The organism is Actinoplanes oryzae (assembly GCF_030757795.1).
Taxonomy (GTDB): Bacteria; Actinomycetota; Actinomycetes; order Mycobacteriales; family Micromonosporaceae; genus Actinoplanes.
Genome location: NZ_JAUQWH010000007.1, coordinates 57,672 through 106,499 on the forward strand (window position 1 = coordinate 57,672; position 48,828 = coordinate 106,499).

The following is a 48,828-nucleotide window of genomic DNA, read 5'->3' on the forward strand; positions in this document are numbered from 1 at the left end:
AAGGACGAGCTCGTCAAGGCGTACCTCGAGCGTCGCGCGGACCGGATGCTGGCCCGCATCGAAGAGGCCGTGGCCGCCCGCGCCGACGCCCGCGACCGGCTGCTGGCCGTCCTCGACGTCCAGGCGGCCTGGATCGCCGCGCCGTCCTACAACGGGTGCGCGTTCGCCCGCGCCTCGGCCGAGTCGACGCCCGACGGGGTGGCCCGGATCGCCAGCGACGACTTCCGGAGGCGCCTGATCACGCTGCTGACCGACATCGCCGGCCAGGCCGGCGTGGCCGCCCCGGAGGAGCTGGCCCGGCAGCTGTCCCTGCTCTACGACGGCGCGGCCAACGCCGGTCGCTTCGACCGGCAGCGCGCCTCCGACACCGCCCGCGCCATCGCGTCGACGCTTGTCGACGGGGCGCTCCAGCCCAGTCGGCGCGGCGCTTGAGCGTACGGAAGACCGTGATCGCCTTCTTGACCGACGAGGGATCATGCGGCCTTCACCGAGCTGCTCCCTAACGTGCCGCGGGAGGTCGTCCTCCACAGCGGTGCTGCGTTCCTGGCGAATCTCGCGCGTACGGGAGTGATTGCGAGCCCCGGCCCGCTGCGTACGATACGGTTTCGTCCAGAACGGGGAGTACATGAGCGACGGCGGGGGATCGCCGCGTCGTTGCGCGGCGGGCAGCGGCCCTCGCCGTGGGAAGAGGATTCGGAACGGAATCTTCGCGTGCGCTTCGACCGCGGCGACTCGCGGGTCGAGGGACGGGGATCCGAGCCGTGAGCCACACGTCTCAACGCAGCACTGCGGTGCCGGCCGGTTCGCACAGCCACCGCTGGCTGCGGTCGGCAGTCCAGCCGTCCCGCCCTGGCCCGCGTCCGCCCGACCTTGACCGAGGAGCCCTTCGAGTCCCGCTTCGCATACGGTGTCCGGCTCGGCGCATGTCGGCCGGGGTCGGCGCCGGCGAGTACTCGAGCACGTCGATCGGGCCCAAGCCGCTGCTCGGCGGCGGTCAGCGCCACTATCAGGGCGGGGCGGTCGGTGACGTCGGCTGGGAAGTCCTCGACCCGGGTACCGAGACCGAACAGCCTGCCGGCGACTTCCTCGAGCGCCGGACGGGTCCGGGCGATCAACGTCACGTCGAACCCCTCGGCCGCGAAGCGCCGACCGATCGCGTGCCCCGGTTGCGGGCCGGCGCCGATGACAGCGATCGTGCTCACTCGTTCGTTCGGCGGTGTGCGCAAGGATGCCGTCGGTGAGGATGTCCTCGCCGGTGGGCTTCTCCTCGCCCTCGCGCTGCTGGTCGTTGAAGTCGGCGCGTTCCCCGGGCGTCAGCGTCGTGTAGTCGCCGGCCAGCCAGGTCGCCAGGGCCGGGGAGGCGGCGATGCCCGTGACGATGTCGTCGCGCCGAGGGGCCACCTCGCTCACCGGCTTCCCCGCGTATCACCTATCTGCAGTGCCCGCCCTGCTCAGCGGCGCGAGCGCAGGCGTACCGCGCTAGCCCGGACCTCCGCCTGAGCACGGTGACGATCCGAACGGACCGTCTCCCCCTCGGCGACGACCAACTCCCCCGCCACTCGGACGTCCACGACGCCGCGGGAGCCGGCCGCCCACACCAGATTGCCGATCAACTCGTCGTCCGGCATGTCCAGCCCGGTGGCGAAGGCCGGAGTATCGACACTGACGGTCACGACGTCGGCCCAGCGACCGGTCTCCAGGACGCCGATGTCGTCACGGCCCAGGGCCTCGGCGCCGTACCGGGTGGCCAGCAGAAGAGCGTCCGCGGCCGTCATCACGCCGACGTCCTGCCGGGTGACCCGCGCGATAAGTGCCGCCGTCCGCGCCTCGTCCAGCAGGTCGAGCCGGTCGTTGCTGGCCGGGCCGTCGGTACCGAGCCCGACCGGCACGCCCGCTTGCATCAGGGCCGGCAGTGGCATGATGCCGGATGCCAGCTTCGCGTTCGACGTCGGGCAGTGAGCGACACCCGTCCCCGCCTCGGCCAGCAGCTTGATGTCCGCGGGCGAGACGTGGACCGCGTGCGCGGCCGTCAGCCGTGCCTCCAGCAAACCCGTTTCCTTCAGCAAACTCGGTACGGATCCGAACCGCTCCAGCAGTTCGACGTCCTCCTCGACGGACTCCGCGACGTGGATGTGCACGAGCGCTCCCCGGGCACGGGCGAGTTCGCCGACGAGCCGCAGCGCTTCCGGCGGAAGCACGTAGGCGGAATGCGGCCCGTACGCGTACTCGATGCGCTCGTCGGGCCCACTGCGCAGACCCTCGCTGTCGATGCGGGTGGTGATGCGCTCGACGACCTTGCGCCAGTCCTCGCCGCCGGGCAGGTCGAGGACGGCCTCGGCCAGGATGCCCCGGCCGCCGGTCTGGAGAATCGCCTCGGCCTGCTGCTCGACATGGAAGTACATCTCGGAGGTGGTGGTGATGCCGCCGCGCAGCATCTCGATCGACCCGAGCAGCATGCCGGCCCGGATGTCGGCCGGCGTCATCAGCGCCTCGGCCGGCCACATCGCCTGCCGCAGCCAGTCACCCAGCGCCAAGTTCCCGCCGCGACCCCGGAGCGCCGTCATGGGGCTGTGGGCGTGGGCGTTGATCAGTCCCGGCATGAGGATGCCGTCGACCGGCCGGAGGGCCCCGGCCCATTCCGGGGCGTCCTCGGCCGGGCCGACGTACAGAATCCGGCCGTCGGCGCCGATGTCCAGGACACCGTCGCGCACGACCGAACAGGCGCTGTCACAGGGAAGAATGATCGGCGCGTGAAGTCGCTCCGGAGTACGGGTCATGACCGGGTACGACGCGGTCCGGCGGGTCGTCGTTCAGCGGGCGTACGCGATGGGCCGGCTCATCGGGAAGTGGAGACCGCGGTGTCGCGGGTGATGTCGAAGCGGCCGGGGTCCGGGAACCGGCTGCCGTCGCGGTTGGCGGCCGGCAGCGCGATCCGCACCAGCTTGCGCCTCGAGATGGTCACGCCGGCGATCGTGAACTGTGGCCACGTGCACGTGAACGCCGGCGACGGCCGGAACGTCGAAACTGGGCATGGCTGTTTCGTACCACGCCGCCGACCGATCCGAGCTCGGCCGGGAACAGACCGTGGGCTCGCTCCTGCGATGGGCCGCCGAGCAGGCACCCGACATCCGGGCCCTGGTCGAAGGCACCGGAGAGGATGACGCCCGCGCGTGGACCTACGCCGAACTGCTCGCCGACGCCGAACGCGGCGCCCGCGCGCTGCTCGGCCGGTTCGCCCCGGGTGAACGGGTGGCCGTCTGGGCCAACAACATCCCCGAATGGATCGTCCTGGAGATGGCCGCCGCCCTGGCCGGGATCACCCTGGTGACGGTCAACCCGGCCCTGCGGCCCGGCGAAGTGCGCCACGTGCTCGAGCAGTCGCGTGCGGCCGGGGTGTTCCTGCTCCCGGAGTATCGCGGCAACCCGATGGCCGAGTCGCTGGCCTCCCTCCGCGCCGACCTGCCCGAGTTGCGAGAAACGGTGCTCTTCACGGACTGGCAGGCGTTCCTGCGGTCGGGTTCCGGCACACAGCCACTGCCCGTTGTGGCGCCCGGCGATCCTGCGCAGATCCAGTTCACCTCCGGCACCACCGGCCGGCCCAAAGGCGCTGTTCTGCATCACAACGGGATCGTCAACAACGCGCAGCTGTCGTACCGGCGGCTGCTCGACGTCCAGCCCGGTGACGTCTGCGTGAGCGGGATGCCGTTGTTCCACACGGCGGGCTGTGTGCTGGTGACCCTGTCCATGATCGGCGGCCTGGGCACCCAGGTGCTCCTGCCCCGATTCGATCCGGGCCTGCAACTACGGCTTATCGAGGCCGAGCGCAGCTTCCTGTTCGGCGGCGTGCCCACCATGTTGCACGCCATGCTCGACCATCCGAGCCTGGCCGCGACCGACCTGTCCTCGGTGCGGGTCGGCCTCAGCGGCGGCGCGACCGTGTCACCGCAGCTCGTCGACCGTGTCGAGGCGACGATCGGCGCGCCGTTGCTGAACATCTACGCGCAGACCGAGGCCTCGCCCGGCATCACGATGACCACGACCGACGACAGCGCCGAGAATCGGCGGAACACGGTCGGCCGCCCGCTACCCGGCATCGAAGTGAAGATCGTCGACCCCAAGGAGGGGCGCACGCCCACACCCGCCGGGGTCGTGGGTGAGCTCTGCACCCGGGGCTACCACGTCATGACCGGCTACTTCGACGAGCCGGACCAGACCGCGAAGGCCATCGACGCCGACGGCTGGTTGCACACTGGCGATCTGGCCGCCATGGACGACAAAGGCTACTTGCGCATCGAGGGCCGCCTCACCGAAATGATCATTCGGGGCGGCGAGAACATCTATCCGGGCGAGATCGAGCACGTGCTGCAGGGCCATCCCGACGTGGCCGACGTGGCGATCGTCGGTGTACCCGATCCGGCCTGGGGCGAGCAGGTAGCCGCGTTCGTGATCCTCGCCCCCTCGGCCACGGCCGACGAGCAAGAGCTTGCCGATTTCGTACGCCGGAACCTCGCCCCGTACAAGACGCCCCGCACGTGGCGCTTCGTCGGCGAGTTTCCGCTCACCGGCTCCGGTAAGGTCCAGAAGTTCGCGCTCCGCGACCAGCTCGTTTCGGAACGGTCCCTCACCTGAGGACGCCGGCCGACGGTGCTGCCACCGTCGGCCGGGCCGCGAACGTCAGGCAGCGTCGTCGTGGGCCGTGGCGGCGGACTTGTCCCGCCAGGCCGCGAGGTCATCCTCGATGCTGCGGATCTTGACCAGCTGACGTTCGATCGCGTCGGGGCCAAGGGCCAGGTGGCCGGGCAGCTTGTCCTGGCCGGCCACCTCGTAGATCAGGGCGGCTCCCTTGACGGGGTCACCGAGCTGGGCGTGGTTGGCCGTGCCGGCCCAGTCCAGCGTGGCGTGAGCCGGCGTACCGTCGGCAGCAAGGAGTACCACCACCCGCTGGTCGGCGACCTCACGGTCACCTACCAAGCCCTCAGCCCCGCCGACGACCCCGATCAGATCCTGTCATCGACGGCACCGAACCCGGCAGCTCGTCCGAGGCCGCCCTGCGACTGCTGGCCGGGCCGGGTCTCGATGTGATGTCCGGGGACGTCGGTCGAGGAAGTGTGACCACTCAATCTGACGATGATCTTTGTTCGGCCCGGAGCACGTCGGCTTTGTCGGCGGCCAGTCGCCGCAGCAGGATCAAGGCGTCCTCGGCCGAGCTGCCCGGTTCGGCGGTATAGACCGACAGGTGCTGGCCGGGGGCGCTGGTGACGGCCAGGGCTTCGAAGTGCAGGCTCAGCGTTCCGACATGGGAATGGTGAAAGCGTTTCTCGTACTCGCGGGTTCGCGGGCGAATCTCGTACCGCGCCCATAGATCGGCGAACACGGGACTGCGCACGCTCAGCCGGCCGACGACCTGCTCGATCCGCTCGTCGCCGGGGAACTGCGACGACGAGGCCCGCAGATTGCCCACCGCGATCCGCGCCGCCCGGTCCCAGTCGGCGTAGAACTCTCGGGCGAACGGATCAAGGAAGATCATGCACAGCAGGTTGTCGTATCGGGCGAACCCGCTGTAGAGCTCCCGGGCCAGCGCGTTGGCGGCCAGGATGTCCTGCGCCACGCCGACGATGAAGGCCGGCATGTCCCGCATGCCGTCCATCAGCCGGCGCAACTCCGGTGCGACCTCGGTCAGGGCCGTAGCGCCCTCGAAGACGGGCAGGCCAAGACGATAGAGGTGAGCGGTCGCGACGTCGTCGAGCCGCAACGCGGCGGCGAGGGCCCGCAGCACTTGTTCCGAGGGATTGCGCTCCCGCCCCTGTTCCATCCGCTTGTAATAGTCGACGCTCATGCCTGCCAGCAACGCCACCTCGTCGCGCCGCAGCCCGGTCACCCGGCGGGCGCCCGACTCGGGCAGCCCGACGTCGGCCGGGGTGGTCGCTGCCCGGCGCGCCCGCAGGAAGTCGCCGAGTTTGTGCTCGTTCTCCACCCAGGCCACGCTACCGGCGGAAAGGCCTCACTTCGGGGGTGCCGTGCACCCACCCACGTCGTCGTCGACACCGACACCATGGTCGTCGGCCGGGCCGCGTCGATCCGGCGGTGGAGCGCCTGAACGCCGGGCGGATCGCGAACGTCGAACCAAGGGTGACATCACTCGAGCGAGTCCCACCCGCGCCGCCCTCCGATACGTACGGCGAAATCGAGCATGTCTCGGTCAACTTCGACGACCTCGATCCGTACGGAATGGTCTATGCTCCCCGTTTTCTGATTTTGTTCGACCGGGCTTTCAATCGCATGCTGGAACGACTCGTCCCCGGCTTCAGCCCTTTGGATCCGGCCTACATGGCCGTGATCCGCGAGGTGACCATCACTTATCACGCGCCGTTCGCCGGCCTGGGGACGGCGCGGATCCAGACCTGGGTGGACTTGGTGGGCCGGACGAGCGCGCAGTGGAGTCACCGGTTCTGGTCGAACGACGGGCAGATCGTGCATGCCGAGGCTCGGCGCACACTCGTACACCTCGATCCGGTGACCCGGTTGCCTTCCCCATGGACCGAAGCGGATCGGGAGGGCATGACGAAACTCATGCGTCAGAGCGACTCGCCGTGACGTTCACAATGCTGCCAGCCGTCGCGCGCAGGTGCGGCAGCGCAGCCCGGGAGCAGGACTAGGGGGTGTTTCCTCGGTTCGCCCGAGGGCGATTACCGTCGTGCCCTGGGGAGGGGGGCAATACCAGGGCCCCTCTGGCGGACGCCCGGCGTGCCAGCATGGTGAGCATGCGTACAGCGAACCTGGGCGGGTTGGAAGTCGCCCGCATCGGCCTCGGCGCCATGGGCATGTCCCACGGCTACACCGGCGCCCGCAGCGACGACGCCGAGTCGATCCGCACCATTCACCGGGCGCTCGACCTGGGCGTCACCCTCATCGACACGGCCGAGGTCTACGGCCCGTACGTCAACGAGGAGCTGGTCGGCAAGGCGCTGCGCGGCCGCCGCGACGAGGTGGTGCTGGCCACCAAGTTCGGGCTCATCCCGCACACCGGTGGCGGCGCCGGACAGCCGGACAGCATCCGCATCGCCGTCGAGGGCTCGCTCAAGCGGCTCGGCACCGACCGGATCGACCTGTACTACCAGCATCGGGTCGACCGCACGACGCCGATCGAGGACACCATGGGTGCCCTGGCCGACCTCGTGCGCCAGGGCAAGATCAGGCACATCGGCCTGTCCGAGGCCTGGACCGGCACGATCCGCCGCGCCCACGCCGTGCACCCGGTCACCGCGCTGCAGTCGGAGTACTCGCTGTGGACCCGCGACCAGGAGGAGATCCTTCCCTTGCTGCGCGAGCTCGGGATCGGCCTGGTCGCCTACTCCCCGCTCGGGCGCGGCTTCCTGACCGGTGCCCTGCGCACCCCGGCCGACGTGGAGCGGCTCGACGACGGCGACTTCCGCAAGGGGCATCCCCGGTTCACCGGCGAGAATTTCCAGCGCAATCTGCGCCTCGCCGATCAGGTGCAGGCGATCGCCGGGCAGAGCGGAGCCACGCCGGCCCAGGTCGCCCTCGCCTGGCTGCTGAGCAAGGGTGACGACATCGTGCCGATCCCCGGCACCAAGCGCGCGGCCCGGGTCGAGGAGAACACGGCCGCCGACGGCATCACCCTCACGCCGCAGCAGCTCGAGGCGTTGGACGCGATGGCCCCGGCCGCGGGCGGCCACCACACCGACGCCCAGATGCGGGCGATCGAACGCTGACCGGAGCGGCGGTGCTCAGGTGGCGCTCCAGCCGCCGTCGAGCACCAGCCTGGTGCCGGTGACATAGGAGGCCTGCGGCGAGCAGAGGTACGCGACGGCACCCGCGACCTCCTCCGGGTCGATCAGCCGCTTGATCGCCGGCCGGGTCAGCAGCACGTCGGAGACCACCTGGCCGGGCGGGAGCCCGTGCACCCGGGACTGGTCCTCGATCTGCTTCTCGACCAGCGGCGTACGCACGTATCCCGGGCAGACGCAGTTGCTGGTCACACCCCGGCCCGCCCCCTCCACCGCGAGCACCTTGGACAGTCCCTCGAGGCCGTGCTTGGCGCTGACGTACGCGGACTTGTAGGCGCTCGCCCGGATGCCGTGCACGCTGGAGATGTGCACGATCCGGCCCCAGCCCTTGGCGTACATGGCGGGCAGGACCGCGCGGCTGAGCAGGAACGGCGCCTCGAGCATCAGCCGGAGCATGAACGAGAACCGCTCGGGGTCGAACTCCTCGACCGGCGAGACGTGCTGCACGCCGGCGTTGTTGACCAGGATGTCGGCCTCGATCGCGAGGCCGGCCAGCTCGGCGGTCCGGCTCAGGTCGAGCGGCAGTGCCTCGCCCCCGATGCGGCCGGCCACCTCGGTGGCGCCGGCCGCATCGACGTCACACACGATGACGTGCGCCCCGAGCGACGCCAGCCGCCCCGCGACCGCCGCGCCGATGCCACCGGCGGCGCCGGTCACGAGGGCCCGCAGTCCGGTCAGCTCATCGTCGTTCATGAGAAGTCTCACCTGCTCCGACGTGCGTGTATGGAACGCCCACTATACAAGCGGGCACGGTATGGACAAGACCGCCGGCCGTCATCGCACGGCCTCGAGGAGCGCGAGGGCCACGGACGCGAACGCTTCGTTGATCTCGACCCGGCCGAGGGCGGACGGCGCGACGCCGAGGCGGTGCAGCGCCGCACTGATCGCGGGCCTCGGCGGCGACACCCGCGCGGGCCAGCGCCGCCCGGACGGCGTGGGCCCCCAGCTCAGTGGCGGGAACCGTGGCGAGGGCGCCGGTGTAGCGGGCGAAGGGGGTGCGGGCGTATCCCGCGATGACGGCGCTCACGCGTGGAATTCGGTGCCGGTGAGCTCGCGCAGCTCCTCGATCCCCTGGCCGGGGGCGAGGCGCCGCAGCAACAGCCCGTCGCCGGTGACGTCGAAGACGGCGCGGTCGGTGATGATCCGGTCGACGACGCCGGCGCCGGTCAGCGGCAGGGTGCACCGGTCGACGATCTTCGGCGTGCCGTCCTTGGCGACGTGCTCGGTGACCACGACGACGCGCGGGGTGCCGGCGACCAGGTCCATGGCGCCGCCCATGCCCTTGACGAGCTTGCCGGGGATGGTCCAGTTGGCCAGGTCGCCGTTCGCCGCGACCTGCAGTGCGCCGAGCACGGCGGTCTGCACGTGCCCGCCGCGGATCATGCCGAACGAGGTGGCCGAGTCGAAGATCGCGGCGCCGGGCAGCAGGGTGACGGTCTGCTTGCCCGCGTTGATCAGGTCGGCGTCCTCGTCGCCGTCGAGCGGGAACGGTCCCATGCCCAGGATGCCGTTCTCGCTCTGCAGCGTCACGTGCACGCCGGGCGGCAGGTGGTTGGCGACCAGCGTCGGAATGCCGATGCCGAGGTTCACGTACTGGCCGTCGCGCAGTTCGGCCGTGGCGATGCGGGCCATGTCGTCACGCGTCCACACGGGGCCGCACCGTCCTGTTCTCGATCGCCTGGCCGGGGTGCTCGGTCCGGATGAGGTGCTGCACGTAGATGCCCGGGGTGTGGACGTCGTCGGGGTGCAGCTCACCCAGCTCTTCCGCCTCGGCGATCGTGCACCGTCCCGCTGTGGCCACGAGGGGGTTGAAGTTGCGGGCGGTCAGCCGGAACCGCAGATTGCCCTCCAGATCGGCGCGGTGCGCGCGGACCAGCGCCAGGTCGGTCACGATGCCGCGTTCGAGGATCGTGCGGACCCCGTCGAAGGTCTGCTCCGGCTTGCCCTCGCCGATCGGCGTGCCGGCGCCGGTGGGCGTGTAGAAGGCGGGGATGCCGGCGCCCCCGGCACGCAATCGTTCGGCGAGCGTGCCCTGGGGCACGAACTCGACGTCGAGGGTGCCGTCGAGGTACTGCTGCGCGAAGAGTTTGTTCTCCCCGACGTAGGAGGCGAGCACCTTGCGCACCTGCTTGTTCTCCAGCAGCAGGCCGAGGCCCTGACCGTCGACGCCCATGTTGTTGCTGACGACGGTGAGGTCGCGTACGCCGGTGTCGCGCAACGCCGTGATCAAAGAGGTGGGGTTGCCGGACAGTCCGAACCCGCCGACCGCCACCGTCATGCCGTCCCGCGCTACCGCAGCGACGGCCTCCGCGGCGCCCTCCACGAGTTTGCTCATGGCCGGCACGCTAACCGCGGCCGGGCCGGAGCCCCTAGGAACGACCGCAGAATGACTCGGATGGTCGCCGGGTGCTCATAATGTGGGCATGCAGGGTTCGCAACTGGTCTCCCGGATCGGCGCCGTGCTGCGCCGGGTCGGCTCGGGCGCCGCCGCGGGTGTCACGACCGCGGAGGTCGCCGCCGCGACCGGTCTCCCCCGCTCGACAACGCAACGGGTGCTCGCCGCGCTGGCGGAGGAGGGATTCGTCGACCGCGACGCCGTCCGCGGGCGCTGGCACCTGGGACCCGAGATGTTCCTGCTGGGGTCGGTGGCCGCGGAGCGCTACGACGTGACCTCGATCGCGCGCGACATCCTGCGGACGCTCGCCGAGCAGAGCGGGGAGAGCGCCTTCTTCTCGGCGCGCCGGGGCGACGAGACCGTCTGCCTCGCCGGTGCGGAGGGCAGCTTCCCGTTGCGCTCACACGTGTTGCACGAGGGCATCCGGTTCCCGCTCGGCGTCGCGTCCGCGGGCCTGGCGATCCTGGCCTACCTGCCCGCCGCCGACGCCCGGGAGTACGCCCGGCGCCGCGGCGGCGATCTCGCGACGGCGTACGGCGACTCGCACGACACGGCCTCGCTCATGCGCCGCGTGACCGCCACCCGCCGCCGGGGTTACGCGGTCAACCCCGGACTGCTCGTCCCCGGCAGCTGGGGCATCGGCGCCGTCGTCTTCGACCGCTCCGGCTCCCCGGCCTGGGCGCTGAGCCTGACCGGGGTGGAGTCCCGCTTCCACGGCGCCCGCACGGCTCAGCTCGGCGCGCTGCTGCTCGACGCCGCGCACACTCTGTCGCAGCGGATCCCACGCCGGGACTGACGACCCGGCCTCTAGACTAACCGTCCAGCGTCTGGACGGTTAGTCTAGGATGCCTCGCGAAGGAACAGCGAAAGGTGTCCAGGGTGAGTGAACGGGAAGCCGAGGCGATCCTGTCGGCGTTGCGGCCGGTCATTGCCGGGCTTGCGGAGACGTTCGGTCCCTCGTGCGAGGTCGTGCTGCACGACTACCGCCGGGGCGAGCAATCCGTGGTCGCCGTGGCGGGCGCGGTGACCGGACGCGAAGCCGGCGGCGCGATGAGCGAGATCGGGCTGGCGATGCTGGCCCGGGGCGACGCCGCCGGCAATGACATCAACTACGTGACGCGCACCCCCGACGGCCGGGTCGTCAAGTCGTCGACGATGCCTTTGCACGACGGCGACGGCCGCCTGTTCGGCGCGTTGTGCGTCAATCTCGACGTCACCGTCCTTCGGCAAGCCGGCGATCTGCTGACCGCCCTGGCCGGGACCACCCCGGCCGCCCTGCCGACGACCACCTTCTCCAACGATTTCGACGACATCGTCGAGGCCGCGGTCCGGGCTGAGGAGCTGGCCAGCGGCAAGCCGGTCGGCAGCCTGACCCGCGGTGAACGCATCAGCCTGCTACGCACGCTCGACCGACGCGGTGTGTTCCAGGTCCGTAACGCCGTCCAACAGGTCGCCGATCGCGTCGGTGTCTCCCGCTCCGCGGTCTACGCCGACCTGGCCGAAAGCCGCCGGGCCTGACCCGTCCGATCCGAGGAAGAGATTCCCCCATGAACCTCCACGACGTGGAAACCCCCTTTCTCGCCGTCGACCGGCACACCGTGCTGACCAACGTGCACCGCCTCCGGTCCCGCCTGGACCGGCTCGGCACCGCGCTGCGTCCGCATGTCAAGACCGCCAAGTCCATCGACGTCGCCGCCCTGCTCGACGACGGGACACCCGGGCCGATCACGGTGTCCACCCTGGCCGAGGCCGAGGCATTCGCCGCCGCCGGCTACCGGGACATCCTGTACGCCGTCGGCATCGCCCCCCACAAGGTCGCTCGGGTGACAGCCCTGCGTGAGCGGGGGGTCGACCTCATCGTGCTGCTCGACAGTGCCGAACAGGCAGCGTCCCTGACCGCCGGCATCCCGGCGCTCATCGAGATCGACTGCGACGGTCACCGCGGCGGCCTCCGGCCCGGCGACCCCGCGCTTCTCACCATCGCCCGGACGCTGGAGGACACCGGAGCCGACCTGCGGGGCGTGCTGACCCACGCCGGTGAGTCGTACTTCGCCGACGGCGACGACGAACTCCGGGCCGCGGCGGACAACGAGCGGCACAGCGCGGTCCGGGCCGCCGAGACGCTACGCGCGGCCGGACACGAGGCTCCGGTGGTCAGCGTCGGATCGACCCCCACCGCGCACTTCGCCACCGACCTCACCGGCGTGACCGAGGTACGGGCCGGCAACTTCGTCTTCTTCGACCTCGTGATGGCCGGCATCGGTGTGTGCCGGATCGAGGACCTCGCGATGAGTGTGGTGGTCACGGTGATCGGCCACCGTCACGACAAGGGCTGGATCCTCACCGATGGCGGATGGATGTCCACCTCCCGCGACCGTGGCACCTCCCGGCAGCGGGTGGACCAGGGCTACGGGCTGGTCACCGACCTCGGCGGAACGTTGTACCCGGACCTGCTGATGACCGATGCGAGCCAGGAACACGGCATCCTGTCCATCCGCCCCGGCAGCACGGCCGCGTTGCCGGACCTCCCGGTCGGCGCCCGGGTCCGGATCCTGCCGAATCACGCTTGTGCCACCGCCGCTCAGCACGACCGCTATCACGTGATCGAACCCGGATCGCCGACCATCCGCGCCACTTGGCCACGCGTACGAGGCTGGTGACGAGGCGACAGGCGCCTTTCAGCGGCCCGCGTACGCCTCCACGACGATCGCGGCCGGGTCGAAGCCCTCCGGCAGCCCCTCCAGCGCGACCACCACCTCGTCGCCCGGGCGCAGGTCGAGGTAGTTGTCGCTGTAACGCACCCCGGGCACCCCGGCCGACACCCGCGCCTGATAGGTGAGCGCGGCCGCGTGCACGGTGACCGTGGCCGTGGTGTCACCGGTGCGCGACACCGTCCACTTGGGGGGCTCGCCGCTCAGTCGCAGGTCGCGCACCTCGCCACCGAACAGCCGGTTGGCCCCGAACACGCCGTCGCCGCTGCGCACCCAGGCCCACTCGCCCGTACGCAGGAACTCCGACCGTGCCCAGACGCGCCTGGACTCGCCGCCCGCCAGCTCGACGGCCACCTCACGCGACTCGGTGACCACGCCGGCGGCGTCGGTCAGGTCGACCAGCGCGGTGGTCCGTACGGGGGAAGGGATGCTGTTGCTGACCCACAGCTCCAGCCCGGCCGCGCCCTGGGCGAAGGTCGCCACGACCGGCGCGAAGGCCCGGCGCAACGCGTACCAGCTGGACTTGGGCACCGCCTCGTGGTCGACCACCGACCAGCTGAAGCCCGGCCAGACGTCGTTGAACTGCCACACCAGCGTGCCGCTGCAGTGCGGCTGGCGCCGGCGGTAGTGCTCGACGCCGAACTTGAGCCCCTCCGCCTGCGCGGCCATGGTGAAGTCGACGTACTGGGGCATGGTCGCGGGCAGTCCGGTGACGATCTCGAGCACCGCGTCGCCCTTGTTCTTCGGGTGGTCCTTGTTGTGCGCGTCGAACGACTCGCTGTGGATGGACAGCTGCCCGGCCGGGATCCACCGCTGCAGCGTCTCCAGTGCCGGGGAGGCGTGGATGCCGAACTCGCTGATGAACTTGCCCAGGTCGTTGGCGTAGCGCCGGTGGTGACGAGCCTGACCCGGGTCGTCGTACGGGCCGCCGCCGGCACCGAAGTCGAATCCGTGCCACACCTCCCACGCGTGCCGGTCGCCGTCGCGGACGCCGTTCACCGCCATCCAGCCCTCGGACTCGTCCTCCCCCCACGGGCTGCCCGGCCAGTAGGGCACCGTGCCGTCGAGGCGCGCCACGGTGTCGGGCAGGATCCGGTGGAAGAAGTCGTAGCCCCAGTTGCCCGGCTCGTAGCCCTGGTAGGCGAAGCCGTGGATCAGCTGGACCTCGTTGTTGCCGCTCCACACCGCGATGCTGGCCCGGTTGCGCAGCCGGCGGACCTGGTACTCGGCCTCGAGCGTGACCTCGCGCCGCAGCACCGGGTCGTCGCTCGGATAGTCGATGCACGCGAACATGAAGTCCTGCCAGACGAGCACGCCGAGCTCGTCGGTGAGGGCGTAGAACGCGTCCTGTTCGTAGATGCCGCCGCCCCAGATGCGGAGCATGGTCATGTTGGCGTCGCGGGCGAGCCCGATCAGGTCGCGGTAGCGCGCCTCGCTCACCGAGCCGACCAGCATGTCGGCCGGCAGCCAGGCGGCACCGCGGGCGAAGATGGGCACGCCGTTGAGCAGGAACCGGAAGAGGCGGCCCCCCTCGGGGTCGGGCGAGCGGTCGAGCGCGATCGTCCGCAGGCCGACGCGGTCGGTACGGGTGTCGAGCACCTCGCCACCGGCGCCGATCAGCTCGATCACCACGTCGTAGAGCGCCGGGGTGCCCAGGTCGTGCGTCCACCACAGCTCGGCGTCGTCGATGGTCACGGTGGCGGTCGCCAGGCCGGGCAGATCAATCGTGTGTCCGGCGCCGCTCGGTGCCGTCAGCGTCACCCGGGCGTTGGCCGGCGCGTCGGCCTCGACGGTGACGGACACCGAAGCCGACGTGCCTTCGATGGCATCCGTACGGATGTGGTGCCCGGTGATCGACGCGGCCGCCAGCACGCGCAACTCGACCGGACGCCAGATGCCCACCGACGGTACGCGTGGCCCGAAGTCCCAGCCCCACGAGAAGGTCGCCTTGCGCCGCAACGTGGCCAGCGGCAGCGCATCGGACAAGCCCCCCTCGCCCGCGTCGCCGAACATCGGGCCCAGACGCTCCCCCATGGCGATGGCGGACTCGGGCGGGGTCAGCCCCTCCAGCGGCGGCCGGAAGCGGACGAGCAGCTCGTTGCGGTCGGCCAGGGCGACGTCGGCCTCAAACGGGCGGAACATGTTCTCGTGGTGCCCGAGGTGCTCGCCGTTGAGCCACACGTCGGCCACGGTGTCGAGGCCGTGGAAGACGAGCCGGGTCCGCGCGCCGGGGCCGGCATCAGGCCGGGGAAAAGTGGTGCGGAACCACCAGTCCCGCTCCTCGATCCAGCGGACGGAGTCCTCGTTGCGGTCGTAGTACGGGTTCTCGATGCGGCCCGCGGCGAGCAGCGACTCGTGCACCCCGCCCGGCACCACGGCCGGGATCCACCGGGCGCCCTCCAGCGCGGCCGGATCGCTACCGGTCGGCGCCTCGGCCAGCTCGAAGTCGTGCAGGAAGGTCATGCCAGGGTCCTTTCGTCGGACGCCGTCCGGGAGACGAGGTCGTGGCGGGTGATGGGGGCGGTGCGGCCGGACTCGTCGTGCTCCTGGCCGATCTCGGGCACGCGCCGCACCGACACGGCGCCGAGCACCCCGAGCAGGGCCAGGAAGCCGAACAGTGCGGTGTAGCCGCCGATCGCGAGCAGCAGCGGCGCGACGAACGGCACGACCGACTGCGGCAGCGAGTTGGCGATGTTGATGATGGCCAGGTCCTTGCCGGCGTCGTCGGTGCTGGGCAGCACGCGGACGCACATCGCGAGGTCGATCGCGAAGAACGCGCCGGTGCCGATGCCGAGCAGGCCGGTGGCGACGTAGACGAAGGCGAGCGACGGCGCGAACGCCATCAGCACCAGGGCGACGGCGGCGACGACACCGGCGAACACGATGAACGGCTTCTGCCGGCGTACGGCGTCGGACAGGTAACCGGCACTCACGCTCGTGACGGCCAGCAGGACGACCGAGATGAGCGACAACTGCAGCACCATGCCGCCGACCTCGTCCTCGGCGACGTCGAAGCGCTGCAGCAGATAGAACGCGTTGTACGAGCTGCTCGCGTACGCGCAGGTGATGAGGAAGCGAACCAGCCAGGCCCAGCCGAACGCGGGGTGGTGGCGCGGGTTGATCCAGAACGTGCGCAGGAAGTTCTCGCCGCCGCGGCCGCGCACGCCCCGGGTGTCACGCAGCAGGACGACGGCGAGGACACCGGCGATCGCGGCCACCGCGGCCACCGCCTGCCACTGCCGGGCGGACCCGGCCTCGAAACCGTTGGCCAGCGCGAGCCCGGCCAGCGGACCGACCGCGATCGTCAGTCCGACCAGCCCGGACACGCCGCCGCGGCGCTCGGCCGGCACCTGGTCGGCGACCAGCGCGTTGGTGGCCGCGTACTGGAAGTTGAAGAGGGCCTGCACGAAGGCCCAGAGCAGGACGACCTGCCAGACGCTGGTCGCCGCGCCCAGCGCGACCAGGGCGGCGGCGCCGGCGAGCGAGCCGGTGAGGATCCAGGTGCGGCGGCGGCCGAACCGCCAGAGCGTGCGGTCGCTGATGCGCCCGGCGATCGGGTTGAAGACGAGGGCGACGAGCGCGCCGGCTCCGGTCACGATGCCGAAGGCGCTGGTGGCGTCGTCGCCGGCGAGGTCGGAGAGACGAAGGGTGAGCAGCAGCTGCACCGGGGTGAGCAGGGCGACGTAAAACCCGACCTGCGAGACGAGCAGGGCGGGGACGAGACGACCGAGAGAGGTACGGGGGGAGACGGTCATGTGGCACTTCCTTGGGTTGTGCGTTAACGGGACCGTAACCCAAGTTGGTAGTAACTACCAGAAGAAAAGTCGCTCCCGTATCCCGGTATGCTCGGGGAGTGGGACTTCGCGAACAAAACGCCCGTCGGACGAGGTCAGCGATCGCCGAGGTGGCCCTGCGCCTGTTCGAGGACCAGGGCTACGACGACACGACCATGGAGCAGATAGCCGCGGCGGCCGACGTCGGCACGTCCACGCTCTACCGCTACTTCCCGACCAAGGACAGCACGCTGCTCGACCACCCGTTCCTCGAGGCACGCACGGTGGCCGACCTCCTCGCCGACCGACCGGCCGGCGAGCCCATCGACGTGGCGCTGGGCCACGCGCTGGCGGACCACCTGGCCGCACTCGACCACAACATCGAAGACATTGCCCGCGTACGCCTCCAGATCGACCGCAATCCCGCGGTGCGCGCCCGCGTGTGGGACGTCTGGGCCCGCCACGAGGCCCTGCTCGAGCAGGCCATCGCCGACCGCCTCGCCGCGTCGCCGGACGCGCTGGAGATCCAGGTGGCCGCGCACACCACCCAGATGATCACGCAGATGGCTCTCGACCAGGCCCGCTCCACGGTCAGCCCGGAATCCCTGGCCGTGTACGCGGAACGGGTCGTGGCGCTGCTGGATTCCGGGACCGTGATGCTGCCGCGCCTGCCCGCTCAGCCGGGCCCCGGCGAGCAGGCGTAGGCCGCCGCATCCGATCGCCGGGTGAACGGACCACCGCCGCGATTCGTCGGCCCCAGAGGTAGGACCCATGACTTCCCAGGGGAGGAGACGGCGTGCCCTTCGCACTGTCCAACGGCATCCAGCTCTGCTACGAGACCTTCGGCGACCCCGGCGACCCGCCGATGCTGCTGATCATGGGGGTGGGCGAGCAGCTCCTCGGCTGGCCCGACGGCTTCTGCGAGCTGCTCGCCGCCCGGGGCTTTCACGTGATCCGCTTCGACAACCGGGACGTCGGGCTGTCGACCTGGCTCGACGATCTCGGCGAGGTGGACCTGCCCGGCCTGCTCGCCGGCGACCTCTCCACCGTACGGTATGAACTGTCCGATCTGGCGGCCGACACCCTCGGCCTGCTCGAGGCCCTGGGCATCACCCGGGTTCATCTGGCCGGATTGTCGATGGGCGGCGGCATCGCCCAACTGCTCGCGATCGGCCACCCCGAGCTGGTCGCCAGCCTGGCCTCGATCAGCTCCAGCACGAGCAACCGATCCGTCGGCGGGACCGCCCTCGACGACCCGGCCGTGATGCTGCCCCTGCCCGGCGCCGACCGCGCGACGGCCGTCGCCGCCGAGGCCGCCCTGCACCGCCTCATCGGCTCACCCGGCGGCGAGCTCCGGACGAGCGACGAGGAGCTGACCCGGCGGGCCGCCGCGAAGTACGACCGCGCCTACCACCCGGCCGGAACACTGCGCCAGATCGCCGCGAACAACACCACGGCCGACCGCACCGAGGACCTGCGCACCGTGCAGGCCCCGACGGTCGTCATCCACGGCGAGCACGACCCGCTGACCAATGTCAGCGGCGGCCGGGCCACCGCCGAGGCGATCCCGGGGGCGGACCTGCTCGTGATCCCGGGCATGGGCCACGATCTGCCGGAACCGGCGTGGACCCGGATCGCGGACGCGATCGCGGCCAACGCGGCCCGCGTCTGAGAAGCGTTCCTCATCAGGCGCGGGCCGGTGGGACTGTTCACTTGGAGCAGCAGCTCGGCGATGGTGCCGGTGCGGGGCTGCTCGGCAATCTTGGCCGCGGTGACCAGCGAGCCGGTGACCGCCACCGCCACCGTGGCGGCGCCGGCCAGGCTGAGCACCCCGGAGGCGACGGCGAAGGCCCCGGCGATCGCGGTGAACGGAGATCCCCTCAGGGCCGTCGTGCGGATTGATTCGACTCGATCGGATTGCTCGGCCTCGTGCTCGAGCACCGTGACCCGAGAGGTGGAACTGATGCCCACGATCTCCCGCACCGCCGCACGGCTCGCCGCTGCCGCGGCGATCACCACGACGCTCGCCCTCGCCGGCGGCGTACCGGCTTCGGCCGCGCCCGCTCCGAAGGCCGCCCCCGCCCCGGAGGCCGCGCCCAGCACCTGGACCCTCGTCGACACCCAGCTGGACAACTGCGTCCTGCCCGACGACCCGCGCGTGCTGTACTTCTTCGTCGTCCTCGACGGCACCTGGTCGAAGCAGATCACCGTCGACTACACCGGCCTGCCCGCCGGCGTCACCGAGTACAGCAAGGCCGTGATCCCGCCCGGCTCGGGCGACGGCCACATCGTGCAGCCCTACCTGCCGCTCTACACGGTGCACAACGCCCAGCTCGGCCACTATGTGGCGCAGATGCGGGCCACCGACGGCGCCGTCACGCAGAGCGTCGACATTCCGATCGACGTCCAGGCCACCTGCTGATGTCGTCCTGACGCACGAGGGCGGTCCCGTCGCGGCCGGAAGCCGCCGGCGGGACCGTCGCCACGCTCAGGCGGCCCAGATCCCCGGCGTCCGGCCCGACCACGGCGCCGCCTGCTCGAGCTGGGCGGCCAGGCGGAACAGGACGTCCTCGCGGCCGTAGCCGGCGGCGTACTGCAGCCCGATCGGCAGGCCGGTCGCGGCATCGGCGCCGGACGGCACGGACATGGCCGGTGTGCCCGCGACGTTGGCCGCCAGGCCCGGCAGGCCGTCCGGCTGCACGGCATGTGCGCCGCGGCCGGCCTCCCCGACCCGGAGCGCACCACCGCCGAGATCACCTTCCTGCTGGAAGGCGCGCAGGTCAGCCACCAGAACGGCAGCATCGACCGGGTCGGCGAGCGGCTGATGAGCATCGTCGAGGCCCTGCTCGACCGGGCGTGAGCGCGGGGCTCACCCGCGGCGGATCACGGCTGGAACGAGCGCAGCATCAGGGTGAGATAGCGGCGGGAGGCGGCGGCCGCGGCCGGTCCGGCGGCCGCGATCACGCCACGATGAGCGGCCACCAGCAACCGGAAGTCGGCGACCCCGAGGTCGGCGCGGACGGCGCCCTGCGCCCGGGCCCTCTCGAGCAGCACGGAGAGAACCCGCTCGGTCTCCCGCCGCTGCGGCTCGAGCCCCCGCCCCGCGGCCACCGCATCGGCGAAGTGCCGCGTGAAACCCCGGTCACGCAGCTCGTGCGCGCAATGCGCGCGGACGAGGGTGCGCAGAGCCCGCGCCGGATCCGAGTCGTGCAACGCGGCGTCCTGCCTGGCCGCGCACTCGTCCCACTGGTCGGTGAAGGCGGCGGCGACCAGCTCGTGGCGGGTGGGAAAGCGCCGGTAGACGGTCGCGACCGACACACCGGCGCGGCGGGCGATGCGGGTCGTCGGCACGTCCTCGCCCGCCTCGGCGAAGGCATGCCGCGCCGCGGCCAGGATCCTGTTCTGCTTCTCCTCCACGTCCGGGCGCATGGGCTCAGGCTTATCCCGGTCCGCGGCCGCCCCGCAAGTGATTGCGACAACGTCACGTCGCCGTGTCGCAGATCGTTGCGGCGTCGCCGGTGACCGGACCAGGTTGGTGCCATGGGAACACTTGACGGAACCACCAGCCTCGTCACCGGTGCCAGCCGGGGTCTGGGCCGCGCCATCGCCCGGAAGCTCGCCGCCGAGGGCTCGCTGGTGGCAGTGCACTACGGCACGAACGAGCCGGCCGCGCAGGACGTCGTCGCGCGCATCACCGAGGCGGGGGGCGCCGCCTTCGCCGTCGGCGCCCGGCTCGGCGTCGCCGGTGACGCCGAGCGGCTGTGGGCGGCCATGGACACCGCGCTGGCCGAGCGCGGCGCCCGGCCCGGCGTCGACGTGCTGGTGAACAACGCGGGAATCGGCGGCGCCACACCGAATCTGAGCGACGCCCGCCCGGACGACTTCGACGAGCTGTTCGCGATCAACGTCAAGGCACCGTTCTTCGTGGTGCAGCGCGGCCTGGACCGACTGCGCGACGGCGGGCGGATCGTCAACATCTCTTCCCTGTCCAGCCGGATCGCCACGCCCGACGTCCTCGCCTACGCCATGACCAAGGGTGCCATCAACATTTTCAGCACCACATTGGCCCAGGAACTGGGCAGCCGGGGCATCACTGTGAACGCGGTGCTTCCCGGGGTGACCGCGACGGAGGCCAACGTCGCCTGGTTCGCGGCCCAGCCGGCGATCCGCGACATCGTCGCCGGGATGTCCGCCCTGCGCCGCGTCGGCGAGCCGGCGGACGTCGCCGACGTGGTCGCCTTCCTGGCCTCGCCTGCCGCGCGCTGGGTGACCGGCCAGGTGATCGACGCCACCGGCGGCGCGTTCCTCGGGCTCAGCGTGGGCGGTGCGCCTCCGGCCGCATGACCGCCGCCCCAGCCCCACGACGGAACCCGCTCCGGCCGCGTTCATCGGCAGTTCCGAATCTCACCCGAGGCCGCCCCGGCCCGGCTCGCCGCGTTTAATGGATTGATGGTCAAGCCGGACGGAGAGTTGGTCAGGGCGGCACGCACGGGCGACATGGCGGCGTTCGCCCTGCTGACCGAGCGGCATCGGGCCGGGCTGCGCGCGACCGCGATCGCCCTGCTCGGCTACACCGACGAAGCCGAGGACGCCGTGCAGGACACCCTGCTCACGGCGCTGCGGCGGCTGCCCGAGCTGCGCGATCCCCACGCGGCCGGGCCGTGGCTGCGCCAGATCGTCCGCAACCACTGCCGCATGCGGCTGCGCCGGCGCGTCCCGGTGCCCGTGGCCGAGCCGGAGCCGCTGATGCCGCCCGCCGATGCTCCGCGGCCCGACGAGGTGCTCGACCAGTCGTACGCCCGGGACTGGGTCCGGCACGCGGTCGGAAGGCTGTCCTTGCCGCTGCGCGAGGTCACGTTGCTGCGCTACTTCACCGACTACACGTCGTACCGGCAGATCGCCGACCTCTGCGGGATTCCCGAGGACACGGTCGCCAGCCGGCTGCGCGACGCCCGGCGGGTCCTCGCGCGCACACTGCGGGAAACCGCGGGCGGCTCTCACCACGAGGCGGACGCCGAGGCCCACCGCCGGCAGGCCCAGCAGCACCTGACGGCGATGCAGAGCGACGCGTACGCCCGGGTCATCGACGACTGGTACCGGCCCGACCTGGCGATCGTCGCGCTGGGCGGCCTGGTCGGCGGCCGGTCGGCGCTGCGCACGATGATGGACTACACGTTCGGCGCGGGTGTGGGCATCCGGCTGCGGGACGCCACCGCGAGCGGGGACGTGCTCGTGTGGGACACCGACTACATCAACCCCAGCTCGGACCCCGAGCACTGTCCTGCGGGGTCGGCCTGGCTGATCCGCCTGCGCGAGGGCCGCGTGGCACGGATGGGCGTCGCGTACGCCACCGAAGTGAGACCGGCGTCATAGCTTTCCGGGCGCAGTATCCGCGGACCGGGCGCATCTCGTCCGGACGGGCCCGGACCACGGGCCCCCGACGGAAGGATCGGTCATGCCGATCGAGGAACTGCCCGAGCTGCTGCGCCCGGCGATCGAGAAGTACCGCGACGAGGCCGAGGAGCGGGGACGCCCGGCCGACGAGCTGGTGGCCGAGCTGCGCGAGCGTGGCGCGTTCGGCGTGCTCACCCCGCCCGAGCTGGGCGGATTCGGAGCGTCGATCGCCGGGGCGCTCGACTTCTACGCCCGGGTGGCCCGCATCGACGGCCCGACGGCCTGGTTGCTGTGGAACTTCAACCTGGGCTTCGCCGCGGGCTGGCTGCCGGACGAGGCCACCCAGCGGCTCTGGGCCGGCGGCACCGTCCCGCTGATGGCCAACTCCGGCACGCCGGGCCTGCTCACCCCCGTCGAGGGCGGCTACCGCCTGAGCGGTACGTGGAAGATCGTCAGCGGCGCCCACGTGGCCGAGTGGTACATGCTGGCCGGTGCCGACCCGACGGCCGGGCCCGGATTCGAGGCGTTCCGCTTCAGCGTCGTGCCCCGATCCGAGGTGTCCGTCCAGGACACCTGGGACGTCGTGGGCATGCGGGCATCGGACAGCAACTCGGTCACCGTCGAGGACGTCTTCGTCCCGGCGCACATGACCCAGACGCTGTTCGCGCCCCACCGCACCGCGGGGCTGTCCGTGATCAACCAGCTGTTCCCGGGCTGCGCCGCCGTCCTGATCGGCATGGCCGAGGCCGCGATCGACGAGGTGATCGCGCTGGCCGCGGTGAAGAAGGGTTTCGACGGCATCCCGCTGGCCGAGAAGGACCACGTGGCGATTGCCGTCGGCCGGGCGCTGTCCCAGGTGGCGGCGGCGCGGGGCCTGCTGCTGTCCACGCAGGGCGAGCTGGACCGGGCGGGCGCCGCCTCGACCGAGCGCGACCGGGCCGCCGTCCGGGGCGCGATCGTCCACGTGACCGAGACCGCGCGCACGGTCCTGACCAGTATGTACGAGGCCGGCAGCTCCGACCCGCTCTACCGGACCAGCCGCCTGGGCCGCATTTATCGGGACGGGATGGCCGCCGCCCAGGCCGCCAACCTGTCCACCACCCAGTGGACGATCCCGGGCCGGTTGGCCCTCGGTCAGCCGGTGGGCTGGCCGTTCGTCTAGCTCCGGACACCAGCGTCGCGCCGCCCGGTCCGCAGGCCGGGCGGCGCGACCGGACGCGAACTCCAGGTTCACCACCTGGTCCTGGCCGGCGTGCGCCTCGGCCCGGTCGATGTCCGCCCGCCGTTCATCGTCGCCCGCAAAAGCGCAAGCTCGTCGTCGCCGCGCCCTCCGCCGCTGCTCAGGAGCGATCCACGGGAGCGCTGCACTCCGCAACCTCATGCATCGATCCAGGCCCGGATCCGGACTACCGTCCGGGCCCATGATCAATCCATTCCCGATCCACATCGCCGACGACGACCTGATCGACCTGCGTACGCGCCTGGACCGCACCCGCCTGCCGGAGCCCGGGACCGACCCGGCGCAGGGCATCGACCCGGACCGGCTCCGGTCCCTGCTGGACGTCTGGCGGGAGCAGGACTGGCGGGCCCTGGAGCAGCGGTGGAACGCGATCCCCCACTTCCGGGCCACTCTCGACGGGCTCGACATCGCCTTCTGGCACGTGCGCTCGCCCGAACCGGACGCCCTGCCGCTGCTGCTCACCCACGGCTGGCCCGGCTCGGTCCTGGAGTTCGAGGACATGATCGGCCCGCTCACCGATCCGGTCGCCCACGGCGGCTCGGCTTCCGACGCCTTCCACGTGGTCGTGCCGGCGCTGCCCGGCTACGGATTCAGCGGGCGTCCCGACGAGAAGGGGTGGCACTACGGCCGTACGGCGCAAGCGTGGCTCACCCTGATGACCGAGCTCGGCTACGAGCGTTTCGGCGTCCACGGCGGCGACTGGGGCTCGCACGTGAGCACCGAGGTGGCGCTCCTGGCACCCGAGCGTGTCGTCGGGCTGCACAGCACGATGCCGGTGGCCAACCCGCTGCCCGAGGACTTCGCCACCGACGACCCGGGAGAGAAGCGCATCCTGGCCAAGCGCGAGCAGTTCTTCCGCGGCGGCATCCCGCACGTCACGATCCAGGGCGCGCTGCCGCAGACGTTCGGCTACTCCATGCTCGACTCGCCGGCCGGTCTCGCCGCCTGGCTCGGCTGGCACATGGACGAGTTCGCCGCCGATCGCGGTGTCACCCAGCACCGGCAGGCGGAGAACATCGCGCTCTACTGGTTCACGCGGACCGGCGCGTCGGCCGCGCGCTGGTACTGGGAGGGAATCCGCTTCGGCCCGCTCACGGCCGAGGAGCAGAACGCCCAGCCGGTCGAGGTGCCGTCCGCCTTCACGCTCTTTCCGGGCGAGCCGAGCGGCACCGCCCGCACGTGGGCCGAGCGCCGTTATCGGAACATCGTCGCCTGGCACGAGATGGAGCGAGGCGGCCACTTCCCCGGCTGGGAACACCCGGACGTGCTGACGAGCGAGATCCGTGGCGCTTTCCGCCACGCGCGCGGCTGAACCGATCGCCGCTGCGGCCCGTTGCGGTGGCCCCGGCCGGCGAGTAGCACCCGGCACCTACGGCGGTCGTCCGTGCGCGCGCGCACCTCGCCCCGACCAGCCGGCGGAGGTGAACGGCGCGGTCAGTTCCGCGTCGCTCACCTCCGGCGGCAGGTCCGCCGCGTTCAGCGCTCCCGGTCGCCGCGTTCGAGCAGCCCCCGAACCATCCGCAGGGCGTAGAAGGAGCGCGACCGGACCGTGCCGTTCGGCACGTTCAGCTCGGCGGCCACCTCGCTCACCGTCTCGTCGCCGTAGTAGAGGTGGACGAGTACCGCCCGGTGCTCCGGCGTGAGCTTCCGCAGCGCGTCGTCGACGGTCCACCGGGTCAGCACCTGATCAAGGGCGCCGTCGGCCACCGAGTACCGGTTGAGGTCGTCCTGGCCTACCTCGACCGGGCGCGCCGTCCGGGCCCGGACCGCGTCGATGGTCAGGTTCCGGGCCACCGTGAACAGCCACCGCCGGACCGACTCGTCGCTCTCCGGCAGCTCGTCCACGTTGCGCCACGCCCGCAGCATGGTTTCCTGAAGCAGATCCTCGGCCGACTCCGGCCGGCCGTGGGTCAGTCGTTTCAGGTACCGCAGCAGTGGAGCGGCGTTCGCCTCGTACGCCGCCCGCAGTCGCTCTTCCCGTGTGTCGAACGCCAGAACCGATGTCGTCACAGCGCCCCCTCTCGTCGGAAACGCTGGCTACGGTATTGGCGAATATCAGTACCGACGTCACGCTCGTGCGGTATCGGGCATACCTCGCGCGGGGTATTTTTCGCGGCACTTCACGCGTCTGTAGCGGGCGCTACACTCAGTGCCACGACCTGGTGCTTCACCGGAGGTGTCCCATTACGCTCCGCGCAGAGATAGCGGCGTACTGGCGGCGGACCGAGAGCTGCGGCCTCGCCCCGGACGCCCGCCTCGACACCCTGCCGATCGCCGACGTCGACCGGTCGACCCGGCTGCTCCGGGCCGCCGCCCCCGTCCTCGACCGGGTCATGGCGGAACTCGCCGGCAGCCGGTTCTACGGTCAGCGCCCAGAACGGCATGCCGATCTCGCTGTCGGAGTCGCTGGAGGGCGGCTTCCCGGCCGTGCTGCTGCGCTACTACGCCGGGCTGATCCGCGAGCAGGCCGCCGAGGAGGTGCGGGCCGGTCTGACCGGAGGCTCGATCCACGTACGCCGGGAACCCCTGGGAGTCGTCGCCGCGATCGTGCCGTGGAACGCGCCGCAGACGCTGTCGTCGATGAAGTTCGCCCCGGCGCTGGCAGCCGGCTGCACCATGGTTCTCAAGCCCTCCCCCGAGACCGCACTGGACGCCTTCCTGCTGGCCGAGGCCGTCATCGAGGCGGGCCTGCCGCCCGGCGTGCTCAACATCGTCCCGGGCGGTCGCGAGGCCGGCGCCTCTCTGGTCGCGCACCCGGGCGTCGACAAGGTGGCGTTCACCGGCTCGACCGCGGCCGGCCGGGAGATCGGCGCGACCTGCGGCCGCGTGCTGCGCCCCGTCACCCTCGAGCTCGGCGGCAAGTCGGCCGCGATCGTCCTGGACGACGTCGACGTGGCGGCCATCGGCGAGCAGTTCTTGGTCGCCACCATGATGAACAACGGTCAGGCGTGCTTTGCCAGCACCCGGGTCCTGGCGCCCCGGTCCCGCTACGACGAGATCGTGGACGCCGTCGTCACGCTCGTCGACGGCCTCACGGTCGGCGATCCGCTCGATCCGCGGACGCAGGTCGGCCCGCTCGCCACCGCCCGCCAGCGCGACCGGGTGGAGGGCTACATCGCGAAGGGTACGCAGGAGGGCGCGCGCCTGGTCGCCGGCGGCGCGCGCCCGAAGCACCTCGCGCACGGCTGGTACGTGGAGCCCACCGTCTTCGCCGACGTCGACAACCGGCAGGTCATCGCCCGCGAAGAGATCTTCGGCCCGGTGCTCACGGTGACCGCGTACGAGGACGAGGCGGACGCCGTGCGGATCGCCAACGACTCCGAGTACGGGCTGGGCGGCTCGGTCTGGACCAGTGACGACGAACGCGGCCTGGCCGTGGCGCGCCGGGTCCGCACCGGCACCATCGGGCTCAACCACTACCAGGTCGATCCGGTGGCGCCGTTCGGCGGCGTGAAGTCCAGCGGGATCGGCCGCGAGTTCGGGCCCGAGGCGCTGCAGGGCTACCAGCAGCTGAAGTCGATCTACCGCCGCTGAGCGCCGCGGTGCCGGTGCGGCCCCGGCCGGAGCGCAATACCGTGCACGGCCGGAGCAACCACGTGAACGCCCGGACCGGCGACGCGCCGCTAGCGTGGTGATCATGAAGGGTTTCTACGATGCCGGCGCCCACTCGCCGGCCGCGCCCGAACGGATCTGGGCGCTGCTGGTCGATGCGCGGAGCTGGCCGCGGTGGGGCACCGTGGACGAGCTCGTGACCGAGAAGTCCACGAACATCTCGAGCGACGGGCACGACGAGGTGGGCGCCGTGCGGGCGTTCCGTACCGGCCGGACTGTCACCAGCGAGCGGATCGTGGGGCTGGAACCGGGCCGGCTCTTCGCGTACGCGGGCGCCGAGAACCCGTACCTGCGCGACTACCGGGCCGAGATCCGGCTCAGCCCGGCCACGGGCGGCGGCACGTCGATCCGCTGGCACGGGACGTACGACGTGCCGTTCGGGATGCACCTGGTCATGCGGCCGCTGATGCACCGGACGATGCGCCGGATGGTGGAAGGACTCGCCCGGGCTGCGTAATGTTGCCGGGTGGATCGTGCGGAACGTTTCGACCAGGAGGGTTACGCCGGCTTCGACATGGAGCCGCATGTCGTCCGGCGGCTGTCGAGCTGGGACGACGCCGGCTGGCGGTCCCTGCTGGTGCAGCGCTTCGACCACCGGCCCGCCGACGATGTGATCGACCTGCCCGCCTCGCGTGACCACCACTTCTGGGTGGTGACGCGAGGCGCGGGCACGATGCGCGTGCACTCCGGCGACGACCGTCGCGAGGACCCGATCGCCCCGGGCCTGCTGGGGCGGGCCGTCCCGGGCGTTCCCACCGTCTTGAGCTACACCGCGACCGCCCCGCTGAGCAGCGTGCACGTGCACCTGCCGGCCGACATCGTCGACCGCGTCAGCGCCCAGACCAGGCCGGGGCGGCCGGCCGGACCCGGCGACGCCTTGCTCGCGCCCCTGCTGCGCTCCTTCGCCGACGCCGCCGAGCAGCGCGCCGACCCCATGTACGGTGACACCGCCGCCGAGTTCCTGGCCGTCCATCTCGTCACCCGGGACGGCAGGCGCCGGCTGGACACGCCGCCGGGCCGCGAGGACGCCCGGGTACGCAAGGCGGTCGCCCTGATGCGCGAACGCCTCGCCGATCCGCTGACCCTCGCGGATCTCGCCGCGGCGGCCTACCTGAGCCCGTACCACTTCGTGCGGGTCTTCAAGCAGGCCACGGGTGAGACGCCCGGGCGCCATCTCACCCGTTTACGCGTACGCGAGGCCGCCCGGCTGCTCGACGCCGGCCACACCGTCACCGCGGTCGCGAGGCGGTGCGGCTTCTCCAGCCCGTCCCACCTGTCGACGGCGTTCCTGCGCGAGTTCGGCGTACGCCCGTCGCACTACCGGCTCCGCTCCCGGAAGTGACGAGCCGCGCGGGTTCACCGCCCGTACGCGATCGGCAGGCTCCGCAGGGAGTGCACGATCTCGCTCGGGCGCCACGTCACGTCCTCCTGCGGCACGTCGAGCTCCAGCCGCCCGTACCGGTCGAGGAGCTTGCCGACGGCGATCTCCGCCTCCAACCGGGCCAGCGGCGCGCCCAGGCAGAAGTGGATGCCGTGGCCGAAGGCCAGGTGTCCGCGGGTGTCGCGGGTGATGTCGAAGCGGTCGGGCTCGGGGAACCGGCTCTCGTCGCGATTGGCCGCCGGCAGCGCGATCCGCACCAGCTCGTGCCGCGGAATGGTCACGCCGGCGACGGTGACCGGCTCGGTCGTGAACCGCAGCGACGCCATGTGGACGGGGCTGTCGAACCGCAGGACCTCCTCGATCGCGCCGGGCAGCAGGCTCCGGTCGGACCGCAGCAGGCCGAGCTGGTCCGGATGCCGCACCAGGCTGTGGACGGCGCTGCTGATCAGGGAGACCGTGGTCTCGTGGCCGGCGACGATCAGGATGCCGATCATGATCAGCACTTCCTGCGCGGTGAGCTGGTCGCCCTCGTCGGAGGCGAGGACGAGGGCGGACACCAGGTCCTGGGCGGGCTCGGCCCGTTTGCGCTCGATGAGCCCGGTCAGATAGCCGGCGAGGGCCGCGAACGCCTGCCCGGCCGACCCCGGCGGGTCATTGGTCACCAGGGCACCCGTCCACTCCCGGATGCGCTCGCGGTCCTCGTGCGGCACGCCCAGCATTTCGCTGATCACCGCGATCGGCAGCGGAAACGCGAAGGACTCGACGAGATCCGTCCGGCCCTCGTCACCCATCGCGTCGAGCAGGCCGTCGGTGAGCGCCTCGATGGCCGGGCGCAGGGCGGCGACCGTACGCGCGGTGAAGCCCTTGCTCACGAGCCGGCGCAGGCGGGTGTGTTCCGGCCGGTCGGTGTTGAGCATGTGCTCGACCATCGGCGAGTGCCACTCCGGCCCGTTCAGCCTCAGGACGGTCCGCGCGGTGCGGATGTCCTTGCTCAGCCGCGGGTCGTCGAGCAGGGCCCGCGCCTGGTCGTACCCCATGACGAGCCAGCCTTGCTCACCGCCGGGCAGCTCGGCGTACTGAACCGGCCCGCCGGCAGCGATCCGCCGGTACGTCGCCGCCGTGTCGGTCAGCAGTGTCTCGTCCAGCCGGACGGCGGGGTGAATGTCCATGTCCGCTCACGACGCACCGGCGGCGCCGGCTGTTCATGACCGCGCACTTCCGCGCACGGTCCCGGCGACCTCAGCCCGCGTGCGTGGGATCGGAGTCCCAGGCGAGGCCGTCGCCGCGGTCCATGGTATCGAGGGTTGCCATGTCGGTGTCGTCGATCCGGAAGGAGAACAGATCGGCGTTCTCGCGCATGCGGGCCGGCTTGGTGCTCTTGGGCAGGACGGGGTAGCCCTTCTGCACGCCCCAGCGCAGCAGCAGCTGGGCCTCGGTGACGCCGTACTTGGCGGCCATGGTCTTGAACGGGGAGTCCTCGCGCCGGCCCTCGGCCCGCTGGGCGTCGGTCTTGCTGCTGCCGTGCCCGGGGGCGGTGCGCCAGGTCGACAGCGGCGCAAGGCTGCTGTACGCGATCGGCGTGATGTTCTTCGCGGCGAGGGAGGAGACGATGCCGGGCTTCTGCGACCACGGGTGCAGCTCGATCTGGTTGGCGTGCGGCAACGGCAGGCCCGCCGCGGCGAGCTCCTCGATGTGCGCGGCATTGAAGTTCGACACGCCGATCGTGCGCGCCCTCTTGTTCTCGTGCAATTCGACCAGGGCACGCCACTGGTCGAGGCGCTGCCCGGGCTCGTACGGGGCGTGGATCAGGTAGAGGTCGACGTGGTCGAGGCCCAGCTTGTCGAGGCTCACGTCGAACGCGTCGAGCGTCTCGCGCGCCGACTTGAAGCCGCCCGGGCCCTGCGGCCACAGCTTGGTGGTCACGAACACGTCGTCGCGGCTCAGCCCGGCGGCGGCCAGCCCGCGGCGCAGGCCCTCGCCGACGCCGCGCTCGTTGGCGTACACCTCGGCGGTGTCGATGTGCCGGTAGCCGGCGGCGATGGCGGCCGCGACGGCGTCGGCGGCCTCGTCGTCGGGGATCAAGTAGGTGCCGAAGCCGAGGTAGGGGATCTCGACGCCGTCGGCGAGGGTGCGGGTGGGCTGATCGGTCATGGGTCTCTCCTGGGTCGCACGGGGCGGTCAGTGGTGTTCGGTGCCTGCGGTGCGGTGCTGCGGGGCGTTGGTGGCCGACCAGCTCGCCAGCAGCCGCAGTTTCTCCTCCGAGGCCGAGCCCGGCTCGGCGGTGTAGGTGTTGATCGTCAGTCCGGGGTCGGAAGGCAGCGTCATCGCGGTGAACGTCAGCGTCATCTCGCCGGCGACGGGATGGCGCAAGGCTTTGACCCCGCTGAAGAGCAGCTCCACGTCGTGGGTCGCCCACCAGGTGCGGAACGGCTCGCTGCGGGTGGCGAGCTCACCGACCAGGTCGGTCAGATCCTTGTCGTACGGGTCCCGGCCGGCCTCGGTGCGCAGCAGCGCCACGACATCGCGGCCGACCTCGGCCCAGTCGCGGTAGAAGTCGCGGGCCGCGGGGTCGAGGAAGGCGAAGCGAGCCATGTTGGGCCGACCGGCGGCGGCGTCGAGCGCGGGAGCCCACACAGCGCGCCCGAGCGCGTTGGCGGCGAGGATGTCGAAGCGCCCGTTGCGCACCAGCACCGCGGAGCCGGTGACCGTGTCGAGGAAATGCTGCACCGCGGGGCGGATCGCCGGTGACGGCGGGCGCCGGTGCTTCGACCGGCCCGCCCGGGAGGCGCGGGCGAGGGCGAACAAGTGGGTGCGTTCGGCCTCGTCCAGCTGCAGGGCGCCGGCGATCGCGGTCAGCACGCTGTCGGAGGCGGTGCTCAGGTTGCCCTTCTCCAGGCGCACGTAATAGTCGACCGAGACGCCGGCGAGCCAGGCCACCTCGTCCCGGCGCAGCCCGGGCACCCGGCGCGGCCCGTACGCCGGCAGGCCCGCCCGCTCGGGGGTGATCTTCGCGCGGCGCGTCCTGAGGAAGTCGCGCACCTCGGCCCGGTTGTCCATGCCTCCACGGTAGGCGCGCCGCCGATGATCTGAGGGGTCACAACGTGACCCCCTCCGCGAGTACGGCTTCCACCGTCGCGAGCAGTGCCGCGGCAGCCGCGCGCGGATCGCCGTACGGTTCGGCGCCGTAGTCGCGGCCGGCCCGCAGCCAGGTCTCGGTGTGCTGGTACCAGTCGACCGGTGTGGTCGGCTCACCCCGCAGCAGGTGCCGGAGCTCGGCGAGCCATATCGTCCACCGCGAGCGGTAGAAGTCGCCCACGAGGCCGGACCAGTCCCGGTTGGCGTACCCCGCGAGCACCGTCGCGTCCTCGTATCCCCACGAGGTGAGCAGGCGCTTGCTCTCCCGTACGAGATAGGCGGACTCGGCCGCCGACGAGCCCCACGCCGCCGCGTCGGCGGTCCACGCGCCGAGCAGGAAATGCCGGTTCGTCGCGAGCACCGCCTCCTGCCCGTCGAGCAGCGCCAGGAACCGGGCCGCCCGGACGTCGAACGACGCGACGTCGCCGGCCTCGACGGCTGCGGCAACGGCACGCAGGGCGATCCGGGCGACGTCGCCGGCCACCTGGCGGGCGATGTCGACCAGGTCGTGGACGAATCCCGGGGTGTCGAGCGTGGCCGGCGTGGCCAGCATGGCGCGCAGCGCGGGCACCAGGCCGTCCTCGGGATAGCCGAGCGTGCCCGGCCCGACGGGGCTGGCCCCCGTGGCATGCGTGCTCGGCACGGCGGCGAACACGGAGTCGGTGCTCGCGTAGACCTGGAAAGCGGCAAGGTCGCCGGATGTGTCGAGGACGGCGGCCACGGCGGCGTCCCGGTCCACCGCGCCGGCGTCGACCGGGCTTCCGGCCAGCGCCCGGGTGGCCTCGTCGGAGAGGCGGGCGGTCGTCTCGGGGCGCCAGGAACGATAGGCGGTGTCGAGCAGTGTTCGCCAGGCGCTCAGCGCGTTCTCGTCGGCCGCGCCGTAGCGCGCGGTGGTCCACGTACGGATCCAGGCGTCCAGGTCGACGGGGCGATCGGCCCAGGTGAGGTCGCCGAAGAGGTCCCAGACGACCGGGTTGTTGCCCACGCCCTCGGCCATGTCGGTGAGTCCGGCGGCGTTCCATCGGCCGGGCAGGGCGGCCATCGAGCGGAGGTCGCCGTAGAGGCCGTTACGACCGCCGTAGTTGGGCAGGATGCCGTGCACCCGCGGCGCTCCGGCGAAGTCGCCGAGCTGGTCGAACGCCTCGCCGGTGAGGTCGAGGACGAGAACCCGCCCGAGGTCGATCGCCTCGAGGATCGCCCGGCGCGGATTGCCCGCCCAGGCCTGCATCACCCAGGTCGCCTCCGGGTCGGCGGCGAGCATGGCGGCCTGGACGCCCCGCGCGGCCGCGCCGATGTCGAACTCCCCCACCTTGCCGCCCTCGTGCAGCAGGTCGACGGCCCACATGCCGTGGGCGCCGAAGGCCCGGCGCTGTTCGGCGTAGAAGACCCGGGCCACCGCGGCGTACGCCTCCGTCGTGGTGCTGAGCCAGTCGGGGCGCTCGGGCCCGGCGACGTCCATGAACCACTTGCCCTGGGCCACCGTCGGCGCATGCTCGTGGCGATCGGCGAATCCCGGCGGCACGGTGCCGCTGAAACCGGGCAGGATCGGCGTGATGCCGAGGTCGGTCATGCGCTGGATGACGCGCCGGCCGAGGGCTGCCCGGCGGTCGATGAGCTCGCGGGTGGTGCCCTCCCCGAAGCTCTGGATGTTGTTGAGCCACATCCACGGCTGATGCGAGGGCGGGGCGATCCAGCGCAGGATCTCCTCCGGCGGGTAGCCGAACCGCGTGAACGTCTCGAGCCAGACGAGCTCCTGGCCGAGGGTGAGGTGCGCGGCCGTCACCCCGCTCGCGGCCAGCAGGTCCAGTTCGGCTTCCCACTGCGGCCACTGGAAGAACGGAGTGGTGTAGCCGCCGACGCAGATGTTGTAGGCGATGCGGTGGGCGAGCTGGGCGGTGCCTTCGACGGCGATACCTTCAGGCAGCGACCCGCGTACCGGCCGTGTTCCGAACCGGCCGACGTATGCCACTCCGGTCCTGCGGACGAAGGCGCTGTAGCCGGCGATCGCGGCGCCCGCCCCGCTCGCCCGGACGTGCACCGTGTCCCCCAATGCCCGTACGGAAAAGTGGTCGGGACCCGGCGTGGGTTCGACGGTCACGTGGATGCGGTCCCCCGGCAGCGCGCTGAGGCGCTGGATCGCCTCGTGAGCCGTTCGTTCGGGCGTCATACCTGCACCATTTCCTGGTCGTCGGTGACCGCTTCCTTGTTGTCGGTGACCGTGCCGGAGCGAACACGCAGCACGGTCAGGCTGCCCAGCAGGGCGATCGCGCCGGCGGACAGGAAGAGAGCGGGATATCCGCCGAGGCTGTTCACCGCGACGGACGCGAGGAACGGCGCAATCACCTGCGGCGCGTTCAAGGCGATGTGGAAGACACCGAGGTCACGCCCGGCGTCACCGGTCCGGGGCAGGACGATCGTGGCCAGCGCGAGGTCGACGCCGAGGAACGCACCGAGGGCGAAGCCGCCGATGGCCGCCTGCACCAGGTAGGCCGGCCACGACGGCCAGGCGAGGGGCACGACCATCGACACGGTGAGCAGCAGCGAGGACGCCACCACGAAGGCCCGGTGGTGTCCGAAGCGGTCGGCCAGCGGTCCGGAGACCACGGTGCCGAGCGTGACCAGGACCAGGTTGATCGTGCCGCTGGTGGCGACGGCCTCGGCCGCCGTCAGGTCCGCGGGCAGCCGGATGTGGTCCTGCAGGATGTAGAGCCCGAAGCCGCTGATCATGTTGTAGCCGAGATAGAGGACGGCGCGGGAGATGAAGACCCAGCGGTAGTCGTGGAACCGCAGACTGCCGAACATGGTCCGGAGCCCCGCGGCCGGTGTGCGGCGCTCGACGGCTTGCCGGTCACCGTGCGGATCTCGGACGAGGAAGGCGCACAGGGCGGACGCCACGGCGAACAGGACCGCGAGCAGCACATAACCGACGGCGACGGAGCCGGCGAACGCGGCGCCGAGCTGGACGCCGAGAATGGCGCCGACGGGCAGGCCGAGACCTTGCACCGTGCTGGCCAGGCCGTGCCGGCGTGCCGGGATCCGCTCGGGGATGGCCGACAGGATGATGTTGAGGCCGATGTTGATGGTCGCCTGCACCAGGAACCAGCCCACCAGCAGGCCGGGGACCGACCCGGCGAGACCGAGCAGCACCAGGGCGGCGGCGGTGGCCACGCCGCCCCCCAGGATCCACGGCGCCCGGCGGCCCCAGCGGCTCGAGGTCCGGTCGGACAGCAGGCCGGCGATCGGCGGCACGGCCAGCGAGGCGATCGCGCTCACGCCGGTGATGAGGGCCAGCGCCGAGGTGGCACCGTCGCCGGCGGCCTCGCGTACCTGCGTGGGCAACAGGATCTGCAGGACGCCGCCGACGGCCGCGTAGCCGAACACGTTGAGGACGAACATGGCGGTCAGCAGGGGACCGACCCGGGACCTCATGCCTGCCCCTCGCGGACGCGGCGGGCCAGCGGTTCCCGGCCGGGCGGCTGACGCACCGGCTCCACGTCGGGCGGCGCCGGGATCGGCAGTTCCAGGGAGCCGTTGCGGGGCACGGTGACGAGTTCCCCGTGGTGGCGCAGGTCCAGGTCGTCACCGGCGAGGAGCCGGTACACCGCGTGCCCGGGGGTGATCGTCACCTGCAGGCGCCGGCCGCGCCAGCGGACCCGGAACGCGATGCGGGTCAGCGCCTCCGGCAGGCGGGGCGCGAACGCCAGACAGGTCGAGAGGTGGCGCAGACCGCCGAACCCGGCGACCACCCCGTTCCACGCGCCGGCCAGCGCGGCCAGATGCAGGCCGTGCTCGGTGTTGCCGGCCAGATCGCCCAGGTCCAGCTGCGCGGTCTCACACACATAGTCGTACGCGAGACCGAGGTGGCCCGTCTCGGCCGCGAGCACCGCCTGCGTGGCCGCCGACAGCGACGAGTCGCGGACGGTGATCTGCTCGTAGTAGGCGAAGTTGCGCGCCTTCTGCTCGGGCGTGAAGGCCTCCGGGCACAGCTGCATCGCCAGCACCAGGTCGGCCTGTTTGACGACCTGTTTGCGGTAGATGTCGAAGTAGGGGAAGTGCAGCATCAGGGGGTACTTCTCGACCGGCGTCGACGCGAAGTCCCACATCGCGTGGCTGGTGAAGCCCTCGGACTGCTCGTGCACACCGAGCTTGGCGTCGAAGGGGAGGAACATGTCGGCCGCGGCGGCCCGCCAGGAGGCGATCTCGTGGTCCGGGACGGCGGCCCGGCCGGGGTGACGTTCGCAGGCGTCCGCCGCCCCGGCGAGATTCCGCTGGGCGAGCAGGTTGGTGTAAAGGTTGTTGTCGGCGACCGCGCTGTATTCGTCGGGCCCGGTGACGCCGTCGATGCGAAACGTGCCGTCCGGGCCGCGCTGGCCCACCGACATCCACAGCCGGGCGGTCTCCACCAGCAGTTCCAGCGCGACGTCCCGTTCGAAGCCCGCGTCGCCGGTGGCTTGGACATGCCGGATGGCGGCGTCGGCGATGTCGGCGTTGACGTGGAAGGCCGCGGTGCCGGCGGGCCAGTACCCGGAGCACTCCTCGCCGCGGACCGTACGCCAGGGGAACGCCGCGCCCTTCAGCCCGAGCTGCTCCGCGCGCTCCCGCGCCTGCGGGAGGATGGACTGCCGCCAGCGCAGCGCGTCGGCCGCGGCCTCCGGCACGGTGTGGCTGAGCATCGGCAGCACGAACGTCTCGGTGTCCCAGAAGGTGTGGCCGTCGTAGCCGGGACCGGTCAGGCCCTTGGCTCCGATCGCGCGCCGCTCGGCCCGGGCACCCGCCTGCAGCACGTGGAACAGCGCGAACCGGACTGCCTGCTGCAGCTGTGGATCGCCCTCGATCTCGACGTCCGCGCCGGCCCAGAAGTCGGTGAGGTAGCGGCGCTGCTCGTCGAGCAGGCCTTCGAAACCGTGGTAGCGCGCGATCGTCCGGGCGGCCCGGACCTGATCGTTGAGCGCCGACATGGATCGGCTCGCCGACCATCCGTACGCCAGGTGTTTGACGATCCGCAGGTGCTGCCCGGGCTGCAGGCGGCAGACCACCGTGGTGCGGCCGATGTCCGGCTGCGCCGACGAGTGGACCTGGAAGCCGTCCGGGCCGTCGATGTCGTGGGCCATCGTCGCGGCCATCCGCAGTCCGGAGTGCTGGACCCGGTGCAGCAGCGTGACGCCCGAGTCGTCGAGGAAGTGCGCCTCCGGCCGCAACGGGTTCAGCAGGGCCGCCTCGACCCGCGGGTCGCCGCCGGAGGACGGCAGGTCCTCGTTGGCCATCAGCTCGGACTGCACGACGACCAGGATCGGCTGGTCGACCGCGCTCACGGTGTACCGGACGGCCGCGACGGCCCGCTGGACCAGCGACACCAGCCGCTCGCTGCGGACCCGGACCGCCTTGCCCGCGGGCGAGACCCACTCGAGCTCGCGGGTCAGCACCCCGCTGCGGAAGTCCAGCACCCGCTCGTGGGATCGCAGATCGCCGTAGCGGACGTCCAGCGGCGCGTCGTCGACCATGAGCCGGATCATCTTGCCGTTGGTCACGTTGATGATCGACTGCCCGGACTCCGGATAGCCGTAACCGCCTTCCGCGTACGGCAGGGGACGGTGTTCGAAGAACGAGTTGAGGTAGGTGCCGGGCTGTCCGTAGGGCTCGCCCTCATCAAAGTTGCCGCGCAGTCCGATGTGGCCGTTGGCCAACGCGAAGACCGACTCGGCGTGCCCGAGCTCGCCGAGGGCGAGACCGGTTTCCCGGACGGCCCACGGTTCCACGCCGAAGTTTCGTTGTTCCAGCATTGTTCACTCCTGTGGGAAACGGTGGGCCGGGGAAAGCGGTGGCCGCCGGATCAGCGGGTTCCGCGGTCGGCCTGCTCGATGATGCGGGTGACCGCGTCGGGGTGGCTCACGTAGACCGCGTGCGAGGAGTTGATCTCGGTGGTGTGGGCCCTGGCCCGCTGCGCGAAGAAGTGCTGCAGGTCGGGCGAGTTGGCGTGGTCCTCCTTGGTCAGCAGGTACCACGACGGGATGGTCCGCCACGCCGCCGCGGCGCTCTTGGAGGTCAGGAGGATCTCGTTCCCGGGGCGCTGCGCGACCGCCATCGCCGCGGCGGTCGCCGGGTCGACGTCGGCGGCGAAGGTCTCGCGGAACTTGTCCTCCTGGAGGTAGAGGTCCGTGCCCGCGGTGCCGTCCGCGGCCACGGTCGGCTCCTCCCGCAGCGGCAGCGGCGGGATCGGGTGCGGCATGGGCACGTCCTCCGGCCCGAAGATGGCCTCACCCTTGTCGGGCGCCAGCGCCGCCAGGTAGACCAGCGCCTTGACGTGGGGGTTGCCGGCCGCGGCGTTGCTGATCACGGCGCCGCCGTACGAGTGGCCGACCAGCACGATCGGACCCTTGACGTCGTTCAGCACGTCCTTGGCCGCCGCGGTGTCGGTGGCCAGCCCGCGCAGCGGGTTCGACACCGTGCGCACCGGATAGCCGTCGCGGGTCAGCTTCGTGATCACCGTGCTGAAGCCGGTGGCGTCGGCGAACGCGCCGTGCACCAGCACGACGGTCGGCTTCGGGCCCTTGGCGACCGGCTTGGCCTCCGGCGCGGAAGACGCGGACGCGGGCACCGCCATGGCGACACCGGCGACCACTGCGGCTGCGCCCAGGGACAGCATGGCAGTGCGGATGCGGGTTCGGGAGAACATGACATCACCTCTCTAGAACGAACGTTCTGTCCGCTCCACTATTGTCATGCCTCCGGCTCCGCCACAACCCCGAACGCCCTGCTCCACAGGAGACGAACGTCTCATGCGTGCTTCGCCACTGGCGCTTGCACGCGAAAAGCCCGGCGCCGCTTGTCAGCAGCGCCGGGCTCGTGTCAGCCGAAGTCCTCCCGTCAGCCGATGCGCACCTCGATCGCGTGCCAGCCGGACGCGCCGTCCGGGGCCGGCGGGGCCGGGGTGCTCGTCTGCGTCACACCGTTGCGGTCGGTCGCCCGCACCCGCAAACGGTGGTCCCCCTCGGTCGCCTGCCACTGGTAGCTCCACTGCCGCCACGTGTCCGACGACACCGTGGCGGCCAGCGTCGCCTCCTCCCACGGCCCACCGTCCACCTGCACCTCGACCTTGGCGATGCCGGTGTGCTGAGCCCAGGCCACCCCGCCCACCATCACCGTGCCGGGCGAGCGCGTGGAGCCGTCACGCGGGGTGTCGATCCGCGACTCGGTCTTGATGGGCGCCTGCGCCGACCAGCCGCGCGGCACCCAGTAGGCGTCGAAGTCGGAGAACCGGGTCAGCTCGATCTCGGTGATCCACTTGCAGGCGCTGACGTATCCGTAGAGACCCGGCACCACCATCCGGACGGGGAAGCCGTGCTCGACCGGCAGCGGCTGCCCGTTCATCCCGATCGTCAGCAACGCGTCGCGCCCGTCGCGCAGCGCCTCGGTCGGCGTGCCGCACGTCCACCCGTCGACCGAGCGCTGGACGGCCTGGTCGGCGCCCGGCAGTGGGCCGGCCTCGTCGATCAGCGCCTTGATCGGGGTGCCGAGCCACAAGGCGTTGCCGATCAGGTCGCCGCCCACCTCGTTGGACACGCACGCCAGCGTCACGTACCGCTCGATCATGGGCCGCTGCAGCAGCTGCTCCCAGGTGATCGTGATCGGCTTGCGGACCATGCCGTGGATGCGCAACTGCCAGGTCGACGGGTCCACCTGGGGCGGGATCAGCGCCGTGTCGATGCGGTAGAAGTCCTTGTTCGGGGAGACGTACGGCGTCACGCCCGGCACCTGCGCCCCGGCCGGGACCGGCGGCGGCGCCTGCCGGGCGGCCGGCAGCACGACGTGGTCGCGCGCCTCCGCGACGGCCTGCCGGGAGGTCAGGAACCGGCCCGCCGCGCCGCCGGCGACCGCCAGCCCGGCGGCCCAGCCCACCCCCTTGAGGAAGCGCCGCCGGTCGTCACCGGAGGAGGCCTGCGGCTTGCTGCCCATCTCCAGCAGTCTGTGCAACACCCAGACGGCCAGCGCGGCCCCGGCCACGGTGGGCAGCCAGGCGAACAGCCCCGCGTCGTGGCGGGTCACCGCGGCGGCGACGCCGATCCCGGCGAACAGCCCGATGCCCGCCACCCCGAAGGCCCGGCGGTGCGCCGCGGCGACCCCGACCCCGTACGCATAGGCCGCGAGCAGGATCAGCGTCCCCACGATCAGGGCCGTCTTGTCGTGCACGCCGAACACCCGGATGCCGAAGTCCTTGACCGGTGCCGGCACGTTGTCGACCACGACGCCGCCCACGGCGAGCAACGGCGCCGACAACGACCCGGTCACGACGGCGACCAGCTCGGCCGCGCCCAACGCCACCGCCGCCGACGCCACACCGGCCAGCCCGGCGCGCACTGAAGATCTCACGCGCCAATACTGCGGCCGGGCCGCGCCGAACGGCACGTGAGTATCCCGACTGGAAAAACTCGGCCATCGATGAACGCCGGACGCGGCGCGCACGTCCAAGATCACTACGCCGACACGGAATTTCGGCCCGATGTCAAATCTGTGAACAAGCTGTTAGTGACAAGGGTGACCGCGATCACTACCGTGTAGCGTACGTTACATACAGGAGGTCGCATGGGGGTCAACTCCACTCAACCGACTCTGGTGCTGCTGCACGGCGGCGGGCCGGGAGTCGACGCGGCCGGAAACTGGCGCACGGTGCTTCCCCGGCTCGCCGAGCACTTCGACTGCCTCACCCCCGACCTGCTCGGCTTCGGCTCCGAGATCGCCCCCGGCGCCGCCGGGCTGCCCCGGGGGCCGGCCGCGTGGGCACGGGCGCGCAGCGACCAGGTCCTGCGGCTCCTCGACCGCGGAAAGCTGGGCCGGGTCCACCTGGTGGGCAACTCGGCCGCCGGCGGCGCGGCCGCCCTGGCCCTGATCGCGGCCGCCCCCGACCGCGTCGGCCGAGCCGTCGTCATGGGCGGCGCGGGCACCGGACCGTTGCCGCCACGCGTGCCGTTCTACGAGGATCCGACCCGCGACTCCATGCGGGCGACGCTGGGGCGCCTCGTCGCCGACGAGGACGACCAGAGGGAACTGCTGGACGAGCTCGCCGCCGTCCGCTACGAGCAGGCGCTGCGCCCCGGGGCGGAGGCGGCGTTCCGCGCGATGTTCGCCCCCGACCCGGCCGGGACCACGCCGGCCGACCTCGCCGCCGTCACCCGGCCGGTCCTCGCCCTGCACGGCGAGCGCGACCGGGTGAACTCCCCCGACGTGTCGAAGCGCCTGGTGGCGGCCCTCCCGCAGGCTCGGCTAAAGGTCGTGGCCGGCGCCGGCCACTGGATCCACGTCGATCGCCCGGCCGAGTTCTGCGAGCACGTAGAAAGGTTCCTCCTGTCATGAATCGTGCCAATGACAACCCCGAGAAGATCGGCGTCCTGGTGGTCGGGGCCGGACCGACCGGGCTGACCCTGGGGCTCGACCTGGCCCGGCGCGGCGTGCCCTGCCAGGTCATCGAAGCCGGCACGGAGCGGCCGGTGAACCCGCGGTGCAACACGACGTCGGCCCGCTCCATGGAGATCTTCCGGCGGCTGGGGGTGGCCGACGACGTACGACGGGCCGGCCTGCCCGGTCACTACCCGACTTCCGTGCAGTACCGCACGACGATGCGGGGCACCGAGCTCTTCCGGCTGCCGTTCCCGTCGTCCGACGACGTGCTCAGCGGCATCGGACGCGCGGACTGGCCGACCCCCGAGCCGCAGCACCGGATCTCCCAGATCTTCCTCGAGCCGATCCTGGAGGAGCACGCCCGCCGCACCCCGGGACTGACCCTCGAGCGGGGCTGCCGCCTGGTCGAGCTGCGCGAGCACCCCGGCCACGTCGAGGCGGTCGTCGAGTCCGGCGGCCAGACCCGGAGCCTGCTCTGTGACTACGTCGTCGGCTGCGACGGCGCCCACAGCGTCGTGCGCCGCGGCCTCGGCGTCCGCTACGAAGGGGTCGAGGCGATCCGCAACTTCGTGTCGACGTTCGTACGCTCGCCCGAGCTCGGCCGGCTCGCCGCGCGGGACCGCGCCTGGACCTACTGGACCTTCGCGGACGGGCTGCAGTCCTCGCTGATCGCCATCGACGGTGGGGACCGCTGGCTGCACCACGTCGCCTTCTCGCCGGACCACGACACCAGCACGGAGGATCCCGAGAAGCTCCTCACGGCGGCCGTCGGAGGCCCGATCGACCACGAGGTCCTGGGAACGGTCCGCTGGACCGGGCGGCAACTCGTCGCGACGACCTACCAGCGGGGCCGGGTCTTCCTGGCCGGCGACGCCGCGCACATCTGGATCCCGGTCGGCGGGTTCGGGATGAACACCGGGATCCAGGACGCCGTCACGCTCGGGTGGATGCTCGCCGCGGTCCACCAGGGCTGGGCGCCGGCCGAGCTGCTGCAGGCGTACGAGAGGGAGCGCAAGCCGGTCGGCGACCAGTTCGCCGGCGCGGTGGGGCGGGCCGCGCAGGCCTCGCTGGCCGAGGTTCCGGACGAGATCCACGCCGAGGGCGCGGACGGTGACCGGGCCCGCCGCGAGCTCGCGCAGCGGCTGGCGCGGACCGAGCCGCACCGCTACTCCCCCGACGGGTTCAGCTTCGGCTACCACTACGCGCACTCCCCGCTGGTGCTCGGCGGTGCGGACCAGCCCGCGATCGAGATGGGCGCCTACGAGTCGCGGGCCCGGCCCGGCTTCCGGCTGCCGCACGTCTGGCTGCCGGACGGAAGCTCCGTCCTCGACGTTCTCGGCGCCGGCTTCACCCTCCTCCGCACCGGTGACGTGGACGCGGAGAAATGGCGTGCGGCGGCGGCCGGGCTCGGCGTCCCGCTCACCGTGTTCGACCTGCCCGCGCAGTGGCCGGACCGCTTCCCGTCCGACTTGATCCTCGTCCGCCCCGACCAGCACGTGGCCTGGATGGGAACCACCGACGCCCGCCCGGACGACGTCCTCGCGACCGTGACCGGCCGCCGCCTCGCCTCCCCGGCGTCCTGACCGCAACTGGAGAGAACCACATGGCATACGCACTGGGCATCGACGTCGGCGGCACCTTCACCGACGCCGTCGCCGCCGACGGGGTCGACCGCATCGTGTCGGCCAAGACGCACACGACACCGCCCCAGCGCGAGGTCGGCGTCATGCGCGCGATCGAGGAGCTCGCCGCCGAACTCGGGATCGAGGTGAGCGAGCTGCTCGCGCAGACCGACTTCATCGCGCACGGCACGACGGCCTCGATCAACGCGCTCGTGCAGGGCACGGTGGCCGACGTCGGGCTGATCGCCACCAAGGGCCACCGCGACTCGATCTACATCATGAACGCCGAGGGCCGTACGCTCGGCCGCTCCGCCCACGAGATCCAGGACACGCTGCGGCAACGCAAGCCGGCGCCGCTGATCCCGAAGTACCGGGCGCTGGAGGTCACCGAGCGCGTCGACTACTCCGGCCGGGTCCTCGTCCCGCTCGACGAGGACGAAGTCCGGCTGGCCGCGCGGACCCTGGTCGAGCAGGGCGTCGAGGCGATCGCGGTCAGCCTGCTCTGGTCGTTCAAGAACCCGGAGCACGAGCAGCGCGTACGGCAGCTGATCCACGAGATCGCGCCGGACATGTACGTCACGCTCTCCTCCGACGTGAGCCCGCGGATCCGCGAGTTCGCCCGCACCTCCACCACGATCATGAACGCGCAGATCGGGCCCCGGCTGCGCACGTACCTGACGCCGCTGCAGCAGCACCTCGAGGACGGCGGCCTCAAGGGCCCGCTGCTGGTCATGCAGAGCGAGGGCGGCACGATCACCGCCGACCGCGCCCCCGAGCACGCCATCACGACCGTCGGCTCGGTGCTGTCCGGCGGCGTGATCGGCGGTCAGCGACTGGCCGCCCAGCTCGGGCACCGCAACGTCATCACGACCGACGTCGGCGGCACCACGTTCCTGGCCGGGCTGATCGTCGACGGCGAACCGGTGATGGCCCCCGGCTCGATCGTCAACCAGTTCCCGATCAACGCCGCGACCATCCAGGTGCACACCATCGGTTCGGGCGGCGGCGCGCTCGCGTCGGTCGACGCCGGCGGCAACCTGCGCCTGGGCCCGCAGAGCGCCGAGGCGGTGCCCGGGCCGGCCTGTTACGGCAACGGCGGCACCCGGCCGACCAACACCGACGCCAACCTCGTCCTCGGCATCCTCGGCGAGCGCGGCCTGCTCGGCGGCCGCAAGCCGTTGTCGAAGCACCTGGCCCGCCAGGCCATCCGCGCGTACGTCGCCGAGCCGCTCGGTCTCACCGTCGAGGAGGCGGCGATCGCGATCCACGAGGTGCAGAACGCGCAGGCCGGCGATCTGCTGCGCCGGGCCGTCGTGCAGGCCGGCTACGACCCCCGCGACTTCGTCGCCTACGCCTTCGGCGGCGCCGGTCCCGCCCACTGCGCCGGTTACTGCCAGGACCTGGGGGTACGCGAGGTGGTGGTGCCGCTGGGCCCGGTCGCCTCGGCCTTCTCCGCGTACGGGCTGGCCGCCTCCGACGTCGTGATCAGCGTCGAGCATTCCGACCCGTCGGCGTTCCCGGTCGGCCGGGAGGTGCTCGAGGCGCACTTCGACCGGCTGCGGGCCGAGCTCGACCGGGCGCTCGACCGGCAGAAGGTCAAGTTCTCCGAGGTGACCCTGCACCGCGAGATCGACCTGCGGTACTCGATGCAGGTCTACGAGCTCTCCGTCCCGGTGCCCGACGGGCCCTTCACCGACGGGACCGCCCAGGAGATCTTCGACCGCTTCGAGCAGCAGTACGAGCGGATCAACGGCTCCGGCGCCGGCTATCGCGAAGCCGGGGTGCAGGCCATCACGTACCGCCTGCGGGCCAAGGCGAGCCTCGGTTTCCCGGTGGTGCTGCCGGAGATCGACGAGGCGCCCGGCCCCGACCCGTCGGCGGCCCTTCAGGAGACCCGCTCGGTCTGCCTGGACTCGCGGATCGGCTATGTGCCGACCCCCGTCTACGACTACGCGCTGCTCCGGGCCGGCCACGAGATCCCCGGCCCGGCCGTCGTCGACGTGCCCACCACGGTCGTCGTGATCCCGGACGGCGTTCTCGGCCGCGTCGACCGCCTCGGCAATCTCGTCATGAGCTACCAGTGAGGACCCCCGCCATGCGCACCACGATTCCCGGGTCGGAGACGTTCACCAGCCGCCCGCTGCCCCGCGCCGAGATCCTCGAGCGGATCTCGCCCGCCCTCGCCCTGCACCAGATCGACGACGACCAGGCCGGTGCGGTCAGCGCCCTGACGTACGAGGTGGTCCGGCACCGCCTGTGGGCCATCACCCAGGAGATGGGCGAGACGCTGCGCCGGATGTCGGGCTCGCACGTCGTCACCGAGTCCAACGACTACAACTTCTCGATCTGCGACGAGATCGGCGAGCAGGTCCAGGTGGGTACGTACAACATCGGCCTGATCGGGTCGATGGACCTGGCCATCTTCTGGACCCTGCAGCACCGCAGCGACAACCCGGGCATCGAAGAGGGCGACATGTTCCTCTGCAACGACCCGTGGATCGGCGGCGGCCTGCACCAGAACGACGCGGCCATCCTGGCTCCGATCTTCCACGAGGGACGGCTGTTCGGCTGGACCACCGCCATCGCCCACCAGGTGGATCTGGGCGGGTCCCGGCCGGGGTCCTTCAGCCCCTCGGCCGACGACGTGTTCGGCGAGTCGGTGCCGACCCCGCCCATCAAGGTGGTCCGCGGCGGCGTGCTGCAACGTGACGTGGCCGACGCCTGGGTCCGGCGCTCGCGCCTGCCGCACCTGGTCGGGCTCGACCTGCGAGCCAAGATCGCGGCGAACAAGAACGCCGCCGACGGCATCCTGCGCCTCATTCACAAGTACGGCGCCGACACCGTCAAGGCGGTCATGCGGCGCATGATGAACGACGCCGAGACCCGCCTGCGCGACAAGCTCACCGGACTGCCCGACGGCACCTGGTCGGCCGTGGGCTACCAGGAGCAGTCCCGCACCGGCGACCGGGGCCTGCACGCCATCCACGTGGCGATGACCAAGCAGGACGACAAGCTGATCTTCGACTTCCGCGGCACCGCCGAGCAGACCGGGATCATCAACTGCCCCTACCCCGGTCTGCGCGCGGGCATCGTGTTCACGCTGCTGCCGTTGCTCGCCGGCGACATCCCGTGGGCCGCCGGCGGTCTCATGCGGTGCTTCGAGATCATCACCGACGAGCACACCATCACCAACGCCTCGTTCCCGGCCGCGGTCGGCAAGGGCCCGTTCGGCCCGGCGTGGGGCGCCGGCAACCTGGTCGCCGAGGTGCTCGCGAAGATGCTCGACGCCGAGCCGGACCACCGCCGCGACGTCCAGTCGATCTGCAACGGCACCACCGACCTGTGCGTCGTCTCGGGCGTCGACGTGCGCGGCGGCAGTCGCAAGGGCTTCGTGTCGCCGATCTTCGACGTGATGGCCGGCGGGTACGGCGCCCAGGTCCACCACGACGGCGTGGACACCGGCGGGCGACTGATCATCCCCGCGGCCCGGGCCCCCGACGTGGAGATGACCGAGTACCTCTATCCACTGGTCGCGCTCTGGCGGCGCGAGCAGACCGATTCGGGCGGCCCCGGCCGGCAACGGGGCGGGATGAGCGGATCGGTCTGCTACGTGCAGCACCCCGACCAGTCCGCGCCGATGTCCCTGGTGGTGTCGGGCACCGGGAAGGTGGCGAATCAGAACGTCGGCCTGGCCGGCGGCTATCCCGGCAACTCGCAGCTCGATCTGGTCGTCCGCGGCATCGACGTGCCGCAGCTGGCCGGCGCCCGGAGCATCCCGTCCGGGCTCGACGAACTCGGCGGCGAGGTGGAAGTGCTGCCGTGCGAGGGCGAGTCCGTGCTGGGCCGCGGCGACGCGCTCTACCTGCACTGGCAGGCGGGCGGCGGCTACGGCGACCCGCTGCTGCGCCCGGCCGCCAGTGTCCGCGCGGACGTCGAACAGTTCCGGGTCTCCCCCGGCGCCGCCCGCGACGTCTACGGGGTCGTGCTGGATCCCGGTTTCGAGATCGATGCCGAGGCCACCGAGCAGGCCCGGCGGGAGCTGCGCAGCCGGCGCGCCGCCGGGGCCGGTCTGGCCGCCGACGCCGTCGCTCCGCTGCCCGGGCAGCCGGCGCTCGACGACGCCCGCCGGCTCGACGACAACCTCGCAGTGGTGGACACGGACGGCGGCCGCACGGTCGCCTGCGTCCACTGCGGCGAGCTGCTCGGGCCGCTGACCGACGGGGCGTACTTGCGGCAGCTCGCCCAGCGGGACGCCCCGCTGGGCGAGGCGGGCCCGCACATCTGGACCGACCCGTCGGCCTACACCGACACCGAAGTGGTCTTCCGGCAGCTGTTCTGCCCGTCCTGCGTGACCGCGGTCTACTCCCGTGTCGTGCCGGTCGACCACCCGCTGCCCACCGACGCGCTCCGGTCGTTCGCATGACGACCGGGCCGGGCCGGGAGCTGCTGCGCGTCGAGGGGCTGACCAAGTCCTTCGGCGCGACCCGGGCCCTGGACTCCGTGGGCCTCACCATCCACGCCGGTGAGGTGCTCGCGGTGGTCGGGCACAACGGATCCGGCAAGTCGACGCTGGTGAAGATCCTGGCCGGCTTCCACACCGCCGACCACGGCGTCATCGACCTGCGCGCCGGGTCCGGCGAGCCGACCGAGCTGCGGTTCATCCACCAGGACCTCGGCCTGGTCGAGACCCTGTCGACCCGGGAGAACCTCGGGCTCGGCGGCGGGCGCAGCGGGCGGGCGTGGCTGCCGTTACGCACCGCGGCCGAGCGGCGGCTGGCCCGCGAACTGACCGCGCAGTTCGGTGTCGACATCGACGTCGACGCGCTGGTTCAGGAACTCTCGCCGGCCGAGCGGACGATCGTCGCGATCGCGCGCGCCCTGCGCGGCTGGGACTCCGGCCGCACCATGCTGCTGGTGCTCGACGAGCCGACCGCCGCGCTGCACGGCGCGGAGGTCGACCGGCTGATGGCGGTGGTGCGGCGGGTGGCCGAGCGCGGGGCCGGGGTGCTGTTCATCTCGCACCGGCTGGACGAGGTCCTCGGCGTCGCCGACACCGTGCTGGCGTTGCGCAACGGTCAGGTCGCCGGCCACCTGCCCTGCGCCGAGGTGGACTACGCCGGGCTGGTCGAGCTGGTCGCGGGCAAGGCGGTCGGCACGCTGGAGCGCCGGGCGGCCACGGCCGGCGACCCGGTGCTGCGCGTCCGCGGGCTGGCCGGACGCTCGATCACCGGACTCGACGTCACCGTGCACGCCGGGGAGATCGTCGGGCTGGCCGGCATCCTCGGCTCCGGCCGCGACGAGGTGTGCTCCATGATCTTCGGCGGGCGGCAGCGCAGTGCCGGCAGCGTCGAGCTGACCGGCAACCCGCTCGCGCCCGGAGACCTGCGGTCCGCGATCCGGCACGGTGCGGCGTTCGTGCCGGGCGACCGGCACGCCGACGGCGCCGTCATGACGATGACCGCCGCCGAGAACCTGATGACGGTGCGTGTCCCGGGCACCGAAAGCCGCTGGCGGCGGATCAGCAAGGGACACGAGGCCGGCGAGGCGGCGACGTGGTTCGCCACGTGCGGGGTCCTGCCGGCCCGGCCCGCCATGGAGCTGTCCCAGTTCAGCGGGGGCAACCAGCAGAAGGTCGTCCTGGCCAAGTGGCTGCGCACGCGGCCGCGGCTGCTGCTGCTGGAGGAGCCCACGCAGGGCGTCGACGTCGGCGCCAAGGCGACGATCCATCAGCTGATCGCCGAGACGGCCGGCGGCGGAACCGCCGTACTCGTCGCCTCGTCCGAGGCCAAGGAACTCGCCGAGCTGTGCGACCGGGTGCTCGTGCTGGCCGATGGCGTGGTCACCGCCGAACTCACCGGCGCCGAGCTGACCGAGTCCCGGATCCTGCGGGCGAGCGTGCCCGCATGACCGCCACCGACACAGGAGAGCGCGACCGCATGACCGCGATCAGCACCCCGGCCCCCCGCAACGCCTGGCGTGACCTGCGCCGGGCCCTGGCCTTCCGCAACATCAGCGCGATCTACATCCTCCTCGTGATGGTCGTGCTGTTCTCGATCCTCGCGCCGGACACGTTCCCCACCCTCGACACGGTCCGGATCATCCTCACCGACCAGGCGCTGACCGCGATCCTGGCCGTCGGCCTGGTCGTCCCGCTCGCCGCGGGCGCCTTCGACCTCTCGATCGGCTCGCAGCTGGGCCTCGCCGCGATCGTCGTCGCCTGGCTGCTGGCCGAGCAGGACCTCGGGCTCTGGACCGCGATCGCGGGCACGCTCGCCGCCGGCGTCGTCGTCGGGCTGCTCAACGGACTGCTGATCGTCAAGGCGAAGATCAGCTCCTTCATCACCACGCTCGGCATGAGCTCGGT

46 protein-coding genes and 1 pseudogene (1 of these 47 cut by a window edge) are annotated in these 48,828 nt (G+C 71.8%); 26 read left to right on the forward strand and 21 right to left on the reverse strand.

The window, feature by feature from the left end:
- Both RBH18_RS04375 and RBH18_RS04380 read left to right on the forward strand, forming a co-directional pair.
- Positions 1–432, forward strand: the 3' portion of a protein-coding gene (locus tag RBH18_RS04375) for a TetR/AcrR family transcriptional regulator (RefSeq protein WP_306204590.1). The gene continues 147 nt to the left of window position 1, outside the view; only the last 432 of its 579 coding nucleotides appear in the window; the start codon falls outside the window, past its left edge; the stop codon is at positions 430–432.
- A 491-nt stretch (positions 433–923) separates the two neighbouring features.
- Positions 924–1,241, forward strand: a complete 318-nt coding sequence (locus RBH18_RS04380; protein WP_306204591.1) for a hypothetical protein — start codon at positions 924–926, stop codon at positions 1,239–1,241.
- A 210-nt stretch (positions 1,242–1,451) separates the two neighbouring features.
- Here the strand turns inward: RBH18_RS04380 and RBH18_RS04385 are convergent, their stop codons facing one another.
- Positions 1,452–2,711 (reverse strand): amidohydrolase family protein, encoded by a 1,260-nt coding sequence (locus RBH18_RS04385; protein ID WP_306204592.1) that lies wholly within the window; start codon positions 2,709–2,711, stop codon positions 1,452–1,454.
- Positions 2,712–2,836: 125 nt separating this feature from the next.
- Positions 2,837–2,962, reverse strand: a complete 126-nt coding sequence (locus RBH18_RS04390; protein WP_306204593.1) for a hypothetical protein — start codon at positions 2,960–2,962, stop codon at positions 2,837–2,839.
- A gap of 68 nt (positions 2,963–3,030) precedes the next feature.
- On the opposite strand from RBH18_RS04390, the gene RBH18_RS04395 reads away from it, so the two are divergent.
- Positions 3,031–4,629 (forward strand): AMP-binding protein, encoded by a 1,599-nt coding sequence (locus tag RBH18_RS04395; RefSeq protein ID WP_306204595.1) that lies wholly within the window; start codon positions 3,031–3,033, stop codon positions 4,627–4,629.
- A 45-nt stretch (positions 4,630–4,674) separates the two neighbouring features.
- Here RBH18_RS04395 and RBH18_RS04400 read toward each other — a convergent pair whose 3' ends face one another.
- Positions 4,675–4,971 carry a Rossmann-fold NAD(P)-binding domain-containing protein gene (locus tag RBH18_RS04400; protein WP_306204596.1) on the reverse strand — a complete coding sequence of 99 codons (297 nt, stop codon included), beginning with the start codon at positions 4,969–4,971 and terminating at the stop codon, positions 4,675–4,677.
- On the opposite strand from RBH18_RS04400, the gene RBH18_RS44060 reads away from it, so the two are divergent.
- The gene (locus tag RBH18_RS44060) at positions 4,900–5,082 is read left to right on the forward strand and encodes an MmyB family transcriptional regulator (protein ID WP_372338858.1); all 183 of its coding nucleotides are present in this window, start codon (positions 4,900–4,902) and stop codon (positions 5,080–5,082) included. The genes RBH18_RS04400 and RBH18_RS44060 overlap by 72 nt on opposite strands.
- A gap of 34 nt (positions 5,083–5,116) precedes the next feature.
- Here RBH18_RS44060 and RBH18_RS04405 read toward each other — a convergent pair whose 3' ends face one another.
- On the reverse strand, positions 5,117–5,974 hold the full coding sequence (locus RBH18_RS04405; RefSeq protein ID WP_306204597.1) for a helix-turn-helix transcriptional regulator: 858 nt from the start codon (positions 5,972–5,974) through the stop codon (positions 5,117–5,119).
- 110 nt (positions 5,975–6,084) lie between these two features.
- On the opposite strand from RBH18_RS04405, the gene RBH18_RS04410 reads away from it, so the two are divergent.
- Both RBH18_RS04410 and RBH18_RS04415 read left to right on the forward strand, forming a co-directional pair.
- Positions 6,085–6,594, forward strand: a complete 510-nt coding sequence (locus RBH18_RS04410; protein WP_306204598.1) for an acyl-CoA thioesterase — start codon at positions 6,085–6,087, stop codon at positions 6,592–6,594.
- A 167-nt stretch (positions 6,595–6,761) separates the two neighbouring features.
- Positions 6,762–7,733: an aldo/keto reductase gene (locus RBH18_RS04415; RefSeq protein ID WP_306204599.1), complete on the forward strand. Its 972-nt coding sequence runs from the start codon at positions 6,762–6,764 to the stop codon at positions 7,731–7,733.
- A gap of 15 nt (positions 7,734–7,748) precedes the next feature.
- Here the strand turns inward: RBH18_RS04415 and RBH18_RS04420 are convergent, their stop codons facing one another.
- From RBH18_RS04420 to RBH18_RS04435, 4 genes are all read right to left on the reverse strand, one after another.
- A complete protein-coding gene (locus RBH18_RS04420) occupies positions 7,749–8,501 on the reverse strand; it encodes a 3-hydroxybutyrate dehydrogenase (RefSeq protein WP_306204601.1) in 753 nt (250 codons plus the stop codon).
- Positions 8,502–8,582: 81 nt separating this feature from the next.
- Positions 8,583–8,714 (reverse strand): hypothetical protein, encoded by a 132-nt coding sequence (locus RBH18_RS04425; RefSeq protein WP_306204603.1) that lies wholly within the window; start codon positions 8,712–8,714, stop codon positions 8,583–8,585.
- A gap of 117 nt (positions 8,715–8,831) precedes the next feature.
- Positions 8,832–9,458 carry a CoA transferase subunit B gene (locus RBH18_RS04430; protein ID WP_306204604.1) on the reverse strand — a complete coding sequence of 209 codons (627 nt, stop codon included), beginning with the start codon at positions 9,456–9,458 and terminating at the stop codon, positions 8,832–8,834.
- The gene (locus tag RBH18_RS04435) at positions 9,445–10,143 is read right to left on the reverse strand and encodes a CoA transferase subunit A (RefSeq protein WP_306204605.1); all 699 of its coding nucleotides are present in this window, start codon (positions 10,141–10,143) and stop codon (positions 9,445–9,447) included. Before RBH18_RS04435 ends, RBH18_RS04430 begins: the two co-directional genes overlap by 14 nt.
- A gap of 88 nt (positions 10,144–10,231) precedes the next feature.
- Between RBH18_RS04435 and RBH18_RS04440 the strand changes: the two genes are divergently transcribed.
- The 3 genes from RBH18_RS04440 to RBH18_RS04450 all read left to right on the forward strand — a co-directional run bounded on the left by RBH18_RS04440 (position 10,232) and on the right by RBH18_RS04450 (position 12,863).
- Positions 10,232–10,999 (forward strand): IclR family transcriptional regulator, encoded by a 768-nt coding sequence (locus tag RBH18_RS04440; RefSeq protein ID WP_306204606.1) that lies wholly within the window; start codon positions 10,232–10,234, stop codon positions 10,997–10,999.
- A gap of 83 nt (positions 11,000–11,082) precedes the next feature.
- The gene (locus tag RBH18_RS04445; RefSeq protein WP_306204607.1) at positions 11,083–11,721 is read left to right on the forward strand and encodes a helix-turn-helix transcriptional regulator; all 639 of its coding nucleotides are present in this window, start codon (positions 11,083–11,085) and stop codon (positions 11,719–11,721) included.
- A gap of 29 nt (positions 11,722–11,750) precedes the next feature.
- The gene (locus RBH18_RS04450; protein WP_306204609.1) at positions 11,751–12,863 is read left to right on the forward strand and encodes an alanine racemase; all 1,113 of its coding nucleotides are present in this window, start codon (positions 11,751–11,753) and stop codon (positions 12,861–12,863) included.
- Between the two features lie 18 nt (positions 12,864–12,881).
- On the opposite strand, the gene RBH18_RS04455 is transcribed toward RBH18_RS04450, so the two are convergent.
- Both RBH18_RS04455 and RBH18_RS04460 read right to left on the reverse strand, forming a co-directional pair.
- A complete protein-coding gene (locus RBH18_RS04455; RefSeq protein ID WP_306204611.1) occupies positions 12,882–15,377 on the reverse strand; it encodes a glycoside hydrolase family 2 protein in 2,496 nt (831 codons plus the stop codon).
- Entirely contained in the window at positions 15,374–16,669 is a 1,296-nt protein-coding gene (locus RBH18_RS04460; RefSeq protein ID WP_306204612.1) for an MFS transporter, read from the reverse strand. Before RBH18_RS04460 ends, RBH18_RS04455 begins: the two co-directional genes overlap by 4 nt.
- 149 nt (positions 16,670–16,818) lie before the next feature.
- Between RBH18_RS04460 and RBH18_RS04465 the strand changes: the two genes are divergently transcribed.
- From RBH18_RS04465 to RBH18_RS04475, 3 genes are all read left to right on the forward strand, one after another.
- On the forward strand, positions 16,819–17,391 hold the full coding sequence (locus RBH18_RS04465) for a TetR/AcrR family transcriptional regulator (protein ID WP_306204613.1): 573 nt from the start codon (positions 16,819–16,821) through the stop codon (positions 17,389–17,391).
- A 92-nt stretch (positions 17,392–17,483) separates the two neighbouring features.
- Positions 17,484–18,359 (forward strand): alpha/beta fold hydrolase, encoded by an 876-nt coding sequence (locus RBH18_RS04470; protein ID WP_306204614.1) that lies wholly within the window; start codon positions 17,484–17,486, stop codon positions 18,357–18,359.
- Between the two features lie 291 nt (positions 18,360–18,650).
- The gene (locus RBH18_RS04475; protein ID WP_306204615.1) at positions 18,651–19,109 is read left to right on the forward strand and encodes a DUF5980 family protein; all 459 of its coding nucleotides are present in this window, start codon (positions 18,651–18,653) and stop codon (positions 19,107–19,109) included.
- A gap of 66 nt (positions 19,110–19,175) precedes the next feature.
- On the opposite strand, the gene RBH18_RS04480 is transcribed toward RBH18_RS04475, so the two are convergent.
- Positions 19,176–19,388: an amidase family protein gene (locus RBH18_RS04480; RefSeq protein WP_306204616.1), complete on the reverse strand. Its 213-nt coding sequence runs from the start codon at positions 19,386–19,388 to the stop codon at positions 19,176–19,178.
- Between the two features lie 3 nt (positions 19,389–19,391).
- On the opposite strand from RBH18_RS04480, the gene RBH18_RS04485 reads away from it, so the two are divergent.
- Positions 19,392–19,547, forward strand: a complete 156-nt coding sequence (locus RBH18_RS04485; protein WP_306204617.1) for a hypothetical protein — start codon at positions 19,392–19,394, stop codon at positions 19,545–19,547.
- Between the two features lie 23 nt (positions 19,548–19,570).
- Here RBH18_RS04485 and RBH18_RS04490 read toward each other — a convergent pair whose 3' ends face one another.
- Positions 19,571–20,116: a TetR/AcrR family transcriptional regulator gene (locus RBH18_RS04490; protein WP_306204618.1), complete on the reverse strand. Its 546-nt coding sequence runs from the start codon at positions 20,114–20,116 to the stop codon at positions 19,571–19,573.
- Positions 20,117–20,227: 111 nt separating this feature from the next.
- Here RBH18_RS04490 and RBH18_RS04495 point away from each other — a divergent pair, with 111 nt between their 5' ends.
- From RBH18_RS04495 to RBH18_RS04510, 4 genes are all read left to right on the forward strand, one after another.
- A complete protein-coding gene (locus tag RBH18_RS04495) occupies positions 20,228–21,031 on the forward strand; it encodes an SDR family NAD(P)-dependent oxidoreductase (protein WP_306204620.1) in 804 nt (267 codons plus the stop codon).
- A gap of 105 nt (positions 21,032–21,136) precedes the next feature.
- Complete coding sequence (locus tag RBH18_RS04500) at positions 21,137–22,060, forward strand: RNA polymerase sigma factor (RefSeq protein ID WP_306204622.1); 924 nt, start codon at positions 21,137–21,139, stop codon at positions 22,058–22,060.
- Between the two features lie 82 nt (positions 22,061–22,142).
- On the forward strand, positions 22,143–23,243 hold the full coding sequence (locus tag RBH18_RS04505; protein WP_306204623.1) for an acyl-CoA dehydrogenase family protein: 1,101 nt from the start codon (positions 22,143–22,145) through the stop codon (positions 23,241–23,243).
- 259 nt (positions 23,244–23,502) lie between these two features.
- Positions 23,503–24,633: an epoxide hydrolase family protein gene (locus RBH18_RS04510; protein ID WP_306204625.1), complete on the forward strand. Its 1,131-nt coding sequence runs from the start codon at positions 23,503–23,505 to the stop codon at positions 24,631–24,633.
- Positions 24,634–24,797: 164 nt separating this feature from the next.
- Here the strand turns inward: RBH18_RS04510 and RBH18_RS04515 are convergent, their stop codons facing one another.
- The gene (locus RBH18_RS04515; RefSeq protein ID WP_306204626.1) at positions 24,798–25,331 is read right to left on the reverse strand and encodes a sigma-70 family RNA polymerase sigma factor; all 534 of its coding nucleotides are present in this window, start codon (positions 25,329–25,331) and stop codon (positions 24,798–24,800) included.
- A gap of 369 nt (positions 25,332–25,700) precedes the next feature.
- Between RBH18_RS04515 and RBH18_RS04520 the strand changes: the two are divergent.
- The 3 genes and pseudogenes from RBH18_RS04520 to RBH18_RS04530 all read left to right on the forward strand — a co-directional run.
- Positions 25,701–26,855 (forward strand): annotated as a pseudogene (locus tag RBH18_RS04520) (aldehyde dehydrogenase); the annotation flags it as partial.
- 103 nt (positions 26,856–26,958) lie between these two features.
- The gene (locus tag RBH18_RS04525; protein WP_306204627.1) at positions 26,959–27,390 is read left to right on the forward strand and encodes an SRPBCC family protein; all 432 of its coding nucleotides are present in this window, start codon (positions 26,959–26,961) and stop codon (positions 27,388–27,390) included.
- 9 nt (positions 27,391–27,399) lie between these two features.
- Complete coding sequence (locus RBH18_RS04530) at positions 27,400–28,275, forward strand: helix-turn-helix domain-containing protein (RefSeq protein ID WP_306204628.1); 876 nt, start codon at positions 27,400–27,402, stop codon at positions 28,273–28,275.
- 14 nt (positions 28,276–28,289) lie between these two features.
- Here RBH18_RS04530 and RBH18_RS04535 read toward each other — a convergent pair whose 3' ends face one another.
- The 8 genes from RBH18_RS04535 to RBH18_RS04570 all read right to left on the reverse strand — a co-directional run bounded on the left by RBH18_RS04535 (position 28,290) and on the right by RBH18_RS04570 (position 39,816).
- A complete protein-coding gene (locus RBH18_RS04535) occupies positions 28,290–29,483 on the reverse strand; it encodes a cytochrome P450 family protein (RefSeq protein ID WP_306204629.1) in 1,194 nt (397 codons plus the stop codon).
- Positions 29,484–29,553: 70 nt separating this feature from the next.
- Positions 29,554–30,465 carry an aldo/keto reductase gene (locus RBH18_RS04540; RefSeq protein WP_306204630.1) on the reverse strand — a complete coding sequence of 304 codons (912 nt, stop codon included), beginning with the start codon at positions 30,463–30,465 and terminating at the stop codon, positions 29,554–29,556.
- A 27-nt stretch (positions 30,466–30,492) separates the two neighbouring features.
- Positions 30,493–31,371: a helix-turn-helix transcriptional regulator gene (locus RBH18_RS04545; protein ID WP_306204631.1), complete on the reverse strand. Its 879-nt coding sequence runs from the start codon at positions 31,369–31,371 to the stop codon at positions 30,493–30,495.
- A gap of 37 nt (positions 31,372–31,408) precedes the next feature.
- Positions 31,409–33,616, reverse strand: a complete 2,208-nt coding sequence (locus tag RBH18_RS04550; protein WP_306204633.1) for an alpha-N-acetylglucosaminidase — start codon at positions 33,614–33,616, stop codon at positions 31,409–31,411.
- Entirely contained in the window at positions 33,613–34,878 is a 1,266-nt protein-coding gene (locus tag RBH18_RS04555) for an MFS transporter (RefSeq protein ID WP_306204635.1), read from the reverse strand. The genes RBH18_RS04550 and RBH18_RS04555 overlap by 4 nt, the downstream gene beginning before the upstream one ends.
- Complete coding sequence (locus RBH18_RS04560; protein ID WP_306204636.1) at positions 34,875–37,229, reverse strand: glycoside hydrolase family 65 protein; 2,355 nt, start codon at positions 37,227–37,229, stop codon at positions 34,875–34,877. Before RBH18_RS04560 ends, RBH18_RS04555 begins: the two co-directional genes overlap by 4 nt.
- A gap of 50 nt (positions 37,230–37,279) precedes the next feature.
- The gene (locus RBH18_RS04565; RefSeq protein WP_306204637.1) at positions 37,280–38,122 is read right to left on the reverse strand and encodes an alpha/beta hydrolase; all 843 of its coding nucleotides are present in this window, start codon (positions 38,120–38,122) and stop codon (positions 37,280–37,282) included.
- 191 nt (positions 38,123–38,313) lie between these two features.
- On the reverse strand, positions 38,314–39,816 hold the full coding sequence (locus RBH18_RS04570) for a molybdopterin-dependent oxidoreductase (protein ID WP_306204638.1): 1,503 nt from the start codon (positions 39,814–39,816) through the stop codon (positions 38,314–38,316).
- A gap of 213 nt (positions 39,817–40,029) precedes the next feature.
- On the opposite strand from RBH18_RS04570, the gene RBH18_RS04575 reads away from it, so the two are divergent.
- The 6 genes from RBH18_RS04575 to RBH18_RS04600 form a co-directional block, all read left to right on the forward strand.
- Positions 40,030–40,797: an alpha/beta fold hydrolase gene (locus RBH18_RS04575; protein WP_306204639.1), complete on the forward strand. Its 768-nt coding sequence runs from the start codon at positions 40,030–40,032 to the stop codon at positions 40,795–40,797.
- Entirely contained in the window at positions 40,794–42,425 is a 1,632-nt protein-coding gene (locus RBH18_RS04580) for an FAD-dependent monooxygenase (protein WP_306204640.1), read from the forward strand. Before RBH18_RS04575 ends, RBH18_RS04580 begins: the two co-directional genes overlap by 4 nt.
- Before the next feature lie 20 nt (positions 42,426–42,445).
- Positions 42,446–44,548, forward strand: a complete 2,103-nt coding sequence (locus tag RBH18_RS04585) for a hydantoinase/oxoprolinase family protein (protein ID WP_306204641.1) — start codon at positions 42,446–42,448, stop codon at positions 44,546–44,548.
- Between the two features lie 11 nt (positions 44,549–44,559).
- Positions 44,560–46,887, forward strand: a complete 2,328-nt coding sequence (locus RBH18_RS04590) for a hydantoinase B/oxoprolinase family protein (protein WP_306204642.1) — start codon at positions 44,560–44,562, stop codon at positions 46,885–46,887.
- On the forward strand, positions 46,884–48,371 hold the full coding sequence (locus RBH18_RS04595; protein ID WP_306204643.1) for a sugar ABC transporter ATP-binding protein: 1,488 nt from the start codon (positions 46,884–46,886) through the stop codon (positions 48,369–48,371). The genes RBH18_RS04590 and RBH18_RS04595 overlap by 4 nt, the downstream gene beginning before the upstream one ends.
- The coding region (locus RBH18_RS04600) for an ABC transporter permease (protein WP_372338859.1) at positions 48,368–48,828 on the forward strand (461 nt) is incomplete at its 3' end. The genes RBH18_RS04595 and RBH18_RS04600, both read left to right, overlap by 4 nt.

Coding starts and splice junctions, on each gene's coding strand:
- RBH18_RS04560 (WP_306204636.1), bottom strand. CDS start 37,229: ATGCTGGAACAACGAAACTTCGGCGTGGAACCGTGGGCCGTCCGGGAA.
- RBH18_RS04490 (WP_306204618.1), bottom strand. CDS start 20,116: ATGCGCCCGGACGTGGAGGAGAAGCAGAACAGGATCCTGGCCGCGGCG.
- RBH18_RS04550 (WP_306204633.1), bottom strand. CDS start 33,616: ATGACGCCCGAACGAACGGCTCACGAGGCGATCCAGCGCCTCAGCGCG.
- RBH18_RS04485 (WP_306204617.1), top strand. CDS start 19,392: ATGTGCGCCGCGGCCGGCCTCCCCGACCCGGAGCGCACCACCGCCGAG.
- RBH18_RS04510 (WP_306204625.1), top strand. CDS start 23,503: ATGATCAATCCATTCCCGATCCACATCGCCGACGACGACCTGATCGAC.
- RBH18_RS04565 (WP_306204637.1), bottom strand. CDS start 38,122: ATGTTCTCCCGAACCCGCATCCGCACTGCCATGCTGTCCCTGGGCGCA.
- RBH18_RS04380 (WP_306204591.1), top strand. CDS start 924: ATGTCGGCCGGGGTCGGCGCCGGCGAGTACTCGAGCACGTCGATCGGG.
- RBH18_RS04545 (WP_306204631.1), bottom strand. CDS start 31,371: ATGGACAACCGGGCCGAGGTGCGCGACTTCCTCAGGACGCGCCGCGCG.
- RBH18_RS04435 (WP_306204605.1), bottom strand. CDS start 10,143: ATGAGCAAACTCGTGGAGGGCGCCGCGGAGGCCGTCGCTGCGGTAGCG.
- RBH18_RS04440 (WP_306204606.1), top strand. CDS start 10,232: ATGCAGGGTTCGCAACTGGTCTCCCGGATCGGCGCCGTGCTGCGCCGG.
- RBH18_RS04495 (WP_306204620.1), top strand. CDS start 20,228: ATGGGAACACTTGACGGAACCACCAGCCTCGTCACCGGTGCCAGCCGG.
- RBH18_RS04595 (WP_306204643.1), top strand. CDS start 46,884: ATGACGACCGGGCCGGGCCGGGAGCTGCTGCGCGTCGAGGGGCTGACC.
- RBH18_RS04450 (WP_306204609.1), top strand. CDS start 11,751: ATGAACCTCCACGACGTGGAAACCCCCTTTCTCGCCGTCGACCGGCAC.
- RBH18_RS04420 (WP_306204601.1), bottom strand. CDS start 8,501: ATGAACGACGATGAGCTGACCGGACTGCGGGCCCTCGTGACCGGCGCC.
- RBH18_RS04415 (WP_306204599.1), top strand. CDS start 6,762: ATGCGTACAGCGAACCTGGGCGGGTTGGAAGTCGCCCGCATCGGCCTC.
- RBH18_RS04460 (WP_306204612.1), bottom strand. CDS start 16,669: ATGACCGTCTCCCCCCGTACCTCTCTCGGTCGTCTCGTCCCCGCCCTG.
- RBH18_RS04455 (WP_306204611.1), bottom strand. CDS start 15,377: ATGACCTTCCTGCACGACTTCGAGCTGGCCGAGGCGCCGACCGGTAGC.
- RBH18_RS04540 (WP_306204630.1), bottom strand. CDS start 30,465: ATGACCGATCAGCCCACCCGCACCCTCGCCGACGGCGTCGAGATCCCC.
- RBH18_RS04575 (WP_306204639.1), top strand. CDS start 40,030: ATGGGGGTCAACTCCACTCAACCGACTCTGGTGCTGCTGCACGGCGGC.
- RBH18_RS04580 (WP_306204640.1), top strand. CDS start 40,794: ATGAATCGTGCCAATGACAACCCCGAGAAGATCGGCGTCCTGGTGGTC.
- RBH18_RS04590 (WP_306204642.1), top strand. CDS start 44,560: ATGCGCACCACGATTCCCGGGTCGGAGACGTTCACCAGCCGCCCGCTG.
- RBH18_RS04395 (WP_306204595.1), top strand. CDS start 3,031: ATGGCTGTTTCGTACCACGCCGCCGACCGATCCGAGCTCGGCCGGGAA.
- RBH18_RS04500 (WP_306204622.1), top strand. CDS start 21,137: ATGGTCAAGCCGGACGGAGAGTTGGTCAGGGCGGCACGCACGGGCGAC.
- RBH18_RS04585 (WP_306204641.1), top strand. CDS start 42,446: ATGGCATACGCACTGGGCATCGACGTCGGCGGCACCTTCACCGACGCC.
- RBH18_RS04475 (WP_306204615.1), top strand. CDS start 18,651: ATGCCCACGATCTCCCGCACCGCCGCACGGCTCGCCGCTGCCGCGGCG.
- RBH18_RS04525 (WP_306204627.1), top strand. CDS start 26,959: ATGAAGGGTTTCTACGATGCCGGCGCCCACTCGCCGGCCGCGCCCGAA.
- RBH18_RS04555 (WP_306204635.1), bottom strand. CDS start 34,878: ATGAGGTCCCGGGTCGGTCCCCTGCTGACCGCCATGTTCGTCCTCAAC.
- RBH18_RS04535 (WP_306204629.1), bottom strand. CDS start 29,483: ATGGACATTCACCCCGCCGTCCGGCTGGACGAGACACTGCTGACCGAC.
- RBH18_RS04505 (WP_306204623.1), top strand. CDS start 22,143: ATGCCGATCGAGGAACTGCCCGAGCTGCTGCGCCCGGCGATCGAGAAG.